The 56,152-nt window shown below is 66.5% G+C and carries 54 protein-coding genes and 1 pseudogene (2 of these 55 only partly in view); 19 read left to right on the top strand and 36 right to left on the bottom strand.

The window, feature by feature from the left end; all coding sequences use genetic code 11:
- Positions 1-398 carry the 3' portion of a sugar porter family MFS transporter gene (locus RCH15_RS04845; RefSeq protein WP_326958625.1) on the top strand. Its footprint begins 1,054 nt before the window's first position, so the window shows 398 of its 1,452 coding nt (coding positions 1,055-1,452); the start codon falls outside the window, past its left edge; it ends in the stop codon at positions 396-398.
- A gap of 116 nt (positions 399-514) precedes the next feature.
- Here the strand turns inward: RCH15_RS04845 and RCH15_RS04850 are convergent, their stop codons facing one another.
- From RCH15_RS04850 to RCH15_RS04870, 5 genes are all read right to left on the bottom strand, one after another.
- The gene (locus RCH15_RS04850) at positions 515-1,741 is read right to left on the bottom strand and encodes an MFS transporter (RefSeq protein ID WP_326958627.1); all 1,227 of its coding nucleotides are present in this window, start codon (positions 1,739-1,741) and stop codon (positions 515-517) included.
- 70 nt (positions 1,742-1,811) lie between these two features.
- On the bottom strand, positions 1,812-2,285 hold the full coding sequence (locus RCH15_RS04855; protein ID WP_326958629.1) for a MarR family winged helix-turn-helix transcriptional regulator: 474 nt from the start codon (positions 2,283-2,285) through the stop codon (positions 1,812-1,814).
- Between the two features lie 181 nt (positions 2,286-2,466).
- Positions 2,467-3,615 carry a mannitol-1-phosphate 5-dehydrogenase gene (locus RCH15_RS04860; RefSeq protein WP_326958631.1) on the bottom strand — a complete coding sequence of 383 codons (1,149 nt, stop codon included), beginning with the start codon at positions 3,613-3,615 and terminating at the stop codon, positions 2,467-2,469.
- Positions 3,615-5,639 (bottom strand): PTS mannitol transporter subunit IICBA, encoded by a 2,025-nt coding sequence (locus tag RCH15_RS04865; protein WP_326958633.1) that lies wholly within the window; start codon positions 5,637-5,639, stop codon positions 3,615-3,617. The genes RCH15_RS04860 and RCH15_RS04865 overlap by 1 nt, the downstream gene beginning before the upstream one ends.
- A gap of 58 nt (positions 5,640-5,697) precedes the next feature.
- The gene (locus RCH15_RS04870; RefSeq protein WP_326958635.1) at positions 5,698-6,426 is read right to left on the bottom strand and encodes a TetR/AcrR family transcriptional regulator; all 729 of its coding nucleotides are present in this window, start codon (positions 6,424-6,426) and stop codon (positions 5,698-5,700) included.
- A gap of 201 nt (positions 6,427-6,627) precedes the next feature.
- On the opposite strand from RCH15_RS04870, the gene ptsP reads away from it, so the two are divergent.
- From ptsP to RCH15_RS04885, 3 genes are all read left to right on the top strand, one after another.
- Positions 6,628-8,313 (top strand): phosphoenolpyruvate--protein phosphotransferase, encoded by a 1,686-nt coding sequence (gene ptsP, locus RCH15_RS04875; RefSeq protein WP_326958637.1) that lies wholly within the window; start codon positions 6,628-6,630, stop codon positions 8,311-8,313.
- An 81-nt stretch (positions 8,314-8,394) separates the two neighbouring features.
- On the top strand, positions 8,395-8,817 hold the full coding sequence (locus tag RCH15_RS04880) for a helix-turn-helix domain-containing protein (protein WP_326958639.1): 423 nt from the start codon (positions 8,395-8,397) through the stop codon (positions 8,815-8,817).
- Between the two features lie 74 nt (positions 8,818-8,891).
- Positions 8,892-9,137: a hypothetical protein gene (locus tag RCH15_RS04885; protein ID WP_326958641.1), complete on the top strand. Its 246-nt coding sequence runs from the start codon at positions 8,892-8,894 to the stop codon at positions 9,135-9,137.
- Positions 9,138-9,146: 9 nt separating this feature from the next.
- Here the strand turns inward: RCH15_RS04885 and RCH15_RS04890 are convergent, their stop codons facing one another.
- Positions 9,147-10,367, bottom strand: a complete 1,221-nt coding sequence (locus RCH15_RS04890) for a PucR family transcriptional regulator (RefSeq protein WP_326958643.1) — start codon at positions 10,365-10,367, stop codon at positions 9,147-9,149.
- Positions 10,368-10,613: 246 nt separating this feature from the next.
- On the opposite strand from RCH15_RS04890, the gene ald reads away from it, so the two are divergent.
- On the top strand, positions 10,614-11,732 hold the full coding sequence (gene ald, locus RCH15_RS04895; RefSeq protein WP_326958645.1) for an alanine dehydrogenase: 1,119 nt from the start codon (positions 10,614-10,616) through the stop codon (positions 11,730-11,732).
- A 113-nt stretch (positions 11,733-11,845) separates the two neighbouring features.
- Here the strand turns inward: ald and RCH15_RS04900 are convergent.
- The 6 genes and pseudogenes from RCH15_RS04900 to RCH15_RS04925 form a co-directional block, all read right to left on the bottom strand.
- Positions 11,846-12,903 (bottom strand): annotated as a pseudogene (locus RCH15_RS04900) (Gfo/Idh/MocA family protein).
- 111 nt (positions 12,904-13,014) lie between these two features.
- Positions 13,015-14,724, bottom strand: coding sequence for an ABC transporter family substrate-binding protein (locus RCH15_RS04905; RefSeq protein ID WP_326958647.1), 1,710 nt, complete (start codon positions 14,722-14,724; stop codon positions 13,015-13,017).
- Positions 14,725-14,775: 51 nt separating this feature from the next.
- On the bottom strand, positions 14,776-17,028 hold the full coding sequence (locus RCH15_RS04910; RefSeq protein WP_326958649.1) for an ABC transporter ATP-binding protein: 2,253 nt from the start codon (positions 17,026-17,028) through the stop codon (positions 14,776-14,778).
- Positions 17,025-17,987, bottom strand: a complete 963-nt coding sequence (locus RCH15_RS04915; protein WP_326958651.1) for an ABC transporter permease — start codon at positions 17,985-17,987, stop codon at positions 17,025-17,027. The genes RCH15_RS04910 and RCH15_RS04915 overlap by 4 nt, the downstream gene beginning before the upstream one ends.
- Positions 17,988-17,989: 2 nt before the next feature.
- Complete coding sequence (locus tag RCH15_RS04920; protein WP_326958652.1) at positions 17,990-18,976, bottom strand: ABC transporter permease; 987 nt, start codon at positions 18,974-18,976, stop codon at positions 17,990-17,992.
- Positions 18,977-19,335: 359 nt separating this feature from the next.
- Entirely contained in the window at positions 19,336-19,932 is a 597-nt protein-coding gene (locus RCH15_RS04925) for a TetR/AcrR family transcriptional regulator (RefSeq protein WP_326958655.1), read from the bottom strand.
- A gap of 125 nt (positions 19,933-20,057) precedes the next feature.
- Here RCH15_RS04925 and RCH15_RS04930 point away from each other — a divergent pair, with 125 nt between their 5' ends.
- The 3 genes from RCH15_RS04930 to RCH15_RS04940 all read left to right on the top strand — a co-directional run bounded on the left by RCH15_RS04930 (position 20,058) and on the right by RCH15_RS04940 (position 22,533).
- Complete coding sequence (locus tag RCH15_RS04930; protein WP_326958657.1) at positions 20,058-20,621, top strand: NAD(P)H-dependent oxidoreductase; 564 nt, start codon at positions 20,058-20,060, stop codon at positions 20,619-20,621.
- Positions 20,622-20,757: 136 nt separating this feature from the next.
- Positions 20,758-22,050 carry an aminotransferase-like domain-containing protein gene (locus RCH15_RS04935; RefSeq protein WP_326958659.1) on the top strand — a complete coding sequence of 431 codons (1,293 nt, stop codon included), beginning with the start codon at positions 20,758-20,760 and terminating at the stop codon, positions 22,048-22,050.
- A gap of 51 nt (positions 22,051-22,101) precedes the next feature.
- A complete protein-coding gene (locus RCH15_RS04940) occupies positions 22,102-22,533 on the top strand; it encodes a universal stress protein (protein ID WP_326958661.1) in 432 nt (143 codons plus the stop codon).
- Positions 22,534-22,558: 25 nt separating this feature from the next.
- On the opposite strand, the gene RCH15_RS04945 is transcribed toward RCH15_RS04940, so the two are convergent.
- From RCH15_RS04945 to RCH15_RS04965, 5 genes are all read right to left on the bottom strand, one after another.
- A complete protein-coding gene (locus RCH15_RS04945; protein ID WP_326958663.1) occupies positions 22,559-24,157 on the bottom strand; it encodes an AMP-binding protein in 1,599 nt (532 codons plus the stop codon).
- A 247-nt stretch (positions 24,158-24,404) separates the two neighbouring features.
- Positions 24,405-25,898, bottom strand: a complete 1,494-nt coding sequence (locus RCH15_RS04950) for a dihydrolipoamide acetyltransferase family protein (RefSeq protein ID WP_326958665.1) — start codon at positions 25,896-25,898, stop codon at positions 24,405-24,407.
- A 74-nt stretch (positions 25,899-25,972) separates the two neighbouring features.
- Entirely contained in the window at positions 25,973-26,953 is a 981-nt protein-coding gene (locus RCH15_RS04955; protein ID WP_326958667.1) for an alpha-ketoacid dehydrogenase subunit beta, read from the bottom strand.
- Positions 26,953-28,200 (bottom strand): thiamine pyrophosphate-dependent dehydrogenase E1 component subunit alpha, encoded by a 1,248-nt coding sequence (locus RCH15_RS04960; RefSeq protein ID WP_326958669.1) that lies wholly within the window; start codon positions 28,198-28,200, stop codon positions 26,953-26,955. Before RCH15_RS04960 ends, RCH15_RS04955 begins: the two co-directional genes overlap by 1 nt.
- A 147-nt stretch (positions 28,201-28,347) precedes the next feature.
- On the bottom strand, positions 28,348-29,466 hold the full coding sequence (locus RCH15_RS04965) for a histidinol-phosphate transaminase (RefSeq protein ID WP_326958671.1): 1,119 nt from the start codon (positions 29,464-29,466) through the stop codon (positions 28,348-28,350).
- 84 nt (positions 29,467-29,550) lie between these two features.
- Here RCH15_RS04965 and RCH15_RS04970 point away from each other — a divergent pair, with 84 nt between their 5' ends.
- On the top strand, positions 29,551-29,937 hold the full coding sequence (locus RCH15_RS04970) for a phage holin family protein (RefSeq protein ID WP_326958674.1): 387 nt from the start codon (positions 29,551-29,553) through the stop codon (positions 29,935-29,937).
- Here the strand turns inward: RCH15_RS04970 and RCH15_RS04975 are convergent.
- On the bottom strand, positions 29,888-31,321 hold the full coding sequence (locus RCH15_RS04975; protein WP_326958676.1) for a hypothetical protein: 1,434 nt from the start codon (positions 31,319-31,321) through the stop codon (positions 29,888-29,890). The genes RCH15_RS04970 and RCH15_RS04975 overlap by 50 nt on opposite strands.
- The gene (locus RCH15_RS04980; RefSeq protein ID WP_326958678.1) at positions 31,321-31,665 is read right to left on the bottom strand and encodes a hypothetical protein; all 345 of its coding nucleotides are present in this window, start codon (positions 31,663-31,665) and stop codon (positions 31,321-31,323) included. Before RCH15_RS04980 ends, RCH15_RS04975 begins: the two co-directional genes overlap by 1 nt.
- A 158-nt stretch (positions 31,666-31,823) precedes the next feature.
- On the opposite strand from RCH15_RS04980, the gene purB reads away from it, so the two are divergent.
- From purB to RCH15_RS04995, 3 genes are all read left to right on the top strand, one after another.
- Positions 31,824-33,266 (top strand): adenylosuccinate lyase, encoded by a 1,443-nt coding sequence (gene purB / locus RCH15_RS04985; RefSeq protein WP_326958680.1) that lies wholly within the window; start codon positions 31,824-31,826, stop codon positions 33,264-33,266.
- Entirely contained in the window at positions 33,263-33,928 is a 666-nt protein-coding gene (locus RCH15_RS04990; protein WP_326958682.1) for a histidine phosphatase family protein, read from the top strand. The genes purB and RCH15_RS04990 overlap by 4 nt, the downstream gene beginning before the upstream one ends.
- Before the next feature lie 94 nt (positions 33,929-34,022).
- Positions 34,023-34,526, top strand: coding sequence for a GNAT family N-acetyltransferase (locus tag RCH15_RS04995; RefSeq protein ID WP_326958684.1), 504 nt, complete (start codon positions 34,023-34,025; stop codon positions 34,524-34,526).
- Between the two features lie 370 nt (positions 34,527-34,896).
- On the opposite strand, the gene RCH15_RS05000 is transcribed toward RCH15_RS04995, so the two are convergent.
- The 3 genes from RCH15_RS05000 to RCH15_RS05010 form a co-directional block, all read right to left on the bottom strand.
- Entirely contained in the window at positions 34,897-36,087 is a 1,191-nt protein-coding gene (locus RCH15_RS05000; protein ID WP_326958686.1) for a 4-hydroxybenzoate 3-monooxygenase, read from the bottom strand.
- Between the two features lie 93 nt (positions 36,088-36,180).
- On the bottom strand, positions 36,181-36,960 hold the full coding sequence (locus tag RCH15_RS05005) for an IclR family transcriptional regulator (RefSeq protein ID WP_326958688.1): 780 nt from the start codon (positions 36,958-36,960) through the stop codon (positions 36,181-36,183).
- A gap of 110 nt (positions 36,961-37,070) precedes the next feature.
- Positions 37,071-38,135: an FUSC family protein gene (locus RCH15_RS05010; RefSeq protein WP_326958690.1), complete on the bottom strand. Its 1,065-nt coding sequence runs from the start codon at positions 38,133-38,135 to the stop codon at positions 37,071-37,073.
- Positions 38,136-38,355: 220 nt separating this feature from the next.
- Between RCH15_RS05010 and RCH15_RS05015 the strand changes: the two genes are divergently transcribed.
- On the top strand, positions 38,356-39,240 hold the full coding sequence (locus RCH15_RS05015; protein WP_326958692.1) for an amino acid-binding protein: 885 nt from the start codon (positions 38,356-38,358) through the stop codon (positions 39,238-39,240).
- Here RCH15_RS05015 and RCH15_RS05020 read toward each other — a convergent pair.
- Positions 39,227-40,396, bottom strand: a complete 1,170-nt coding sequence (locus RCH15_RS05020; RefSeq protein ID WP_326958842.1) for a DegT/DnrJ/EryC1/StrS family aminotransferase — start codon at positions 40,394-40,396, stop codon at positions 39,227-39,229. The two genes, RCH15_RS05015 and RCH15_RS05020, sit on opposite strands and share 14 nt — an antisense overlap.
- A gap of 169 nt (positions 40,397-40,565) precedes the next feature.
- The gene (locus RCH15_RS05025; RefSeq protein ID WP_326958694.1) at positions 40,566-41,504 is read right to left on the bottom strand and encodes a diacylglycerol/lipid kinase family protein; all 939 of its coding nucleotides are present in this window, start codon (positions 41,502-41,504) and stop codon (positions 40,566-40,568) included.
- A 230-nt stretch (positions 41,505-41,734) separates the two neighbouring features.
- Between RCH15_RS05025 and RCH15_RS05030 the strand changes: the two genes are divergently transcribed.
- Entirely contained in the window at positions 41,735-41,983 is a 249-nt protein-coding gene (locus RCH15_RS05030; RefSeq protein ID WP_326958696.1) for a hypothetical protein, read from the top strand.
- Here RCH15_RS05030 and RCH15_RS05035 read toward each other — a convergent pair.
- From RCH15_RS05035 to RCH15_RS05080, 10 genes are all read right to left on the bottom strand, one after another.
- Positions 41,980-42,795, bottom strand: a complete 816-nt coding sequence (locus tag RCH15_RS05035) for an IclR family transcriptional regulator domain-containing protein (RefSeq protein ID WP_326958698.1) — start codon at positions 42,793-42,795, stop codon at positions 41,980-41,982. The genes RCH15_RS05030 and RCH15_RS05035 overlap by 4 nt on opposite strands.
- Positions 42,796-42,886: 91 nt before the next feature.
- Positions 42,887-43,576, bottom strand: coding sequence for a 3-oxoacid CoA-transferase subunit B (locus RCH15_RS05040; protein WP_326958700.1), 690 nt, complete (start codon positions 43,574-43,576; stop codon positions 42,887-42,889).
- Between the two features lies 1 nt (position 43,577).
- Complete coding sequence (locus tag RCH15_RS05045) at positions 43,578-44,237, bottom strand: 3-oxoacid CoA-transferase subunit A (RefSeq protein ID WP_326958702.1); 660 nt, start codon at positions 44,235-44,237, stop codon at positions 43,578-43,580.
- Positions 44,238-44,240: 3 nt separating this feature from the next.
- Positions 44,241-45,437 (bottom strand): thiolase family protein, encoded by a 1,197-nt coding sequence (locus tag RCH15_RS05050; RefSeq protein WP_326958704.1) that lies wholly within the window; start codon positions 45,435-45,437, stop codon positions 44,241-44,243.
- Positions 45,434-45,919 (bottom strand): 4-carboxymuconolactone decarboxylase, encoded by a 486-nt coding sequence (gene pcaC, locus RCH15_RS05055; RefSeq protein ID WP_326958706.1) that lies wholly within the window; start codon positions 45,917-45,919, stop codon positions 45,434-45,436. Before pcaC ends, RCH15_RS05050 begins: the two co-directional genes overlap by 4 nt.
- Positions 45,916-46,734, bottom strand: coding sequence for an alpha/beta fold hydrolase (locus RCH15_RS05060; RefSeq protein WP_326958708.1), 819 nt, complete (start codon positions 46,732-46,734; stop codon positions 45,916-45,918). Before RCH15_RS05060 ends, pcaC begins: the two co-directional genes overlap by 4 nt.
- The gene (locus RCH15_RS05065) at positions 46,727-48,256 is read right to left on the bottom strand and encodes a lyase family protein (RefSeq protein WP_326958710.1); all 1,530 of its coding nucleotides are present in this window, start codon (positions 48,254-48,256) and stop codon (positions 46,727-46,729) included. The genes RCH15_RS05060 and RCH15_RS05065 overlap by 8 nt, the downstream gene beginning before the upstream one ends.
- Positions 48,253-48,834 carry a protocatechuate 3,4-dioxygenase subunit alpha gene (gene pcaG, locus RCH15_RS05070; RefSeq protein WP_326958712.1) on the bottom strand — a complete coding sequence of 194 codons (582 nt, stop codon included), beginning with the start codon at positions 48,832-48,834 and terminating at the stop codon, positions 48,253-48,255. The genes RCH15_RS05065 and pcaG overlap by 4 nt, the downstream gene beginning before the upstream one ends.
- Entirely contained in the window at positions 48,827-49,735 is a 909-nt protein-coding gene (gene pcaH, locus RCH15_RS05075) for a protocatechuate 3,4-dioxygenase subunit beta (protein WP_326958713.1), read from the bottom strand. The genes pcaG and pcaH overlap by 8 nt, the downstream gene beginning before the upstream one ends.
- A 378-nt stretch (positions 49,736-50,113) precedes the next feature.
- Positions 50,114-51,190: an ATP-dependent DNA ligase gene (locus RCH15_RS05080; protein WP_326958715.1), complete on the bottom strand. Its 1,077-nt coding sequence runs from the start codon at positions 51,188-51,190 to the stop codon at positions 50,114-50,116.
- A gap of 159 nt (positions 51,191-51,349) precedes the next feature.
- Between RCH15_RS05080 and RCH15_RS05085 the strand changes: the two genes are divergently transcribed.
- A complete protein-coding gene (locus RCH15_RS05085; RefSeq protein WP_326958717.1) occupies positions 51,350-51,586 on the top strand; it encodes a hypothetical protein in 237 nt (78 codons plus the stop codon).
- Positions 51,587-51,613: 27 nt separating this feature from the next.
- On the opposite strand, the gene RCH15_RS05090 is transcribed toward RCH15_RS05085, so the two are convergent.
- Both RCH15_RS05090 and RCH15_RS05095 read right to left on the bottom strand, forming a co-directional pair.
- Entirely contained in the window at positions 51,614-51,901 is a 288-nt protein-coding gene (locus RCH15_RS05090) for a MoaD/ThiS family protein (protein ID WP_326958719.1), read from the bottom strand.
- A 6-nt stretch (positions 51,902-51,907) separates the two neighbouring features.
- Complete coding sequence (locus RCH15_RS05095) at positions 51,908-53,056, bottom strand: WD40/YVTN/BNR-like repeat-containing protein (protein WP_326958721.1); 1,149 nt, start codon at positions 53,054-53,056, stop codon at positions 51,908-51,910.
- A gap of 156 nt (positions 53,057-53,212) precedes the next feature.
- Here RCH15_RS05095 and RCH15_RS05100 point away from each other — a divergent pair, with 156 nt between their 5' ends.
- From RCH15_RS05100 to RCH15_RS05115, 4 genes are all read left to right on the top strand, one after another.
- Positions 53,213-53,725, top strand: a complete 513-nt coding sequence (locus tag RCH15_RS05100) for a universal stress protein (RefSeq protein WP_326958723.1) — start codon at positions 53,213-53,215, stop codon at positions 53,723-53,725.
- Positions 53,726-54,036: 311 nt separating this feature from the next.
- Positions 54,037-54,384: a metal-sensitive transcriptional regulator gene (locus RCH15_RS05105; RefSeq protein ID WP_326958725.1), complete on the top strand. Its 348-nt coding sequence runs from the start codon at positions 54,037-54,039 to the stop codon at positions 54,382-54,384.
- Positions 54,385-54,447: 63 nt separating this feature from the next.
- Positions 54,448-54,678, top strand: coding sequence for a heavy-metal-associated domain-containing protein (locus RCH15_RS05110; RefSeq protein WP_326958727.1), 231 nt, complete (start codon positions 54,448-54,450; stop codon positions 54,676-54,678).
- 85 nt (positions 54,679-54,763) lie between these two features.
- On the top strand, positions 54,764-56,152 hold the 5' portion of the coding sequence (locus tag RCH15_RS05115; RefSeq protein ID WP_326958728.1) for a heavy metal translocating P-type ATPase. It continues 1,032 nt past the right edge of the window; the window shows 1,389 of its 2,421 coding nt (coding positions 1-1,389); the start codon lies at positions 54,764-54,766; its stop codon lies off the right edge, out of view.

Genomic DNA, 56,152 nt, shown 5'->3' on the forward strand with positions numbered 1-56,152 from the left:
TCGCGTCAGCCACGGGGACCGGCGACGCGATTTCGTTGCCCGGCGCATGGGGCCCGGTTGCCCTGGTGGCCGCCAACGTCTTTGTGATCAGCTTCGGAGCGTCCTGGGGCCCCCTGGTGTGGGTGCTGCTCGGCGAAATCTTCCCGTCCCGGATCCGCGCACGCGCCCTGGGCCTTGCCGCCGCCGCCCAGTGGATTGCCAACTTCGCCATCACCCTTAGCTTCCCGGTGATGGCGGCGGCCTCGCTGCCCCTGACCTACGCCATGTACGCGTTGTTCGCGGCGGCGTCGTTCTTCTTTGTAAAGTTCAAGGTGCCCGAGACCAACGGCATGGCCCTGGAGCACGCTGAGACGCTCTTCGTTCCGAAGGGGTCCGCCAAGACGTCCGCCAAGGCCTGACCCGGACCGCGCCCGACGCGCGGCCCGCCTTCCGCCTTTCCAGGTGACAGATAACGCCCGTGTTCCACTGGAACATGGGCGTTATCTGTCACCTGAGCGGCCTGCGCCCTGGCGGGTCAGACCACGTGCGGCTCGTGCGCGGTCAGGTAGCGGCGTCCGCCCAGGATCACAGCAATCGCTGCCACCATCGCCAGTGCCCCGGCAAAGAAGGGCACCTGCGGGCCGAAATGCTCAGCCAGCTGTGCCGCGGCAAAGGGCGCCAGCGCCCCGCCCATCCAGCGCACAAAGTTGTATCCGGCCGAGGCGACCGGCCGCGGTGAATCAGAAACCCCCATGGCCAGCTCCGTGTAGACGGTGTTGTTGACGCCCAGAAGCGCACCGGAAACGATCACCAGTACGACGACGGCGGGCACCGAGTGCCCGGCGGAGAGTCCCAGCCCCACGAGGTCCAGCATCAGCAGGACCAGGGTTCCGGTGAGGACGCGGACGGTCCCGAAGCGGTTCTGCAGCACCGGGGCGGCGAACACGGAGAACACGGCGACGGCGACGCCCCAGCCAAAGAACACCCCGCCGATCCCGTATGCGTCCATGCCGAGGATGAAGGGAGTAAAGGCAAGGACGGTGAAAAAGCCGTAGTTGTAGAAGAGGCCGCTGGCGGCCGTGGTCCTGAGACCCTTATGCCCCAAGGCGAGGAGCGGATCCCGGAGCCGTACCTTCCGCTCAGGCAGCGGAGTCTTGGGCAGCAGGGCGATCAGCGCGATGAACGCTGAAGCCATCAGTACGGCGGTACCGAAGAAGGGGGCACGCCACTGCCAGCCCCCGAGCAGGGCACCGAGGAGCGGGCCGAGGGAAATACCCAGGCCGAGCGCGGCCTCATAGAGGATGATCGCCGTCCCGGCTCCGCCGCTGGCGACGCCGACAATCACGGCCAGCGCGGTGGCGACGAACAAGGCGTTGCCCAGTCCCCAGCCGGCCCGGAAACCAATGAGCTCGGCCACGGTGCCCGAAGTGCCGGAGAGCGAGGCGAAGACGACAATTATTGCCAGCCCGATCAGCAGCGTCCGCTTCCCGCCAATCCGGGAGGAGACGTAGCCGGTGATCAGCATGGCTATGGCGGTCACCAGAAAGTAGCTTGTAAAGAGCAGTGACACCTCACTCTGCGAGGCATCCAGGTTCTTGGCGATCGCCGGGAGGATGGGATCCACCAGGCCGATGCCCATGAATGCGAACACGGCCGCGAGAGCCGTTGCCCACACTGCCTTGGGCTGTTTGAGTAGTGAGGCCTTCTCAGCCTCAAGGGTCTCCTCGGCTGCCGGAAGGGTTCCAGCGGACTGGCCGTGCATGGTGGCGCTCCTAAATGAGAGGATTTTTCAATGATGGGACTTCGGAAAGTGATCGAAGGTGGGCTCGGTATCAGGCCTGAAGCGTCGCGTTGATCTTGCCGATGACCGGAAGGGCGGCCGCCAGGGCAGCACGGTCAGCGGCCGAAAGGGACGAGAGGATGCCGGCCATCACAGCGTTGCGGCTCTCATTGGCGGATTCGACGGCTGCCCGGCCCGAACCGGTCAGGGTCACCCGAACGGCCCGCGAATCATCAGGGTCGGGTTCGCGGCGGGCGAGGCCGGCACGCTCGAGCTTGATGATCTGCTCCGTGGCACTCGGGACTCTGACGCCCAGGTTTCGGGCGATCTCGCCCACCCGGGCACCGTTGCCATTTCCGGGGGATGCGGTGGCATCCATCAGCATTTTGAGGGTGCTGAGCTGGGCGGCACTAAGTTCTCCGTCGGCGTCAAGGCGGCGGACAAGGTAGATGCTGTGGCGAAGAGCCTCGCGGAAGTCCTGCGCGAGGGCGAGAAGATCCGGGCCGGCCTGATGATGAACGTTCATACTTAGGTAGCCTAACTGTTAGGCAGCCTAACGGTCAAGCTGCAGGAGCCGTTGCCCTGTCACTCCGGGTTGCTAAACCCCGGGCTTGGGCGCCACAAGTGATAGGGCAACCGGGGTGGGAGCGGCCTTAAACACGCCGACGCCGGAGCCATGGTGGCTTCGGCGTCGGCGGTATCGCGGTTCAGGCGGCCGTTTTGGCTTCGTCGACGAGGGCGGCGACCGCGGGGAACAGCGGGTGCTCCGGTGCCAGCCCCGTGATCTTGGCGGTGGCCTCTTCCGCGCCGGAGGCCGCCAGGATCTGCCCCAGCTCAACGGCTTCGGCGTCGGCCGGGTCGTTGAATCGCAGGGCTGCTGCGATCGCGCCAAGCAGGGCCTCCGGGACAATTCCGCGTTCGGCAAGTTCCGCAGCCGGACCGATGAAGCGTTCGTGCCGGCTGAGCTTGCGCAGTGGCGCCCGGCCCACCCGGTTCACCGTGTCTGGCAGATGCGGATTCGAGAAGCGGCCCAGAATTTTTTGAACATAGGCCTCCTGTTCCTCCCGTGTGAAACCATGCTTGGCGACCAGCAGTTCCTTCGTTTCGTCCAGGACGGCGCGCACATCTGCGGCGACGTCTTGATCGGCCATGGCCTCGGAGATTTTCGCCAGGCCGGCCCCGAAACCAAAGTACGCTGCGGCGGCGTGCCCGGTGTTCACGGTGAACAGTTTCCGCTCGATGTACGGCTCCAGCTCATCGACGAAGGTCGCACCCGGGATCACCGGCGGCCTGCCCGCAAATGAAGTCCTGTCGATGACCCATTCGTAAAATGTCTCCACCGTGACGTCCAGGCCCTGGCCGGCCTCCTGGTTCGGCACGATCCGGTCCACCGCCGTGTTCGCAAAGACCGCCTTGTCATCCAGAGTGCCTGCGGCGGGATCCCACTGGGCCGATACCTCGGACTTCAGGATGTCTGTGGCGTTGATGGCGTTCTCGCACGCCATGACCTGCAGCGGCAGGAGCCCTTCGGCCCGGGCGGCGATACCCTTGGCAATCACGGGCGCCACAAACTTGAGGATGTGCGGCCCCACCGCGGTGGTGACGACGTCCGCCGTCGCGATCTCCGCGATGACGTCCGCTTCCTGGTTGCTGGAGTTCAGCGCCCGGAAGTTCCCCACGGTCCGGACGTTGGGGTGCTCCCCCACTTCGTGGACCCGGTAGCTGTCTGCCGCAGCGAGCTGGGTGATCAGGTCCTCCGCGACATCCGCGAAGACCACCTCATACCCGGCCTCGTGGAGCAGCAGCCCGACGAATCCGCGCCCGATGTTTCCTGCTCCGAAATGAACGGCTTTCACTAGGAGTTGACCTTTCCGAACAGGTCCAGGACTTCCTCGACGGTGGTGGCAGCTTCAAGCTGGGCCACCTGCGCCTTGTTGGTGAAGACCTTGGCGATGGAGGACAGGATGTGGAGGTGTTCGTTGTTGATGCCGGCCACGCCGACCACGTACTTCACTTCCTTGCCGTTCCAGTCGATGCCGTCGGGGTAGCGGACCACGGAGACTGCGGATTTGAGGATGTGGTCCTTGGCGGCGTTGGTCCCGTGCGGGATGGCGAGGAAGCTGCCCATGTAGGTGGAAACCGACTCTTCACGTTCATGCATGGCGTCCAGGTAGCCGGCGTCGACGGCGCCGCGGTCCAGCAGGAGCCGGCCGGCCTCGTCGATGGCGGCGTCCCGGGTGGTTGCTGTGCCGCGGAGGACGACACTTTCCGCGGCCAGGATGCCAGACGGGCCGGCTGCGGCTTCCGGTTCCCGCTCGGCGACGGCGGTGGCGGCGCCGGCTGCCGGCGAACCAGCCAGGCCGGCCGCATCGTCCGGCGTGTTGGAGCTTCGAACCAGCTCCACGATCTCGTCATACCGCGGCGAATTCATGAAGTTGTCCACCGAAACATGCACGGCACTGGCCGTAGCGGGCTTGGCCCGCTCGGTCAGATCCTGATGCGTGATAACGACGTCGTAGGTGTCGCTGAGGTTCGCGATCGCGGAGTTGGTGACCTTGACCTCCGGGAAGCCGGCGGCTTTAATCTTGTTCCGCAGTACCGAGGCGCCCATGGCGCTTGAGCCCATACCGGCGTCGCAGGCGAAGACGATGTTGCTGACCGGGCCGGCGAGAACCGCGACGCCGCCTGAGGTGGCAGCTCCGGAGCCCACGAGCATGGAGGCCACCGAGCTCTTCTTGCCCTTCATCGACTCCATCTGCGACGTCGCAGCACTGAAGCTGTCCTCTTCAGATTCCCCTACGGGGGTCTTGCTGGCCTTGAGGATGACCGAAGCTATCAGGAAGGAGACGGCAGTGGCGAGGAGTACGGAGAGAATAACTCCGAAGTAGCTGTCACGCGCGGTCTGGGCGAGCACCGCGATGATGGATCCCGGGGCTGCCGGGGCCACCAGGCCGGAGTTGGTGATAGCCAGTGTCGCAACGCCGGTCATGCCGCCTCCGATTGCAGCGAGGATGAGGATGGGCTTCATCAGCACGTACGGGAAGTAGATTTCGTGGATGCCGCCGAAGAAGTGGATGAGAGCAGCGCCGGGTGCCGAGGCCTTGGCAATGCCCTTACCGAAGAACATGTAGGCAAGCAGAATCCCGAGGCCCGGCCCGGGATTGGCCTCAAGCAGGAAGAGGATGGACTTGCCCTCTTCCAGTGACTGCTGGATGCCCAGCGGCGTCAACACTCCATGGTTGATGGCGTTGTTGAGAAACAGGACCTTGGCCGGCTCGATGAAGATGCTGGTCAGGGGCAGCAATCCGTTGTTGACCAGGAACTGGACCACATTGCCAGCACCCGTGCTGAAGGCCGAGACCAGGGGGGAAATTCCGTAGAATCCAAGCAGCGCCAGGAGCGCGCCCCAGATGCCGGCGGAGAAGTTGTTGACCAGCATCTCAAAGCCGGGCCGGATCTTGCCGTCCCAGATCGAGTCGATCTTTTTCATGGTCCAGCCACCCAGCGGGCCCATGATCATGGCGCCGATGAACATCGGAATGCCGGCACCGACAATTACGCCCATGGTGCCGATGGCTCCGACGACGCCGCCCCGGACGTCATACACCATCCGGCCGCCGGTGTAGGCAATCAGAAGAGGTAGCAGATAGGTGATCATGGGCCCGACAAGACCCGTGTTTGCCACTCCCTCCGCATTTGTCCCGAAGCCGCCAATTTGAGGGATCGGAATCCAGCCCTTCTCAATGAACAGCGCCGTGATGATGCCCCAGGCGATGAAGGCGCCAATGTTGGGCATGATCATTCCGGACAGGAACGTCCCAAATTTCTGGACGCCGACCCGCGCGCTGGTGCGGGGTTTCGCAACTGTCTCTGTTGCCATGTGATTTCCTAACCGTTAGTCCTGCTGCACCGCAGGATGGTCCGATGATGTCGCGAAGCTAACTGGTGGAGCTGGTGGAGATCCGGTGGAGCCATTCGAGAAAGAGCTTGAGTTCTGAGCTGGAGAGCTGATCGGAGTGCGACGCCTGCAGAGCCGCGTTCAGGGCGATCGCCGCGACAACCACCGACGATTTCCCGGACTCTTCCGGACCGTTCTTTTTGGCCTGGTCCGAGGACACCGCGAAAATCATCGCGTCGCGGGTCATGGATGACAGCTCGAGATTGCGTTCGGGCGCTTTTTCCGTGATCAGCATGAGCGTCACGCCAACGTTGGCGGCCAGGATGCTCCTGGCCGCTTCCCGCGGAGGGACATTGAGCTGCCCGGCCACTGCGGCCTTGTTCAGCATTTCCTCCATCAGGGCCTCAGCGTCAGCGACGACAGCCGGGCGGCTCTCCGGGCGGATATTGCCAAACATCACCAAATACAGTTCCGGCTGGTTGAGCCCGAACTGCACATGGTTGTCCCACATCCGCCGGATATCCTCCAGCGGTTGTCCGGACGGCGCGAAGTCGCGTTCGCCCGCGACATACTCTTCAAAACCCGCCGCGACGACGGCGTCGAACAGCCCTTCTTTGTCGCCGAAGTGGTGATAGAGAGTGGGTGCCGTGACGCCTGCCAGCTGTGTGATCTGGCGGGTGGAGACCGTACCGCCGGCGGAATTGGCCAACAGCTCGGCGGCTGCACGCAGCAACCGCGTCTTGGGCGGAAGCTGGCCATCGAAACTCATAACCGCTACCCTAGCACCTATAGCAACGCTATATGAAGTGCATCACATACACTTTTTTCAGGCACCGGACCCGCCGCCGACGTAGCTGTCGGCGTGCCCCCCGTCGGGCCGGCCGGAAGGTCCGGCTCGGCACGGGCGGCCGGTTCTGGCAGTATCTGAACAACCGGCTTACCGGCCCACGGCAGAGAATGAGGACCTTCAGTGCAGAACTTCCCAGGAGTAGGCGTCAGCCCCGGCCGCATCATCGGAACCATCCGCCAGATGCCCAAACCTGTCAGCGAACCGCCCGCCGGGGAACAGTTACCGGCCGGCGTTACGGCTGAGGAAGAAACGGCGGCCCTGAAGTCCGCCGCCAAGGCGGTCCACGATGAGCTGAAAACCCGGGCCGGGACCGTCAGCGGCGACGGCAAAGCTGTCCTGGAAGCCACCGCCTTGATGGCGACGGACACGATGCTGCTGAAATCGGCTGCCAAACTGATTGGGCGTGGTACTTCCGGCCAGCGTGCCATCTGGGAAGCCGGCGCCTCCGTCTCGGAAATGCTGCACAACCTGGGCGGCTACATGGCCGAGCGTGCTACCGACGTCCTGGACGTCCGGGCCCGGATTGTGGCCGAACTGCGCGGGGTCCCGGCCCCGGGAATTCCATCCTCCCCCACCCCGTTCATTCTCATTGCGGAGGACCTTGCCCCGGCGGATACCGCCACCCTTGACCCGGAAAAGATCCTCGCCCTGCTCACGGCCGGAGGTGGCCCGCAATCCCACACCGCCATCATTGCCCGCTCCCTGGGCCTTCCCGCGGTGGTTGCCGCCACCGGCGTTGACCAGCTGCCGGATAACACCGAGGTTTATGTCGACGGCGCCGCCGGCCTGATCACGGCGGACCCCGACGACTCCCAGCGGGCCGCTGCCGAACACTGGGCAGCGACCGCCTCGCTGCTGGCGGACTTCGACGGCACGGGCGTGACGGCGGACGGCCACCTGGTCCCGCTGCTCGCCAACGTCGGCGGAGCCAAGGACGCCGTGGCCGCCGCGCAGCTGAACGCCCAGGGCGTCGGGCTGTTCCGGACCGAATTCTGCTTCCTGGAGCGCGACACCGAACCCACCGTGGACGAACAGGCCGCCGCGTACAAGGGCGTCTTCGATGCCTTCCCGGGCAAGAAAGTGGTGCTCCGGACGCTCGACGCCGGCGCGGACAAGCCGCTGCCCTTCCTTACCGACGCCTCCGAACCCAACCCCGCCCTCGGCGTCCGCGGATACCGCACAGATTTCACCACGCCGGGCGTCCTGGAGCGCCAGCTGCAGGCGATCGCGCGGGCTGAGCAGGAGTCCGAGGCGGACGTCTGGGTGATGGCCCCGATGATTTCCACCGCCGAGGAAGCCGCCCGCTTCGCAACGCTGTGCAGCGAGGCCGCGATCAAGACTCCCGGAGTCATGGTGGAAGTTCCGTCCGCGGCGCTCACCGCCGAGGCGATCCTGCGCGAGGTCGGTTTCGCGAGCTTGGGAACAAACGACCTCACACAGTACGCCATGGCGGCGGACCGCCAGCTGGGCCCGCTTGCAGCGCTCAACACGCCCTGGCAGCCCGCTGTCCTCCGGCTCGTCCGGCTGACCGTGGAAGGCTCCACCGCGGAGGGCCACAACAAACCGGTCGGCGTCTGCGGTGAGGCCGCTGCTGACCCTGCCCTCGCCGTCGTCCTGACAGGTCTGGGGGTCTCAACCCTGTCCATGACGGCCCGATCCCTGGCTGCCGTGGCCGCCGTGTTGAAAACTGTTACCCTGGCCGAGGCACAGGAGCTGGCCAAACTCGCCCTTTCCGCGCCGAGCGCCACGCAGGCCCGCGCCTGGGTCCGGGAGAAGCTGCCGGTCCTCGAAGAGCTGGGGCTGTAGTCCGGCCGTAAGGCACTCGCCCGCCGTCCGCGGCGAGCCAGTGGACGGGAGAGCCGATCCCGGGGCGCTAGGATGCAGTCCATGACACTGATTGCTCCCCGGGTCACGGCCGCCCTCCCGGCTGAGGACGCCCAGAAACTCCGGTACGCCCTTAACGGCAGTGAGGACATCACGGTGTTTGTCGACGGCACTGTCCACCGGCTGCCGCCCCAGGCGCGGGACGCCGTCGTCGATGTTCTAGCGCGCTTTAGCCGCGGCGACGCGGTCACGGTCAGCAGCGTGGAGGAAATGCTGACTACGTCCCGGGCCGCGGAGCTGGCCGGCATCTCGCACACCTACTTGCGGAACCTGACGGACCGCGGCGAAATCCCGGTGGAATACCGGGGCACCCACCGGCGCATACGGTTGGCTGACATCATGGCCTGGCGGGAAAGGCAGAAGAAGAACCTTACCGCCGGCGGCGCACCGGACCACGCCGGTGACGGCGCCGCGGATGCTTCGTGACGGCATGATAAGGATCAAACAACGATCCCGCCCCCGCGCCCGGGCGTGGAGAAGGCCGGGGTTACGCTTGGATTGTGCGTAAGTTCAGAGGGTGGCACATCGTGGCCGGCATCGCCGCCATGGTGCTCACGGGCGTCCTCGGAAACGCCATGGGGCTGAACAATACGGCAGCTTTCATGTCCAGCTGCGTTGCGTTTGTGGCCGTCTCCTTGTGGACTGACAGCAGGTTCTCGCATCGCCGTCGGCAGGCCCTGCGGGAGGCGGCCGGTGAGTCAACCCTGGAGCCCGAGCACCCTGACCGTGATGGCCGCGGCACGTAGCGCCCTCATTCAGATCCTGGGGCGGCCGGCCCAGCGCCGGGCCTTGAGGGCCGCGTGGAGCTCCAGCCGCACCATCCCCTTGAGCGGATCGACGCCGAGGAGTTGCCGGATCCGGCCCAGCCGGTTGTAGATACTGCTCCGGTGAAGGTGCAGCTTGTCCGCCACTTCCTGGACCGAGCCGTCATTGTCATAGAAGAGTTCCAGGACGGGCAGCAGCTCCTGGTTGCGGTCATGGTCTTCCAGAATCCGGAAATAGACGGAACCCGCGTCTGCCCAGGCACCCGCGCCGCCGCCAGCCGAAGCCAGCACCTGGTAGATCCCCGTGGCCCGGCAGTCCACGAGCTCACCCAGCTGGGGATCCACGGCCGCCGCCTGCGCGGCCTGCCGGGACCGCCGGTACGCGTCCTCGAGCTCCCGCGGCTTGGCAAAGCCTTGGGAAGTTCCGAGGATGATCCGGTGGACCGGCCGGCCGGACCGTTTGGCCAGTTCCAGCTGATAGTGGACCAGCACCTGGGCGTGATCCGCCCGGCCAGTCGATTCGCGGAACAAGACGACGGCGTGGGTTTCCGTCCCGGCGCTGAACAGGGCGGCGTCCACCCCGATGGTGGCCTGGAGCGCCGCGGAACGGTGGATCAGCGTGGAGGCGATGGGATCGGAGCCTTCCGCCCAGCCGTCGGCGTCAAGGACCGTCACCAGCTGCCACGGCCCGCGCCCCTGCACTTCCTTCCAGCCCGCCACGGCCGCGACGGCATTGGACTCGCCCCGGCACGCGGCCAGGAACTCCCGCTCGCGGCGGCGGCGGAACTCCGATTCGGCAGTGTTGGAGTCCAGCAGCAGGGCCGAGAGCTGCTCCAGTTCGCGGGCCACCCCGGGCAGCTGGGCCAGAACGGTCGTCGCCGTCGGTTCCTCCGAGACAAGCTGAACCCACAGGTAGCCCACCCGGAAACCCCGCACCAGCAGGGGGACGCAGACCCGGCCCAGCATTCCGAGGTCCGCGTTGGCCGGCACCACCACGGGGCGGACAGCGGTCGCAATCCCGTGGGAGAGCTGCCAGGCGCTGACATCCAGCGGAACCCGTTTGCTGAGCAGAAAGTTCACCCGGACCCGGTCCGCGTGCGACTGGTTGGAACTGTAGGCGAGCAGTTGGCCGTCCAGGTCCTCCAGTGAGAGGCCGCGTCCCAGTTTCAGTGCCACCTGTTCCACGAGCTGTTCGACATCCTGCTGCTGCATCCTGACAGACTACTGCGCGCCGAGGTGCGGCTGCGAACGGCAGCGCCAACGGACAGCAGGCGACACCTGCCGCTCGCGGGTTCGACAAATGTCCATCCGGCTATTTGCTAAACCCCGGAATTCCGCCTGCGGCGCCCGATGCCGCACGGTGCAGCCTGTCGATTGCCTCACAACCGGATTTATTCTGGAAGTACGACTTCCCCGCATTCATCCGGCCCCCTGGGCCACCAGCACTGGAGCCCCCACATGATCATCGGTGTCCCCAAAGAGATCAAGAACAACGAATTCCGCGTCGCCATCACGGCCGCGGGCGTCCACGAATTCCGCACACACGGCCATTCCGTTCTGATCGAGCGCGGCGCGGGCCTGGGATCGGGCATTACGGACGAGGAGTACGCCATCGCAGGCGCCGAGATCGTCGCCGAGGCCGATGACGTCTGGGCCGGCGCTGACATGGTCATGAAGGTCAAGGAGCCGGTCAAGGCCGAATATCACCGCTTCCGTAAGGGCATGATCCTCTTCACTTACCTGCACCTGGCCGCTGAGCCGGAACTGACGCAGGAACTCATCAATACCGGCGTCACCGCCATCGCGTATGAGACCGTCCAAGAGGGCCGCACGCTGCCGCTGCTGGCTCCGATGTCCGAGGTCGCCGGCCGGCTGTCCGTTCAGGTGGGCGCCACCTCCCTGATGGCCCCGGCCGGCGGCAAGGGTGTGCTGTTGGGCGGCGTTCCCGGTGTCCGCCCGGCCAAGGTGGTTGTCCTGGGTGCCGGTGTTGCCGGCACCAATGCGGCGGCGATGGCCTTGGGCCTCGGCGCCGATGTCACCATCCTGGACATCAACATCAACCGCCTGCGCGAATTGGACGCCCAGTACCAGGGCCGGCTGAAGACGGTGGCCTCCAACGCCTACGAGATCGAAAAGTCCGTGGTCGACGCCGACCTGGTCATCGGCTCGGTGCTGATCCCGGGCGCCAAGGCCCCCAAGCTGGTCACGAACGAACTTGTGTCCCGGATGAAGCCCGGCTCGGTGCTGGTCGATATTGCTGTGGACCAGGGCGGCTGCTTCGAGGACACCCACCCCACGACGCACCAGGAACCCACGTACAAGGTCCACAACACGATCTTCTACTGCGTTGCCAACATGCCGGGCGCCGTTCCGAACACCTCAACGTACGCGCTGACCAACGTCACCCTCCGCTACGCCGTCTCGCTTGCCAACCTGGGCGTCAAAGCCGCGTTTGAGCGCGACGCTGCCCTCGCCGCCGGCCTTAACATCGCCGGCGGCAAGGTCGCGCACCGCTCTGTCTCCGAGGCGCACAACCTGGCCCTGGTCACCGATTGGCACGATCTCGTCTCCGCATAACCAGCCGGTTCCGGCATCGTCCTGCTGCGCTGGACGACACACATCCTCTGCGTGCTGCTCCTTCGTGGCTTTAAGGCACGCTGCCGGATGTCTGTCGTCCTGCGTTGCGTGGGTTAAGCCCTCTTGGCGGCCAGTTCCCGGGCCTGTTCGATAAGCCGCAGCACCTCCACCGGGCCGGCCGGGTCCACCGGGAGGGGCCGCGCTGAGGCGGCTCCGCCGTCGCTGATCTTCGCTGCGAGGATCCGATAGAACTCCGGGTAGGCGCCGCGTTCAGTGGGCAGCCGGTCCCCATGGCCGTCCCGGCCAAGGAGCCCGGCCCAGTGTTGGTCCTCGACGCCGTAGTCGGCGTCCAGCGGGCTTCCGCCGGCCGCAATGTACGGCTCCTGCGGGTCCACGCCGTGTTTGGTGAAGCCGCCCCCGCTGCCCAGCAGCCGGAAACGCGGGCCCTGCTGGGCGCAGAGCATGTTCATCCACAGGTGGCTGGTGACGCCGGATGAGTGCTGCAGGGCCAGGAAAACGTCGTCGTCGGTCCTCTCTCCCGGGCGCCGGGCCGCGAGTTCGGCGGAGACCACCGCGGCTGGACCAAACAGCTGCACTGCCTGGTCCAGCAGGTGGGTGCCCAGATCGAACAGCACCCCGCCGCCGTCGTCCGCCGTCGCGGCCGCTTTCCAGGCCTTGGCGACCAGCGTTCGAAACGGGATTCGAACCGTGCCACGTTCCCGAGTACTCCGCTGTCCAGCAGGCCTCGGACGGTCAGGAAATCGCCGTCCCAGCGCCGGTTTTGGAAGACCGTGAGCACGCGGCCCAGCCGCGCCGCGAGCTCAATGAGGTCCTCACCTTCGGCACTGTGCACGGTAAAAGGCTTGTCGACGACGACGTCGAGCCCCGCCTCAAGAGCGGCTTTCGCGAGCGGGTAGTGCGTGGCCGGCGGCGTGCCCAGGACCAGCAGGTCCAGCTCGCCCGCGAGGCCCAGGATGTCCGCCGGGGTGTCCACGATCCGGGCGCCGGGATACCGGGCGGACGCGGCGGCCTGCCGGCCGGCGTCGGACGTGGAGATCGCTGCGATCGTGAAGTCGGGGTTGGCCGCAAGCAGCGGGGCGTGGAAGACGCTGCCGGAGAGGCCGAACCCGGCAACAGCTGTGCGGATGGGCCCGGTGGAGTCGGTTGTCATAGGTCCACGCTACCCCCGGGTACTCCCCGGGTTTGAGCCCAACGGCGAAGGCCGGCACCCCCGTCAATGCGGGGATGCCGGCCTTGAGTGCTCGGAGAGCCTAGCTGGGAGTTACTTCTTTTCCCAGCCGAGGGTGGTCCAGTCCGGAACCTGCGACAAGCTCTTGAACAGGGACGGACCGTAGTTGGCCAGACCGGTGCGCACGAAGGAGATCTGCGGACCGTTCATCACAACACCCATGGAGAAGTACTTCTCCATGTGCTTTTTCTCAACTTCCATGGCTGCCTTGTTGCGCTCGGCATTGTCGGCGATGGAGGAAAGCTTCTTGATCTCGGCGTCCAGTTCGGCGTCGCCGAGCTCGTTCTCGTTGGTCTTGGAATCGTAGAACTGCTTGACGGCGTCGGTCGCATCGGCGCCGACCGTGTAACCGGAGACGCTCATGAAGAAGTCGCGGCTGCCCAGGACCTTGCCGAAGTCGGCGGAGGCGCGCTGGTCGATGCCGACATCCATGCCGCCGGCCTTCAACTGGTTTTGCAGTGTCTGCGCGAACGCCAGGGTGGTGGGATCATCACCGAAGTTGCTGATCTTGAAGGCGGCGGGGACGCCGTCCTTTTCCATGATGCCTGCGGCGTTCGCCGTGTAACCGGCGTCGGTGAGGACCTTCTTGGCGGCGTCAGGGCCGGTTTCCTTGACCGGGTAGTTGTCCTGGTAGTACTTGGAGAACGGCAGCAGCATCATGGATCCCGAGCTGGTTTCTTCCCAGTTCAGGCCATTGAAGCGGACCTTGCGCAGCGCCTCGCGGTCGACGGCGGTGAAGATTGCCTTGCGGATGGCGACGTCGTTCATCGGCGCCTTCTGGGCGTTGAGGTTCAAGCCGCCGGCGAAGAGCCGCTGGCCGCGGCGGATCTCGGCGTCCTTGGTGCCATCGAGCTGCTTGTAGGGGGTGATGGTATTGGCGGACACGCCGTCGATTTCACCGTTCTTGAAGGCGGCGATCTGGGCGCTGCTCTCCAGCTGGCGGAAGACGACCTTTTCCAGGACGGGCTTGGTGCCCCACCACTTGTCGTTCTGGGCGAGAGTCACGGTCTTGGCGGCGCTGTCGTACTGGTCCACCTTGAACGGTCCTGCCATCCATTCCGGGTGCATTTCTCCGGTGAAGCCTTCGTTGAAGATCGCCGGGGTGTTTACGGCCGGGTGGACGAAACCTGTGAAGAGGGCGTCCAGCGGGAAGACCGGCTGGGTGGTGGTCACAATGACTTCTTTGTCACTGGAACCGGCCTTGACGGATTCAACGAACTCGTAAGCGCCGGAGCTGACGACGTCGATGTCCTTGTTCTCGCCCTTGAGCATGTTCCAGGTGTTCTCAAAAGTCTTCACATCGATCGGCGTGCCGTCGTTGTAGGTGGCTTTCTCGTTCACCTTGATGGTGATGGTCTGCTTGCCGTCCTTGACCTCGCTCTTGACGTCTTCGCAGAAGTTCTTGTTGGGCGTGGCGGTGCCGTCGAAGTCGAAATTCCAGCAGCCCCAGGTGCCGGCCTCGTCGATCGGGCGGTGCAGCGCCGTGTTGTCCGCGCTGTTGCCGTTGTTGGAGAACCCGTTGAAGTCCGGTCCGATGTTGCCCAGCGGCAAGGTGACGGTGCCGCCCTGTTGCAGGTCTGCCGCGGGCTTTTCGTTGACACTGATGAGCTTGGCCAGGTCACTGCCTGACTCCTGGGCCTTCTCCGCTGCTGGTCCGGTGGAGCCGCCACCGCCGCCACAGGCTGTCAGCGTCAAGGCGGCCGCAATGGCCGCCGCTCCGCCGATCTTGGTCAGATTCTTCATGGTGTTCCCTTCATTGGTGCGAGTGGTGGTGCTTGTGATGGGTCGTAAAATCTAGGGGGCATCATGTCCGGCCGGTTTGTGGACCACCAGCATGTCCTCGTTCAATTCCCCGTCGGGGTAGAAGCAGGCGAACCTCTGGTCGGGATCGGGCGCCGGGCCGGACTCAAGGGTCTGCGCCGCGGTGGAGGGCCGGACCGTTTCCAGCGGGGGTTCCAGTGTCAGGCACTTCTCCTGCTTGGCCGGCGGCAGAGCCGCGAAGACCGGGCAGCGGGTGGCGAAGTTGCAGCCCTTGGGAGCCTCCAGCGGCGAGGGAAGGTCCCCCTGCAGGATGATCCGTTCCCGGGTGCGTTCCAGGGCAGGGTCAGGGACCGGGATCGCGGAGAGCAGAGCCCGGGTGTACGGGTGGCGCGGGTTGTCGAAGACATGGTCCACGTCCCCGATTTCCACGATCTTCCCCAGGTACATCACCGCCACGCGGTTGGAGATGTGGCGGACCACGGACAGGTCGTGGGCCACCATCAGGTAGCTCAGCCCGAGTTCGGCGCGGAGCTTGTCCAGGAGGTTGATCACACCGGCCTGGACAGACACGTCCAGCGCCGACACAGGCTCGTCCAGGACCACCAACTTGGGGTTCACGGCGAGGGCGCGGGCAATGCCGATGCGCTGGCGCTGGCCGCCGGAGAACTGGTTGGGGAACCGGTTGACGTGGTCCGGCTGGAGGCCCACAAGCTCCATCAGCTCCATGATCCGCTCCCGGATCCGGGGTTTGGACATGCCCGCGTTCTCGAGCGGCTCGGACAGGACCTCGAAGACGGTGAAGCGGGGGTCGAGGGCGCCGGTGGGGTCCTGGAACACCATCTGGAGTTCTTTGCGCATGGCGCTTTTGGTCTTGGCGTCGGAGGCTTCCTTGTTGCTGAGGCCGCCAATGACCACCTCGCCGTCCTGGTCCTTATGGAACTCCATGATTTCCAGCAGGGTGGTGGTCTTGCCGCAGCCTGACTCACCGACGATCGAGAAGCACTCGCCCTCTCGGATGTCGAAGCTCAGCCCGTCCACGGCTTTGACCGTGCCGATCCGGCGCTTGATCAGGGCGCCCTTCATCAACGGGAAGTGCTTCTTGACGTCCCTGAGCTCCAGCACGGTCCGGCGCTCGTCGCGGGGAATCGCGTCAAAGCGTGACACGGGGACGGCCGGGGCCTGGAAGACCTCGCGGACGTCCACTTCAAGGCCCAGGGAGTCTGTCTTGATACACGCGGCCCGGTGCGGCATGCCGGCGTTCGGGTTGATTCCGGCGACGGGCCACAACTCCGGTTCCCCGTGCAGGCAGGAGTCGCTGGCAAGCGGGCAGCGCGGCGCGAACGAGCACCCGGTGGGGGTGTGGATGAGGTTCGGCGGAATGCCTTCGATCGGAATCAGCGAGGACTTCTCGGCCATATCCACCCGCGGTACCGCACCGAGCAGGCCCATCGTGTAGGGCATCCGGGGGTTGTAGTAGATGTCATCGACGCTGCCGGTCTCCACCGGCTTGCCGGCGTACATCACCATAATGTCATCGGCCATGCCGGCCACAACGCCGAGGTCGTGGGTGATCATGACGACGGCGGCGCCGGTTTCCTCCTGCGCCGTGTGTAGGACCTCCAGGACCTGCGCCTGGATAGTGACGTCAAGCGCCGTCGTCGGCTCATCGGCAATCAGCACACGGGGGTTGTTGGCGATCGCGATGGCGATCATGACGCGCTGGCGCATGCCGCCGGAAAACTCGTGCGGGAAGGCCTTGAGGCGGTCTTTCGGACTGGGGATGCCCACCATGCCAAGGAGCTCGACGGCGCGCGCCTCCTTGGCCTGCTTGCTCATGGTCGGGTTGTGGACCGTGAGGGCTTCGATGATCTGGTTGCCGACCGTGTAGACCGGGGTCAGCGACGACAGGGGGTCCTGAAAGACCATGGCCATGTCTTTGCCGCGGAACCGGCACATCGCTTTGTCGCTGAGACCCAGCAGTTCCGTGCCTTGCAGCCGGACCGAACCGGTGATTTCCGCGGTCGGGGGCAGCAGGCCCATGATGGCCATCGAGGTCACGGACTTTCCGGACCCGGACTCCCCGACGATGCCCAGCGTTTTGCCGGCATGAAGGTCGAAGTCGATGCCGCGGACGGCGTGCACCACCCCGTTCTCGGTGTTGAAGCGGACGTTCAGGTCACGTACGGAGAGCACCGCGTCGCCGGGGGCGTGCAGTCCTGCGGTGTGCAGGCGCTCGGCGGTGGAGAAGTCGGCGGACTCGGCGCTGGCGGTCATTTCGTGGCTCATTTGGTCTTCTTCTTTTTGGCGCTGCCGACGGAGCTGGAGCTGGGGTCGAACGCGTCCCGCAGGCCGTCGTTCATCATGGCAAGGGACCCGGTCAGCAGGAACATGACGGTCAGCGGGACCCAGAACATCCACGGGAACGTGGAAACCTGGGAGGTCGCCTGCCCGATCAGCACGCCCAGGCTGACGTCCGGGACCTTGATGCCGATGCCGATGAAGGAGAAGGCAACCTCGGCCAGGATCGCTCCGGTGATGCCGCGGGTGATGTCCAGTACCAGCAGCGAACCGATGTTCGGGACGAGGTGACGCCAGACGATGCGCCGCGGTGGGACCCCCATGTACTGGGCTGCCTTTACGAAGTCGCGCGTCATGAGGGACATCGAGAGCGAACGGATGAGCCGGGCGGTGCCCATCCAGCTGAAGACCAGCAGGACGATGATCAGCAGGAGCCAGCTGGGCAGGGACTTTTGCAGCCCGTTGCCGCCGCCGCTCGTGGCGACGGCCACGACCAGCAGCGCCGGCATCATGATCAGCGCTTCAAGGACGAACAGCATGACCTTGTCCACTTTGCCGCCAAAGTAGGCCATGGTGCAGCCGTAGACGGCGGCGATCAGGACCGAGACCAGGCCGACGACGAGGCCGATCAGGATTGAAATCCGGGTGCCCTCCACGGTCAGGGCATAGAGGTCAATCCCGGCCTGGGAGGTGCCCAGCAGATGTTCGCCCGACGGCGGCATCCCGATGTTGAACGGATCAATCGTTTCTTTGTCCCAGCTGGTGAAAATGCCACCCACGAAGGAAAACAGCGTCAGGGCGAGGAAGATGATCAGGCCTGCCACGGCAGTCTTGTTGCGCAGGAAGCGGCGAAGGATGATCGAGGACTTCGCGATGACGACGTCGTTGTTCTCGATTTTTGCTTCGCTGGCGACCGCAGCGGGATCGATGGCGTTGAGGTTTGTCATGGTTACTGCACCCGCACTCTCGGGTCGACCAGGGTGGTGGCGAAGTCAGCGAGGATCGCGCCGATCGCGAAGATCACGGAGCCGTAGGCGAGGGTCGCCGTCGCGGCATTGACGTCCTGCAGGGCGATCGCGTCGATGCTCCAGGAACCAACGCCGTGCCAGGCAAAGATCTTCTCCGCGAAAAAGCCGCCGGCGAAGATGGCGGGAATGGTGAAGGCGATGCTTTGCGCCACGGGGATGAAGGATACCCGCAGTGCGTGCCGGCTGATGGCCTGGTTGCGGGTCAGTCCCTTGGCCCGTGCGGTCCGGACGAAATCGGCGTTGACGTTGTCCAGGAGGTACTGCCGCTGGGCGATCTGGTAGGTGCCCCATCCCACGATGGTGATGGCGAACGTCGGCACCGCATAGTGGGCCAGCATGTCAACGAATTGCGCCCAGCCGCCCCCGTCCATTCCCGGAGTGGAGATGCCCGTGACGAAGAAGATGCGCTCGCCCACTGTCTCGTTGATGTTGATGGCGCCGAGCTGGACCAGGAAGTAGGCGATCGGCGCGGGCACGATGTACACGAGGTAGCTGTAGGAGGTAATGATCCGGTCCGAGGCCTTGTACTGGCGCGCTGCCGTGTACACGCCGAGCGCGACGCCGATGATGAGCGTCAGGACGATGGAGGCAAGAAACAGCCGGGTGGAGATCCAGACCCGGTCACCGAACTCGGCGTTGATGAACGCGCCGTTGGGGCTGCGTCCCCAGTCCCAGCGGGTGACGATCGCCGTCAACCAGTCAACGTAGCGTTCCCAAGGGCTCAGGTGCGGGTCCAGGCCCTTGAGCCGGAAGGAGTTCGCTACCTGCTCGGGGGTGGGCCGCGGTATCCGCTCCTGCTCCAACAGCGCAGGCTGCAAGGTGTTCACGGCTAGAAAGTATCCGGCCGTGGTGGTCAGGAAGATCATGAATACGTACGTGATGGCACGTTTGCCGAGGTATCGGAGCATGGGACGACTAGTTCTGGATCGTCGTTGTCTGCGCGGCGTCTGCCGCTGCCGGCGGGGCCGCTGCAGCCTCGCCGCGTGCTGGATTCTTATTAAGATTCACAACTGGATCCTTCCGTAGTCCCCCTCCGGCAGGGGGTTACCGCCGCCGATCCGGGATCTTGGCCAGCGGGTATCTGGCCGCCCGCACACCTTTCGGCAAGTCCTGGTGGACTATGTTGCGGGTCACATTCCAGAGGAAACTATCACATGGATCTGCCGGGCTGACGCTCTCCTGCGGCATTCCTGGAGTCAGGTATCAGATCGTTACCATTGGTTCGGGCCGAGGGATCCGGCGCCGCCGGCCGGGCGATCGCCGTGAGCTAGGCGCCCAGGACCACGCGCGAAACGAGCTCCCGCCACGACGCGGCGAGTCGTTCCGGGGTGATCTGATGCACCCGGACGGCGTGCAGGATCCGCTCCGGTTCCAGGACGGCACTCAGTGAAGTGGCCATCAGCCAGGGGTCCGCCGAAACACCTGCCTGCCGCAGCAGCATCTCAAGATGCCGGTGCCACAACACGGCCGCAGGGACGTCGAAGCGGTTGTAGGCCGACACGTCCGCAGCCCTGGCCAGCTCGCCGAATTCCAGTACCCAGCCAATTCGCTCTTCACCGAAGGCGATGAGCCGTGCCAGGGGTGACGCGCCCGGGCCGAGCGGCGGCGGCCCGAACATAAACCTTCCCTGGAACCCGGCCTCTGCGTCACTGAGCAGCGCCATCATCAGTCCTGCCCTGCTGCCGAACCGACGGAACACCGTCCCCTTGCCCACCCCGGCCCGCTGGGCCAGGATGCCCATGGTCAGGCCGTCCGCCCCGCATTCTTCGACGAGCTGACGGGCGGCGCCGAGCAGCAACTCGCGGTTCCGGGCTGCGTCGCGGCGTTCGGGCTCTGCGCCGGGCCGGATGGGGATCAAGCTCACAGGGCACATTCTAGCGGCAGGGAATAGAAGCGGACCGCAGTCCGTTTTTATGGGTGAAGGTCCGCAAGGGTCTCACTTATCAGCCAGCCGCACATGCATCGGCGGCGCGACACCAAGGAGTTCACATGTCCAAGAACACCGTTCTCACCCTGGTCGGCAGCCTGCGTGCCGGCTCGACCAACCAGCAGTTGGCCGAAGCCTTCCAGCTCAACGCCCCGGAACAGGTGGAGGTCCTCATCCACGACAGCCTCGGCAACATCCCGTTCTACAACGAGGACATCGACGTCGAAGGCCAGGTCCCTGCCGCGGCCGCCGCACTGCGCGCCGCAGCCAACGACGCCGACACCCTGCTGCTGGTCACCCCGGAGCATAACGGTACGGTTCCCGCGTCGCTGAAAAACGCCATTGACTGGCTGTCCCGTCCTTTCGGCGCCGGCGCCCTGAGCGGCAAGCCGACCGCCGTCGTCGGTACGGCCTTTGGCCAGTTCGGCGGAGTCTGGGCCCAGGACGAGGCCCGCAAGGCCGTCGGGATTGCCGGCGCCCGGGTCCTCGAAGACGTCAAGATGGCCGTCCCCGGCTCCCTGGTCCGCTTTGCCGAGATCCATCCGAAAGATGACGCCGAGGTTGTGGAACAGATCAAGGCGGTCTTCGAAGTCTTGGAAGAATCCCGCTCCGCCTCCGCCGCGTAGCCCATCCTGCTGTCCCGACACCCCCGGACGCTGCCAAGCGTCCGGGGGTGTCGTGCGTTCGGAGCCGCTGCAGGCGCAGCAGCGTGAACGCAACAAAAGTTTTCCACTCAGCAACAAGGGTTGTATTCTTGGAAATGTGACCCACGAAACACTTGATGCCGCCGCAGAAGTTCTTCCGGCCGAGGCAATTGACGCAATCGAACGTGCGGCTACGTCCGCCCACCGCCACGAGTTACTGTTCTCGGAGCGCGCAGCAAATATCAAGCAATCAGCAGTCCGCGACGTCTTTGACATCTCGATGCGCCCCGGCCTTGTTTCGCTGGCCGGCGGCAGCCCCTACCTGCAATCGCTCCCCCTGGACCGGCTGGGCAAGACCGCTGCGGGGATCATCGCGGACCACGGACTGACCGCACTGCAGTACGGCAGTGGCCAGGGCACCGAGGAACTCCGTATCCAGATCTGCGAGGTCATGGCCGAGGAAGGAATTGTTGGTGCCAGGCCCGAGAATGTGGTGATTACCGCAGGCTCGCAGTCCGCCCAGGACGTGGCCACCAAAGTCTTCTGCAACCCCGGCGACGTGGTGCTCGTGGAGGATCCCACGTACGTCGGCGCGCTCAACACGTTCGAGGCCTACCAGGTGCAGGTGGCCACCGTGCCCATGGATGCGGACGGGATCATTCCGGACCTCCTTGAGGCCAAGATCGCCGCCCTGCAGACGGCCGGCAAAAGCATTAAGTTCCTGTACACCATTCCCAGTTTCAACAACCCTTCCGGCATCACGTTGTCGGCGGAGCGGCGGCAGCAGGTTGTCGATATATGCCGCAACGCGAATATTCTGGTTCTGGAGGACAACCCCTACGGGCTGCTCCGGTTCGACGGCCGGCCTCTCACTCCACTGCGGGCTGACAACCCGGACGACGTGATTTACATGGGCTCCTTCTCAAAGATTTTTGCCCCGGGCCTGCGGATTGGCTGGGCCCTCGTCCCCGCGCACCTTCAGCGCCGCTATTACCTGGCGTCGGAAGCGGTCACGCTGTGCCCGCCGACGTTGAACCAGATGCTCGTGTCCGCCTACCTTCGGGACTACGACTGGCGCGGGCAGATTCAGACGTACCGGGGGCTTTACGAGGAGCGCTGCCACGCGATGCTGGCCGCGCTGGAGGAATTCATGCCGCCGGGCCTGACCTGGACCCGTCCGGAGGGCGGCTTCTTCGTCTGGGTGACGCTGCCCGACGACGTGGACACTTACCCGCTCTTGCAGAAGGCGATCGATGCCGGGGTGGTCTTTATTCCGGGCGCGGCCTTTACGCATTCGGATGAGCCGTCCAACAAAATCCGGCTGGCCTTCAGCGCCGTCGCGCCCGATTCCATCCGCGAAGGCGTGCGGCGGCTGGCGCCGGTCCTGCAGGAAGCCGTCGCGGCGCGGTAGCCTGAACCGTCGGCCCACGGCCGCCCCTATTCGTTGACCCAAGGAGCATTCATGACCGGAATTATTGTTGTCGGCGTCGATGGCAGCGAGACTGCCCTAAGAGCCGCGCACACGGCCCGCGACCTGGCCACGTCGCTGGGAGCCACGCTTCATGTGGTCAGCGCGTTCGACAGCGACAGGACCGAGGTGTTCGGCAGCGGCAGCGACGAGTGGATCGTCTCCGACGCCGGCAACGCCGAGAAGGTGGCCCGCAGCGTCGCCGACAGCCTCCGCACGCCCGCCCTGAACGTCACCTACGCCGCCGGCCGCGGCAAGCCCGCTGAGGCCCTGATTGAGGAAGCTGCCCGCACCGGCGCCCAGTTGATCGTGGTCGGCAACCGCCGGATGAAGGGTCTGGGCCGCGTCCTGGGCTCCGTGGCCAACTCCGTGGCCCATAACGCCCCGTGCGATGTCTACATCGCCAAAACGGACGCCACCGACTAGGCAGAGCCAGGGGGCGCGGCCCGGGCTATCCGGTCGGCGCCTCCGCCGTCTTCAGCAGCCGGCGCAGGATCTTGCCGGAGGAGGATTTCGGCACGGCGTCGATGAACTCCACCCGGCGGATCTTCTTGAAGGGCGCCACCCTGGCGGCCACATAGCCGATCACCGCGGACTCGTCCAGCCGCGCGCCCTCATCCCCGGGCTGGCGCACCACGAACGCCATCGGCACTTCCTGGCCATCGGCGTCAGAGGTTCCGATCACGGCGGCGTCCGCAATGCCGGGGTGGGTCAAAAGCAGCGCCTCAAGCTCTGCCGGCGCAATCTGGTAGCCCTTGTACTTGATCAGTTCCTTGAGCCGGTCAACAATCGTCACGACTCCGTCGGCACGGACGGTGGCGATGTCACCGGTATGCAGGAAGCCGTCCGGGTCGAGGGTATCCGCGGTTTCGCCCGGCCGGTTGAGGTAGCCGAGCATGACGTTTGGCCCACGGCACAGCAGGTGCCCGGGCAGGCTGGTGCCCTCCGCCGGAAATTCGATCTCCTCCCCGGTTGCCGGATCCACCAGGCGGCAATCCATGTTCGGAACGGTGTAGCCCACTGAACTCACGGGCACCCCGGCGGCATCCACTGGAATAAGATGCGAGACGGGGCTCATCTCGGTCATCCCGTAGCCCTGCAGCACCCGGCAGCCAAGGCGCTCGGCCAGTTTGGCACCGAGTTCGCCGTCCAGCGGGGCCGCGCCGGAAAGAGTCGTGTGCACGGAACTGAGATCGTAATCGGCCACCATTGGATGTTTGGACAGCGCCACAGCTACCGGCGGGGCGATGAACAGGTAACTGCATTTCTGGTCCTGGATGATCCGCAGGAACTCAGTGAGGTCGAATTTCGGCATGGTGACCAGGCAGGCACGTTGCCGCAGCGCCAGGTTCAGGAGCACCGTCAGCCCGTAGATGTGGAAGAACGGCAGCAACGCCAGGAGCCGGTCCTCCGGGGCGACCTTGAGCAGGCCACGGGACTGCTCCGCGTTCGCGATCAAGTTCCGGTGGCTGAGCATGACGCCCTTGGGACGGCCGGTGGTGCCGGAAGAATATGGCAGCACCGCCACATGGTTTGCCGGATCGAAACGGACCTCGGGCGCCGGCGCGCCCGCGGTAAGGAGGTCCCGGAGCGAGGGGTGGCCGTCGGCGCCGTCGAGCACAACAAGCCGGCTCGCGGGTATCCCGGCCCGGGTGGCGGCTTCCTGCGCGGCGGGGAGCAATGCGGACACGGTGAACAGCCATTCCGCACCGGCATCTGCCAGTTGAAGGGCGATCTCATCCGCTGTGTAGAGCGAGTTGACGGTGGTGACAGTGGCACCGGCCCGCAGCAGTCCGTGGAACACGACCGCGAACGCCGGCACGTTGGGGCACAGGATCGCGGCGACACCGTGGACGCCCAGGCCCTGGGCCGCGACGGCTCCGGCCAGCGCATCGATTTGCGCCACGAGCGTCCGGTAGCTCGTCTCCGCACCGCTGCCGCCGTCGACGAGGGCCACCCGGTCCAGGTCAGCCTCCTCCAGGCCACCAAAGAGGTACTCGTACAGGCTCACATCGGGAATTTCCACGTCGGGGAACGGGCTTGAGAACACGCAACATCTCCTTTGATCCGCGTCCGCCCGGCCGGCGGCGGCTGGTGCCACTCTAGTGCCGCAGGGGCCGTTCCGGACAGGACCCGTTTCCGCGCCCTCTTCCGGCCGGGAAGCGACGCTCCCGCCCAGTTCCCCGCGGCAGGAAGCCGCCGACGTCCCGGCATGCGCCGGAAATTCCCGGGAACCCCGGCGGGCAGCCCGCAGTAACTGGTCAGGAACGTCCCGTCGGCGCGGGTCCGGAGGCAGCTCAGTCCAGCAGCAGGGCGGGCTCTTCCAGAATCGCCGCGACGTCGGCCATAAAGCGTGCCGAGAGGTCCCCGTCGACCACACGGTGGTCGAAGGAGCCCCCAAGCGTGGTAATCCAGCGCGGAATGACCTCGCCGTCCAGCACCCAGGGCTTCTGCTTAATCGTGCCGAAAGCCACGATTGCCACCTCCCCGGGGTTGATGATCGGCGTGCCGGTGTCGATGCCGAGGGCACCGATGTTGGTGACGGTCAGCGTCCCGCCCTGCATCTGTGCCGGCTGGGTTCTTCCCGCACGCGCGGTGGTGGCCAGCTCGTTCAAGGCCAGGGCAAGCTCCTTGAGCGAAAGGTCCTGGGCGTTCTTGATATTCGGGACCATCAGTCCCCGCGGTGTGGCTGCGGCGATTCCGAGGTTCAGGAAGTGCTTGACGTGGATCTCGGCGGAGTCGCTGCCGTCGGGATTGTCCACCCACGTTGCATTGACGCTGGGGTTGCGGGCCGCGGCCCAAATGACCGCCTTGGCCAGGATCAGCAGCGGGGATACTTTGATCCCTTCGAAATCGCGGGAGGCCTTGAGCCGCTTGACGAACTCCATGGTCCGGCTGGCGTCGACGTCGACGAAGATGCTGACGTGCGGAGCCGCGAAGGCCGACTCAACCATGGCCCGCGCCGTGGCTTTGCGGACCCCCTTGACCGGAATCCGCTCAATCCGCTGTTCATTCGGACGGCCGGTTTTACCCCAGAAAGTATCCGCCTGGTCCAGTTCTGCGTCACGCTGCGCCTGGTAGCTCACCAGGTCCTCGCGGGTCACTTCGCCGCGGGCGCCCGTCGGGACGACGTCGGCAAGGTCGATGCCCAAGTCACGGGCAATCTTCCGCACGGGCGGCTTGGCCAGGACCCTGCTGACGAGGCCGGTGATGGCGCCACCGAGGGTGGGCCGCTGATCGGCCGGCCCGGCCGGCGACGGCTGTTCAGCGCCGGCGACCGACTCCGGGCTGATCCAGATGTTCTGGCTTTCCACCCCCGCCTGCTCGGCAGCCGGGGACGGGACACCGGAAGGTGCCGTCGAAACTGCGGGCACGGCCGTCGCGGAGGCCACCCGCCGACGGCGCTTGACGGCGTCCGCCTTGGGGCCGGAACCGACGAGAGGACCGCCGGCCGGACGACCATCGGGCTCGCCGGCGTCGGACGTGTCCGGTGTGAGTGTTCCGTACATAGGGGCAGCGGCAGCCGGGGCCGGCTCGGCGTCCGAGGGTACGGCGTCGCTAACGCTGATGATCGGGGTTCCGACGTCGACTGTCAGGCCTTCGGGGACCAGCAGCTCGGTGACCGTTCCGGCGAAGGGTGAGGGCAGCTCAACGAGGGATTTCGCGGTCTCAATCTCGCACAGGACATCATTGATGGCCACCGTGTCGCCGGGCTTGACCTTCCAGGCGACGATCTCGGCCTCGGTCAGTCCCTCGCCCACGTCGGGAAGGTTGAACTTGTGGAGAGTCATGTTGTCCTTGTTGGAGATAGCGCCTCAGCGGGAAGCGGTCGGCGGAAGATGCCGGTCAGTAAGAGCGGCCGGAATCAGTACGAGAAAGCACGGTCCAGCGCCTCAAGGATGCGGTCAATGTCGGGGAGGTAGTCCTCCTCCACTTTGGCTACCGGATAGGGCATATGGAAGCCTCCGACGCGGATGACAGGTGCCTCGAGGCAGTGGAAGGCCCGTTCACTGATCCGGGCCGCGATTTCGCCGCCGATTCCACCGAAGGTGGGCGCCTCGTGGGCCACCACCAGCCGGCCCGTCTTCTTAACGGAGGCTGTGACGGTGTCGAAGTCGATCGGTGAGATGGAACGCAGGTCCACCACCTCGATGCTGCGGCCGTCCTCAGCGGCGGCGTTGGCCGCTGCCAGGGCCACCGGAACCAACGGGCCGTAAACCGCCACGGTCGCGTCAGTCCCCTCGCGGAGCACGTGGGCCTTGAAGGGGTCTGCCGAGGTTCCGGGGGATTCGGTGTCGACCTCACCTTTGAGCCAGTAGCGGCGCTTCGGTTCGAAGACAATCACAGGGTCCTGGCAGTCGACGGCTTGTTGGATCATCCAGTAGGCGTCGTGCGGGTTGGACGGGGTGATGATCCGCAGGCCGGCGGTGTGGGCGAACAGCGCCTCCGGGGACTCGGAGTGGTGCTCGATCGAGCCGATGCCGCCGCCATAGGGGATCCGGATGACGACGGGCACGGTCAGGTTGCCGTTGCTGCGTGCATGCATCTTGGCCAGCTGGGTGGTGATCTGGTTGAAGCCCGGGAAGACGAAGCCGTCGAACTGGATTTCGCAGACGGGCAAGTAGCCACGCAAGGACAGGCCGATCGCGGTCCCGATGATACCGGACTCCGCCAGCGGGGTGTCCACGACGCGGTCTGCGCCGAACTCCGCGATAAGGCCGTCGGTGACGCGGTACACGCCGCCCAGGGGACCGATGTCCTCGCCCATGAGCAGGGCGCGGGGGTTGTTGGTCAGCGTCGCGCGAAGACCTTCGTTAATGGCCTTGGCTATGGTCATGGTGGTCATCAGTTAGTGGCACCTTCTGCCGGGGCTGCTGCGTCGTCGGCAAATCCTGCGCTGTACTCCTCAAACCAGGCCAGCTCCTCTGCCACCAGCGGGTGGGCCTCCACGTAGGTGTTGGCGAAGGCGGTCCGGATGTCCGGCGTTTCGAGGTCATGGGTGGTCTTGCGGACGTAGGCGGCGAGTTCATCACCGTCGGCCCGCACCTGCTCGAAGAACGAATCGCCGGCGAGTCCCTCGGCGCGCAGGTACTTTTCCAGGCGGTCGAGCGGATCTTTGGCACGCCACCGGCTCTCTTCGGCGGATTCCCGGTACTTCGTAGGGTCATCGGCGGTGGTGTGTGCGCCGACGCGGTAGGTGAACGCTTCGATCAGCACCGGTCCGTCGCCCCGACGGGCCCGTTCCAGCGCCCATTCAGTGACGGCATGGACGGCCACGACGTCGTTTCCGTCCACCCGGATTCCCGGGAACCCATACCCCTTGGCCCGGTCGGCGAGCGGAACTCGGGTCTGGACGGAGCTGGGGACCGAGATTGCCCAGTGGTTGTTCTGGCAGAAGAACACCACCGGCGCCTTGTACGAGGAGGCGAAGACCATGGACTCATGGACGTCGCCCTCGGAGCTTGCTCCGTCGCCAAAATAGACCATCACGGCCGCGTTGGGCTCCGCCGGCTGAGTGGGGGTTCCCCCCGCAAGAGCGGTGGAAGCTGCGAGCTTCTGGTCGCGCTGGATGCCCATCGCATAGCCCACCGCATGGGGTGTCTGGGCCGCGAGAACCAGGGTGTAGAGGTGGAAGTTGGTGTCCTTGGGGTTCCAGCCCCCGTTCGACACTCCCCGGAACTGGCGCAACAGTTCAGCCAGGTCCACGTTGCGGGTCAGGGCAACGCCGTGCTCACGGTACGTGGGAAAGATATAGTCCTGTGGCTGGCTGGCCCGTCCGGAGCCGATCTGGGCTGCCTCCTGGCCGGTCAGCGGCACCCATAACGCCAACTGGCCCTGGCGCTGCAGTGCCGTTGCTTCCACGTCGAAGCGTCGGATTTTCGCCATATCGGCGTAAAATCCGCGCAGCTTCTCCGCGGTGAGACGTTCGGCGTAAACCGAGAACACGGGATCAGAGCCGAGCGTGCCGTCAGGGGCGAGGAGTTGCACCATGGGCTCGGCAGGAGCCCCCATGCGGGCCTCGGCCGCAGCTTCCTGCCGGTCCTCAATATCGGTTCCATCGAACTCGGTGGAGGGCAGATGTGTGGCGCCCATACCGTCTCCTTGCCTGCCGCATCCGAATACGCCGCAATCGCTGGGATATATGCCGGGACGGACATGCATTCCCAAGCCAGCATATATTTTGGCTTACTGGTCCTTACTTTATCCGCAGCCGGAAGGCCGCGGCCGTCATGACAAGTGCTAGGAACGCCTCGGAGGTTTTGTATAGATCGCACAGAGCTCCAGGAACCGCGTGTTGGCTTCCGCTTCCCCTATGCTGACCCGCACCCCCTCGTCGGCGAAAGCGCGGACCGAGAGTGCACGCTCCCCCGCCAGGGCCGCGAATTCGGCGCTATGGGCGCCGAGATTGAGCCAGACGAAGTTCCCCTGGGCGGCCGGCACGAACCAGCCCAGGTCCTGCAGCGCGGTCGTGACCCGGTCCCGTTCGTCCACCAGGCTTTGTACCCTTTCTACAACTTCATCGAAGTGCTTCAGGGAGGTGACTGCTGCCGTCTCGGCGATCTGGGACACGGAGAAGGGGGTGGCCGCAACCCGTAGGTGCTGCGTGAGGTCGGGATTGGACACGCTGTAGCCCACCCGCAGCCCGGCGAGTCCGTGTGCCTTAGAGAAGGTGCGCAGCACGACAACGTTGGGGTATTTGCGGTACATTTCGATGCCGTTCACGGCCTGGTCGTCGCGGACGAACTCCTGGTAGGCCTCGTCGATGACCACCACAATGTCGGCCGGTACGGTCCGCAGGAAGCGTTCGGTTTCCGCTGCGGTCAGGATGGGACCGGTGGGGTTGTTGGGGGTGCACAGCAGGATCACCCTGGTTCGGGCGGTCACCGCGGCCGCCATGGCATCGAGGTCGTGCCGGCCGTCCGCGGTCAGGGGGATCTGCACGCTGTCTGCGCCGGCGAGTCCCACGCTGATGGGGTAGGCCTCGAAAGACCGCCAGGCGTAGATGACCTCGTCAGGCTTGCCGTCGTCGTTTTGCCCGGCGAAGGTGGCAAGCAGCTGGTTTAGCGCTCCGAGGCTTCCGGCGCCGGTGACAATGTCCTCGGCCGGAACGTCCAGGAAACCGGCGAGCGCGCTTCGGAGCTTGCTGCTGAGCGGATCCGGGTAGCGGTTGAAGTCTGTTTGCGCCGCGATGGCCTGCTGCACTGCAGGGATCGGCGGGAGCGGGTTTTCGTTGGAGGACAACTTGTAGCTGGCCAAGCCCTCGACGGGGGCCGGGGGCTTGCCGGCCGCGTAGCGGGGAAGAAGGTCTACCACCGGACGGGGCCTGGTCCCCCCGGCCGTGTTCTCTGATGAAGTCATGCCCTCTAGCCTACGTCGGGCAACTGCCCGGGTAGGGGTATATGGCCCCTGCCACTGCCACCGGGCGTGTGACAGCATGGGCCCATGCGCTCATTTATTGTACGAGTCATCATCAACGCGCTGGCCCTGGCCGTAGCGTGCTGGATCCTGACCGGCCTGGATATCACCACTGCCGGCGACGGCGCGCTCAACACCGCCCTGGGCTACCTCTTCATCGGGTTGATCTTCGGCCTCGTCAACGCCTTCGTCAAGCCCATCATCAGCCTGCTCTCGCTGCCGATCACCATTCTCACCCTGGGCCTTTTCACGATTGTCATCAACGCGGGAATGCTTTATTTGACGGCTTGGATCAGCAGTTACACCGCTGTGCACTTCACCATCGACTCTTTCTTCTGGACAGCGGTGTTCGCTGCCCTCATAATCAGCGCGGTGTCCCTGGTGGCCAGCGCTCTTCCCGCGCTTGACCGCTAGGCCCCGGGGCCGTGGCCAGTCCCTGCCGCGTTGAGCCCCTGGTTTCCCGGCGGAGCGAGAAGCGGGTCACCCCGGCCGTCCCGCCCGCGCCGACGACGGCCGTGAGCGCGGCGGTCGAGGTCTCAAGCGACGGATTCCTGCTGGCGCTGATCTCCCGGGCGCCCTCGGCGTAGCGTGCCGCGTCGTGTCCCGGCCCCAGGCCGCGCTCCAGCCACTCGTGTCCCGGAATCGGAGTGGTCACGGTGACGGTCACCCGGTCTTTCGTGTCCGGGTTGGGCACACCATCGGCCCCGGGCACCCAGTCCTGTTCGTGTTCCAGGTGAAGGGTGCTGGTCCCGGCTGCCGGCTCGATCGCACCCACCGGCGAACCAGCCGTAAGGACGAATTTGAGGTCGTAATCGGCGAGGAATGCCTTGTCCCGGGAAAGGTTCATCGCGTGAATGCCCCCTTGGCTGTAGCCGACGGCGGCCACCTGGTCGCCGGACTCGGCGCCCGCCTGCGCGAGGGCTTCCCGGATGGCCGCTCCGGTCTCGGTTGAGTCGAAGCCCAGACCCTCGGCGATGCCGGCGGCGTCAAAGGGATTGGTGCCCTGCGGCAGACCGTCCAGCTGCGTCCCTGGGATGACCACCACCCAGGCACGGTATGGCCGATTCCCCAATTCCAGGACCTCGATCTCACCGCTGGTCCGTCCGACGGCCTCAGCGCGCAGCAGCAGCCCGGCCGGTGAGACGTCGACCTCCTCAATGCGGCGTTCGCTGCCGGTGATCCGGATGGAGCGGGGCCGCAGGAAGTCCAGTTCCGGCACCGCGGCCAGGGCGCGGATGGAGGAGCGGACACTGCCAGACGCACCAGCCAATCCTGCCGCAGCGACGCCGGCCGGGAGGCCGAGAAGGAACGCCAACCCGGCCGGCGCCCAGGATAATCCATCCTCCACCGTGTCCCGGACGGTAATCGGAGGCAGGCCAAGGAGAGGCCGCAGGGGCCCGTACCCTGCTCCGGTCAGGCCAATCCGCAGGAGCAGGGTGTTACGGGCTTCGGCGGACTCGTAGTCCCGGTGGCTGGCACGTACGTCGCGGCAAAGCCGCTCCAGTTTCATCCGCACGCTGCCGATCGCCCTCCCCGCCTCCCCAACAGCGGTGATCGCCGCGCTTCCGGTGGAGTAGGAGTCGAACTGGTACGGGAACAGGGCGCGGCGAACGCGGTCGGCTTCCACTTCGACGATCGCCAGCTCGTGGACGATCCCGTCAAGTGCCGATGCGCCGGCCAGGAGTTCCTCGAACTGGAAACTGAGTCCCCCGACACCGCCCCGGATCTGTAACACGCCGTCCACCGGCGCGGCAGGAACCGGTGCTGCCCCGGAGCCTGCCGGCGACGCTTCAGCCATCAGTAGCCCGGCTTTATCGAGGACAGGGCGACGTTGCTGCCATGCCGGAGCACAGCAGCCACGGCGTCCTGCAGGGCCGCTGTGCCCCGGCGAAGCGACGCGGCGTGCAGGGACAGCGACGTCCGGTAAGCCCGGCCGGCCGGGCTCTGCCAGCTTTGCAACTCGATGCCGGACAGGCGGGCCAGCTCGGCATCAGTCCGGTCTGCGCAGGCAGCCACCCGGGCGGCGAGTTGCTGGACCTCATAACTGCGCGAGGCACAGGCAGCGGCCTCGGAGGCCAGCACGGCACCCGCCGCCACGCTGGCGCCGGCCTCCGCACTCGTCCGCCCTGTCCTGCTGGTCATAGCACCGACGTTAGGGATCCGCCCAAGCGGGCTGAAGCCCCCTGTGCCACCATGTGGATAACCGGCCGCGGCAGCGGGAGCCGCTTCGGCGGACCACCCGGAAGTCACATGGTTCAGCACACTTAAGGCCCGGCGGGACTTCGTGAAAGAATCGGGGCATGCCTGAAACTGCCGCCCCAGCTGATACCCGCACGCCGTCCGGACGCCTTGCCCTCGCCGCGTCCTCACAACCGATCGCGCTCGGCCCGCTGGACGGCAGGTACCAGTCCGCTGTCGCGCCGCTGGTCGACTACCTCTCCGAGGCCGCCCTCAACCGCGACCGGGTCGCCGTCGAGGTTGAATGGCTCATCCACCTGACCGGCAACAGCGTGCTCCCCGGTGCCGGGCCGCTGTCCGCGGCGCAGCAACAGAAACTGCGCGCCATCGTCACTGAATTCGACGCCGGCTCGGTCGCCGAACTGGCAGACATCGAAGCCGTCACCGTGCACGACGTCAAAGCCGTCGAATACTACATCGGCCGACGCCTGCCCGGCATCGGCGTCGAACGCCTGACCGCCATGGTGCACTTCGGCTGCACTTCCGAGGACATCAACAACCTCTCCTACGCCCTGGGCATCAAGGGCGCCGTCGAGGACGTCTGGCTGCCCGCCGCCCGGAGGCTCGTCTCCCAGATCACTGCCATGGCCGAGGACAACCGCGCCGTGCCCATGCTCTCCCGCACACACGGTCAGCCGGCCACTCCCACCACGCTCGGCAAGGAACTGGCCGTCAGCGCGCACCGGCTGACCCGCCAGCTGGACCGCATCGCCCGGACCGAATACCTCGGCAAGATCAACGGCGCCACGGGCACCTATGCCGCACACGTGGCCTCCATCCCCGGCGCCGACTGGGAACAGGTCGCCAGGAGCTTCGTTGAGGGCCTGGGCCTGGGCTGGAACCCGCTGACCACGCAAATCGAAAGCCATGACTGGCAGGCCGAGCTGTACGCCGACGTCGCGCGGTTCAACCGGATCCTGCACAACGTCTGCACGGACGTTTGGAGCTACATCTCGATCGGCTACTTCGTGCAGATCCCGGTCGCAGGCGCCACGGGCTCCTCCACCATGCCGCACAAGGTCAACCCGATCCGCTTCGAAAACGCCGAGGCCAACCTGGAGATCTCCTCCGGGCTGCTGGACGTCCTGGGCTCCACGTTGGTGACCTCCCGCTGGCAGCGCGACCTCACCGACTCCTCCTCGCAGCGCAACATCGGCGTGGCGTTCGGCCACTCCCTGCTCGCCATCTCCAACGTGGCCAAGGGCCTGGACCGGCTCAAGGTCGCCGGGGACGTCCTGGCCGCGGACCTCGACACCAACTGGGAAGTCCTGGGCGAAGCCATCCAGATGGTCATGCGCGCCGAGGCCATCGCCGGCGTCGACGGCATGGAGAACCCTTACGAACGGCTCAAAGACCTGACCCGCGGGCAGCGCGTCGATGCAGTCCGGATGCAGGAGTTCGTCCAGAGCCTGGGCCTGTCCCCCGACGCTGAAGCCCGGCTGCTGGCGCTCACCCCCGGCAAGTACACCGGCATCGCGGACAAGCTGGTGGACCACCTGGCATGAGGCTCCTGCTGATCCGCCACGGCCAGACCCCCGGCAATGTCCTGGGTCAGCTGGACACCGCCCACCCGGGCCCCGGGCTGACCGAACTCGGCCAACGGCAGGCGGCCGCCCTGGCGCGGTCGCTGGCGGATCAGCAGATCGACCTTCTGTACGCCTCCACCCTGATCCGAACCCAGATCACGGCCGCGCCGCTCTCAGCCGCCCGCGGACTGGGCGTCGAGGTGCTGGAGGGGCTGCAGGAGATCGAGGCCGGATCGCTGGAAAAGCTCACCGACAAGGAATCGCACGTGCGCTACCTGGGAACCGTGTTTGGCTGGGCGGCCGGGGAACTGCACCGCCGGATGCCGGCCGGGCCCAGCGGGCATGAGTTTTTCGAACGTTTCGACGCCTCCATCGCGCGGGTTGCCGCGGCAGCAGGCAGCGGCGCCGGGACGGCTGCCGTCGTCAGCCACGGGGCTGCGATCCGTGTCTGGGCGGGCCTCCGGGCCACAAACGTGGAGTCGGGCTTCGCAGCCCGCCACGTCCTTGCCAACACCGGGATCGTGGCGTTGGAAGGAGATCCCGATGCCGGCTGGCGGCTCATTCACTGGGACGACAGCCCCGTGGGCGGCCTGGCCCTGGTGGACCCGACGGCGGAAGACCCCACCGGCCGCAAGCTATAGCCGAATTCTCCGGACGCTAACGCGCAGGAAACACTGCCGAAACCGGCGCGCCTTAGCGTTGGTCTGCATAATCCTTCGGCGAATCGAGGCAGCCATGCAGACCAACCCGCGGCTCAACATCCGGCAAGTGACCTGGGCCAACCCGGTGGGCGCGGACCTCCGCGCAGCCCAGCAGGCCGAGCTCGATGCCCGCTTCGGCTCCAGCGACCACGAGCCCGGCCCGCCGCCGTCGGAAGCCGACACGGCCGTGTTCCTCGTCGCCCACGACAAGGCATCGGGCCAACCAGTGGGTTGCGGGGGATTGCGCCTCCTTGACGCGCACACCGCCGAGATCAAACGACTGTATGTGCTGCCGTACACCCGGGGATCAGGAGTGGCCAGTTCCATTCTGGCCGCCCTGGAAGCGCATGCCCATGCCCTTGGCATCACCTCCATCACCGCGGAGGCCGGCTCGGTACAGACTGACGGCCGGCAGTTCTACGAGAACTCAGGTTTCGTTCCGGTGCCCAACTTCGGGCCGTACATCGGCGTGGACCACTCCTACTGCTACACGAAAGCCATTGATTCGCACAGCGCCGCCCACACGGCCATGGCCTGACGTCTCAGCCGTTGGACGGCGGTTCGCCGCTCCGCGACACCACGGCCGACGACGGTTACAGCGCGCCCATGCCCAGAGTCAAGCCGCCGGATGTTCACGATCGCGTTACCGTACCGCTCTGTGCCGCCTGCAGGGGTTGCCCGGTCAGGTCCAGAAAGCGGCTGCTTTTGCCGAATCTTCGAAGTACTCCCGAGCCTCCGTGACCCTTCCGCCGTCAACCACAAAGGTGATGAGGGTGGCCATGTCCAGGGTTTTGCCGTTGTTCGTTCCTTGGGTCCGCTGGATCGCGACCGTATGGTTTTCCCCGCCGACGATGTCCTCGAGGCCAGTCGATGGATATCTGCCTAACTTCCGCCGGTGGGCGCCGGTATCAGTGCGCGCCCGGCCAGCCGGTGTAGGCCTCGGCGAGGTAGGCACGGCCGTGGCGCGAGGACACCACGGAGTTCAGCTCGCCAAGCTGGCGCGCACGGGCGAAGTCGTCGCCGTCGGCCGGGGTGTGCAGCATGGAGGTCATCCAGTAGGAGAACTGCTGGGCCTTCCAGACCCGGTCCAGAGCGCGGTCACTGTAGGCGTCCAGGAGAACCGTGTTGCCGGTCTGGTAGTAGCTGTCGAGGCCCTCAAAGAGCATCTTGACATCGTGCAGCGCCAGGTTCAGGCCCTTGGCCCCGGTCGGCGGAACGGTGTGGGCGGCGTCGCCGGCGAGGAAGAGCTTGCCGTGCCGCATCGGGGCGTGCACGAAGCTGCGGAATTTCAGGACCGTCTTGTCGATAACCGGGCCCTCTTTGAGTTCGAAGCCGTTGCCGTTGACCTTGGTGCGGAAGGCGTCCCAGATCCGGTCATCGCTCCAGTTATTGACGTCCTCGTTCGGATCGCACTGGAAGTACATCCGCTGGACGGTGTCGGTCCGCTGGCTGATCAGGGCAAACCCGTTCTCAGAGTTGGCGTAGATCAGTTCCTCGGAGCTGCGCGGGGCCTCGGCCAGGATGCCGAACCAGGCAAAGGGGTACTCATGGAAATACCACTTCCGCCGGGCCTCGGGGATCTGGAAGCGGCTGTGGCTGCGCGAACCGTCCGCGCCGGCGATGAAGTCCGCCTGCAGCTCCCACTCCACGCCCTCGGCATCGGTAAACCAGACCTTTGGCGTGCCCTCGAGGTCGTGGATGGTGGTGTCAGTGACGCTGTAACGCACGTCGCCGCCGTCGGCCTGGCGCCGGGCGGCGAGATCCAGGAAGACATCGGTCTGGGGGTAGAGCCAGACCGACTCGCCGACGAGGTCCTGGAAGTCGATCCGGTGGCTCTCGCCGTTGAAGCGCAGTTCAATGCCGTCGTGCCGGTCGCCGTCGCGCAGCACCCGGTCCGAGACGCCGCTGTCCACCAGCAGGTTGACGGAACCGTGCTCCAGGATGCCGGCGCGGACGGTTTCCGAGATTTCCTTATGGCTGCGGACCTCGATGACGGTGGATTCGATTCCCTGCTTCGCGAGCAGGTGGGACAACATCAGCCCCGCCGGGCCGGAACCCATAATGGCCACCTGGGTGGTGATGACTTTGCGGTTAGCCAATGTGTCCTCGCTTCGTTGCGGGGCCCGGGCTGGTGACGGTCCGGGGCCGGATGGATTCTCAGCTACAGTGTGCGCCAAGACACGTGATTGGCGTTACAGCATTTCCGTTGAATGGAACGCCGCTGTGGCGCCGGGCCGGTGCAGTTGCCGGCTGATTCCGCGAGCTGCAGTTTGCAGGGCGGGGACCAGCGCCTGCAGCCGCATCTCCTGCAGGGGTACCACGACGCCGAGCGCCGCCACCGTCCGGTTCCGCGCGTCCCGTACCGGCACCGCAATACCCCAGGTGTCCGGATCGACGACGCCGGCCAGCTGCGCAAAGCCGTGGTCGGCGGTGTCCTGCAGCAGGACGCGGAGGTCCTCCGGCCCGACCTTCCCGGCCGGATCCTGGAACTGGCGCAGGTACTCGGCCTGGACGGCAGCCGGCTGGTTGGCCATCAGCGCCAACCCGGCGGAGGACACATGCACCGGCATCCGGCCGGCAACCTGGGCCCGGTTGGCGACGGAGCCGCGGCGGGACAGCCGCTCGACGAACAATGCCTCCCAGCCCTCCAGCACGGCCAGGTTTACGTTCTGGTTCAGCACCTGCTGGATATCCTCCATGAAGGGCATGGCCGCCTCGCGCAGGGCCAGAGTGGGCGAATTCCGGTTGACCAGCTCCCACAGGCGCATCCCCAGCCGCACGGATCCCCCGCTGCCCAATTCCAGCAGCCCGTGCCCGGCAAGCTGCCGGACCAGTCGGTGGGCGGTGCTCACCGGCAGGCCGGCCCGTTCGGACAGGTCGGAAAGCGGGAGCACGGTGACGCCTTCCGGGAACGCCGAGATGACCCGGACCACCCGGTCCACCACGGAGTCGCCAGTGCCGGAGTTCGCCATGGCCAGCCTTTTTCGTTGAATGGATTCCACTGTCCACTCTACGCCGAAGGTGCATGCCAGGTCCGGGCCGGGCGGCCGGCCCGGCCGGCCGGCAAAGAACGGCCGGGGCTCTAGCTACCCTGGCGGGCCGCAAGCAGGCGGCGCCGGGCCGCGGGGGCCAGCACAACGGCAATGCCGACTGCGGCTCCGATCACGGTCTCCAGGATCCGGTCCCGCAGCAGCAGGCCAGGTGCTGCCGGCACCACGAGCAGCGTTGAGATCAAGGCGAGGGGTGTGACGAACACCTGGGCTAGCAGGTATTGCCGGGCGATGAACATCTCGGCACCGAACTGGCAGGCGGCGATCACCAGCACTGTCTGCCAGGGTGCGGGCTGCAGAAACAGGATTCCGGCGAGTAGCACCAGCCCGATCGCCGTGCCAAGAATTCGTTGCAGGCCGCGGCTGACCCGGTGCCGGGTGGAATGGCCCACGAGCGGAACGACGGCGGCCACCATGGCCCAGTAGTTGTGACCGAAGCCCAGCTGTCCCCCTGCGAGCGTCGCGAGTGTTCCGGCCAGGCCGGCCGCCACGAGGTAGCCGATGCTTTCGAGCAACGCTGCGCGTTTTTCCGCCGTGCCGAGCGGAAGGCGTACGGGCCGGACCCAGGGCGTCCGGCGGCTCCGGAACACGCGGGAGGACGTGCCGATCAGCAGGGCCAGGGCAACCGTCAGCGCTGCCACAAGCATGCCCTGCCAGAGCGGCGGCTGGTGGGGGATGGACGCGATGGCGGCGAACGCAAAGATGTGGAACAGCGAGCCGGCAGGCCGGAGCCGCCACCAGGCGACGAGCAGGGAACAGCCACCGGCCACCAGCGTGGTCACGGCCACCTGGCCCCAAAGGGCCTCCGCAGCCGGAAGCGAGTAGGCTGCTCCGGCCCGGGCCGTCAGGGCACCGAGCAGGATCACTGCCAGCATCAACGCGCTGGCCCGCAATTGCAGGCCGAAGCGTTTGGCGTGCGGCTCATTCCGGCCGTAGATCCCGGTGAAGGCGCCGAACGATGCGAAGATCGCCAAGTCCAGGCGGCCAAGGAAAACCAGGGTGATCAGCGGGACAAAGACCCCCACGGCGCAGCGGACGGCCACTTGGTGGTCCTTGTTGCCGGGAGCCAGGGTGAACATCTCGGCGAGCATCTTCACGGAGGGTGGCGCCTTTCTGGCAGTCGATTGATTTCGACGGCGGCGCTGGCATCCAGCGCTTCATTTTACGCCGGACGGGAGGTGGCCCGGCATTTGCATCCATTCAGCGGAACCGGTCCTTTGGCGGCCGGCCGCTGGCCAGGAAGCGCCGCCGCCATGCGCGCAGGAACGTCACCGGACGGCAATGGCCCCGTAACAGCGTCAGGACATCATGGGACCCATGAAGCCCTCAGCCCGTGTAGGAAAAAACGGTGGTCCGCCGGCCCCGGCCGCCTCCGAGCTCAGGTGCGAGGTCTGCGGCCAAATGCCCGAGCCAACCAAGGCCCGGTTGACCGTGGCCAACATCGCAGTGATGCTGCCGATCGAACTGCTGGTCCATGCGGCGGTGGTCGGTACCCACTTGCCCTACGCCGCCAAGGTCTTGGTCCTGACACTGACAGCAACCGTTCTGGTCATTTGGGTGGCGGAACCATCCGCGGCGCGGATGTTGCGGAGCTGGCTGCACGCCCCCGCCCTGCGGCACCGGAGCAGGCTTGGCGCGGCACCGGCCCTGTGGCGTGCCCGCACGGTTCTGGCGGACAGGCCGGGTTCGTTGCGGACGCTCACGCAGTCACTGGCCGGACTGGATACGAACATTCTAAGCATCCACGTCCACCCGGTGGACGGCGGAGTTCTGGATGAGTTTGTGCTGTCCGCGCCCGGCGAGCTGCGCGAAGCGGAACTGCTTCAAGCGCTGCGCGACGGCGGCGGCAGCAGCCCCCATATCTGGCCCACCACAGCGCTGGCCATGGCCGACGGGCAGACGGGGGCGCTCAGCCTTGCCGCGAGGATCGCAGCCAACCCCGAGGAGTTGCCGCTGGCGGTCGCCGAACTGCTGCACGCACGGATCGCCGACAGGCCGGAGGCGGGGACAGCGCTCCGGGCCGGGGCCGGGGACACCCCGTCTTCAGCCGACGGAACGGTGCTACGGATCCCAACCGCCTGGCACGGTCCAATCACCTTTTCACGTCCCGGGGAGCCGTTCACCCCGGCGGAATGCGCCCGGGCACACCGGCTGGCGGAACTCGCCGAAATCCTCGCGCACCGCCAGTTCACGGGTCGGTGACCGGGAGCTGACCCGAGGCTTTCACGATCGAATCGATGACCCGGGACTGATCAATCAGGGACAACTGGTGGTAGACGGGCAGGATTACAGTGTGGTCGGTGAGCCGCTCCGTCACCGACAGGTCCGCCGTGCCGGTGTCCAGGCGGGCGTAGGCGGGCTGGCGGTGCACGGCCATGCCCCCACGCCCGGCGGTGATGCCGTCGCGTGCCAGGCGCTCCAGCAGCTCCTCCCGGCCGATGGCGAAGCCCGGCAGCACTTCGATCCAGAAGGACTGGAAGTTACTGGTGCCGTGCAGAGGGTCCTCACTGGCGCGCAAGCCCTGGAGGCCGGCGAGGGCTTTACGGTAAGCCTCGGCAATGGCGCGGCGCCGGGACACCACTTCACTCAGCCGGTCCAGCTGCACCAGCCCGACCGCGGCCTGCAAGTCCGTCATCCGGTAATCGAACCCAATTTCGCCGTACTCCTCCGCCGGGGCCAGAGCCGCGGCGTGACGGCTGTTCGCCGGAACCCTCAGTGCGTGGTCACGGAGCATCCGCGCCCGGTCTGCCCAGGCCGCATTGTTGGCGGTCAGCATCCCGCCTTCCCCGGTGGTGAGGATTTTCCCGGGATGGAAGGACCAGGCGGTGAGCTCGGCGCCGGCTCCCACCGGCCGGCCCCGGTACGTGGAGCCCGCCGCGCACGCTGCGTCCTCGATGACGGTGATGCCCAAGCCGTCGCAGAGTGCGCGGATGGGACCCAGATCGACCGGCATCCCGCCCTGGTCGACCGCGATCACGGCGCGGGTCGCTGGAGTGAGGGCGGCAGCGAGCGTCCGCACGGACACGTTCCCGGAGTCCGGCTCGACGTCGGCGAAGACCGGCCTGGCGCCCACATAGGTGACCGCATTGGCGGCGGCGATGAACGCAAACGAGGGCACTACGACGTCGTCGTGCGGTCCGATCCCCGCTACTTTTAACGCCAGGTGCAAGGCGGTGGTGCCGTTGGAAACAGCAACGGCATGCCTGGCCTGCTGTTCGTCGGCGAAGGCCGCCTCAAAGCGCGCCACGCGGGGTCCCTGGGCCACCCAGCCGGAGGCGATCACGTCGGCGACCGCCGCGGCCTCTTCATCCCCGAGCCACGGCTTCATCACGCTGATCCGGCTCAGGACCCGGCCCATCAGGGCTCCCTCCACCAGGCAGTAGGCTGCATCGTTTCGATGCCTACGCCCATCCAAGTGGCTGGCGGCCGCCCGGTCACGAGTGGTTGCTACCTGCCTTTGCCACCCGCGGCCGGCTGGCGGGCCCGGGTAGTACCTGCTACCCGGGCCGGGCGCCGGTAAAGGTGATCTAAGCGGTCATACGGATCAGCAGGGCATCCCGATCGACTGAGACGGCCAGATGCATGCCGGTACCGAGGTGGTCACCGTCGAGCTGAAATTCCTGCTCAGTCTCCAGCGTGATCTCGGCGGACTTGCCTTGGAAGTACTCCACAGATTCAGTCTCGCGCTTGTTCCGGCCAAAGATGCCGGCAACGACTCCCAGCCAGCCAAACCTTCCGCGCGGGGCCAGGACCAGAAGGTCCAGCAGACCGTCGTCCAACTTGGCAGCCGGGAAGATCTCCACCCCGCCCATGATCCGGCCGCAATTGCCGATCATGACGCTGCGGATCCGGCGGCGGACAGGCTCTCCGCCGTCGACGCTGATCCTCGCCCTGACCGGTTTGCCGGGAAGTTTACGGATGCCGGCCTCCACATACGCGAGCCAGCCCATGCGGTCCTTCAGCACGTCCACGGTGTCGGCCATGATGGCGGCGTCGTAGCCGAGGCCGGCCATCACCAGAAATACCTGTTTTTCGTTTGAATGGTTGAGTGTTGCCTTGACGACGTCAATAGCCCGTTCGCTGCCGTTGAGGACATCGAAGCAGGCAGATACCGGATCAGTGATATCGACGCCAAGGTTGCGGGCCAACAGGTTCCCGGTACCCAGCGGGACGAGTCCCATCGGCGTCCCGGTGCCGGCGAGCACCTCTGCCACGCAGCGTACGGTGCCGTCGCCGCCCGCGGCGATCACGACGTCGACGCCCGCCTTGAGGGCTTCGCGTGCCTGGCCGGTTCCGGGGTCTTCGACAGTGGTTTCGAGCCAGAGCGGCTCGGCCCATCCCTGCGTGTCACAAAGCCGGAGGATGGCTCCCTGGAGGGCCGGACCAACGGATTTGGAGGGGTTGATGATGACGGCGGCACGCTTGACCTGCGGTGGGCTCTCGAGCGCGGAATTGTTCTCTGACATGGCGTCCTTCAGGGCAAGTGGGCGTGGGGTGTCCCGGTTGAAATCCTAGCGGGATTCCGCCGCGATCGCCCGCAGCAGGGTTGCGAAGCGTGGACGTCTGAGCGCCACGGTCATTAGACTGGCCATGCTCATGTACTGGAGCCTGCCGGCGCGAACCCCCTGCCGGCCAGGCCGCCTGTCCGGATCAGCCTGGCAGGACGCGTTCCAGGGGCGGAAAGCGGGAGCAGCACATGTCCGAAGCACACGAGTATTACGCGGCCGAGGCCGAGGCATCCAGCATGGATCCCCACGATTGGGGCCGCGCGATGGCGCTGGCCGTCACACGTCTGGCCGAGCAGATCGCGCCGGCTGACAGCGAGGACATTCACGCCTCGCTCGTCGGCAGGGACCTGCACCTTAACATTCGGGATGACGACTCCGGGGTCACCATTACGGTCTCCACCGGCCCGGCGTCGGGCAGGTCGGCTGAGGCCAGCTAGCGCCCCGAGGTCAGGTCCGCGGAAATGAGTTCCGCGGCAGCCACAGCGGCCCCGCCCACCGAGTCCAGGTAGGCCTCAGGATCCGGCCGGCTTGCTACCAACTGGGCCTGCAGGGACACGTTGATGGCCGCCACCACCTTAGGCCCGTCATGGACCGGCGCGGCGACGGACATCAGCCCTGGCTCCAGTTCCTGGTTCAGCAGGCACCAGCCCTGCGCCCGGACGCGGGCAAGCTCCGCGAGCAGGCCCTCCCGGGTGCCGATGGCAAGCGGCGTCAGGGGCCGGATGCTGGCGGCAGCGAGGTAGGCCTGCAACTGGGCTGGCGGCAACGCCGCCAGCAGTATCCTCCCCATTGAGGTGGCGTAGGCCGGGAACCGGGTGCCCACAGTGATCCCGACGGTCATGATCCGCCGCGTCGCCACCCGGGCGATGTAGGCGATGTCGGTGCCCTCCAGCACGGCCGCCGACGTCGACTCCCCCAACTTCAGGGACAGGTCCTCGAGGTGTGGCTGGGCCAACTGCGGCAGTGAGAGCCCTGACAGGTAGGCGTAGCCGAGCTGCAGCACCTTGGCGGTCAGGGCGAAGATTTTGCCGTCTGTTCGGACATAGCCCAGCTCGACGAGGGTGTACAGGAACCGCCGCGCGGTGGCCCGGGTCAGATCTGTCCGGGCCGCCACCTCGGTCAGCGTCATCTTGGGGTGATCCGTGTCGAAGGCGCGGATCACCGCCAGCCCGCGGGCCAGCGACTGCACATACTGGTCGCTGGCCGCGGGCGCGCCACCGGTCCCGGCAGTGCTTGCTGCCTCTCTCATGTCCTCGCCTCTCGGTTCCGCCCCACTTTAGCCGTGACGTCCTTTCCCTGCCGTCTGGATCCAATCCGTCCCGGTCCGTGCCGGCAGATCTTCAGCCTGCGGCAGCCGCGGCCTTGAGTGGCACCGGAACCATGCGCTGCAGTTCTTCAAGGGTGCAGCCGAACGTTTCGCGGACCTCCACACCGCCGGGCCCGGTGAGGAAGACGGCCTTGTCCGTGTAGACCCGGGTCACGCAGCCGATGCCCGTAAGCGGGTAGCCGCAGGACTGGACAAGCTTGGAGACACCTTCGCGGGTCAGGAGGGTCATCATCACAAAGACGTCCTTTGCGCCGGTAGCCAGATCCATGGCACCGCCGACAGCCGGGATCGCGTCCGGCGCGCCGGTGTGCCAGTTGGCGAGGTCGCCGGTCGCGGAGACCTGGAAGGCACCCAGTACGCAAATGTCCAGATGGCCGCCGCGCATGATTGCGAAGGAGTCGGCGTGGTGGAAGTACGAGGCTCCGGGCAGTTCCGTCACGGGAATCTTGCCCGCGTTGATGAGGTCCCCGTCGATCTGGTCCCCGGTGGCAACCGGACCCATGCCCAGCATGCCGTTCTCGGTGTGCAACGTGATGTTCTGCTCGGGCAACAGGTAGTTGGAGACCAGGGTGGGTTGGCCGATGCCCAAGTTGACGAAGGAGCCCGGCTGGATATCCCGGGCCACCAGCCGGGCGAGGTCATCGCGGCCCAAAGGCTGGTCCGAGCTTTGGAGACCGGCCGGGCTGTTGGACTGCACGCTCACCTCAGGCCACCTTCACAATGCTGTTGACGTAAATGCCGGGAGTCACAATGATTTCCGGATCGAGGCCGCCCGTGGGAACGATTCCGGATACCTGGACGACGGTGTGTTTGGCCGCGGCGGCCATGATCGGGCCGAAGTTCCGGGCCGTCTTGCGGTAGATGAGGTTGCCTTTGCCGTCAGCCGTGAGGGCCTTGATGAGCGCGACGTCGGCGTGGATGGGCGTCTCGAACACCTGCCACTTGCCGTCCAGGAAGCGGGTTTCCTTGCCCTCGGCCAGCGTCGTGCCGTAGCCCGTGGGCGTGAAGAAGCCGCCGATCCCGGCCCCTGCGGCGCGGATCCGCTCGGCCAGGTTGCCCTGCGGGACGAGTTCAAGCTCGATTTCCCCGGCCCGGAACCTGCCGTCAAAATGCCAGGAGTCTGATTGCCGCGGGAAGGAACAAATCATCTTCTTCACCCGGCCTTCCTTGATCAGCAGCGCAAGGCCTTGGTCGCCCTGGCCGGCGTTGTTATTGACCACAGTGAGGTCCGTGGCGCCGCCGTCCATGAGCGCGTCGATCAATTCGAACGGCTGGCCGGCGTTGCCGAAGCCGCCGATCATGATGGTGGAGCCGTCCCGGACGCCGGAAACGGCTTCCTGGACCGATTCTACGAAGCTAAGCATTCTTTACGCCTTTCCGGCAGTAACGTTTTCGAGGACGACCGCGAGGCCCTGGCCGACACCGATGCAGATCGCGGCGACTCCCCAGCGTTCACCGGAGGCCTGCAGGGACCGCGCCAGGGTCCCCAGGATGCGCCCGCCCGAGGCGCCCAGCGGGTGGCCCATCGCAATGGCGCCGCCGTGCCGGTTCACGACGCCCGGGTCCACGCCCCAGGCGTTGATGCAGGCCAGGGATTGCGCGGCGAAGGCCTCGTTGAGTTCGACGGCGCCGACCTGGTCCCAGCCGATTCCGGCCTTCGCGAGGGCCTTGTTCGCGGCCTCCACGGGGGCGTAGCCGAAGAACTGTGGTTCGTTGGCGTGCGCGCCGCGGCCCGCGATGCGGGCCAGCGGGTCCAGGCCCAGCAGCCCGGCGGCGGCCTCGCTGCCCAGCCAGGCCGCGGAGGCGCCGTCGGACAGCGGTGAGGCGTTCCCGGCGGTGACGGTGCCGCCCTCGGTGCGGAACACGGTCTTGAGCCCGGCGAGTTTCTCCGCCGAGGACCCGGCGCGGATGCCTTCGTCGCGGACCAGGTCCGTGCCTGGGACCGCGGTGACGAGGCGATCATAGAATCCCTCGTCCCACGCCGCGGCGGCGAGGTTGTGGGAACCGGCCGAGAACGCATCCTGCGCCTCGCGGGTGATTCCGTAATTGCCGGCCAGCCGTTCGGTGGCCTCGCCCAGGGATACGGTCCAGTCCGGTCGCATAGCCTTGTTCACCAGCCGCCAGCCCAGGGTGGTGGAAACCAGCACCATGTCCCCGGCAGGATAGGGTTTCTCGGTTTTGGGCAGCACCCAGGGCGCCCGGGACATCGACTCGACCCCGCCGACCAGCATGAGCTCGGCGTCCCCGGTGGCGATCTGCCGGGAGGCGATGATCGCCGCGTCCAGCGAGGATCCGCAAAGCCTGTTCACGGTGGTGCCAGGGAGCGAGACCGGCAGGCCCGCCAGAAGCGTGCCCATCCGGGCGATGTTCCGGTTTTCCTCACCGGCGCCGTTGGCATTGCCGAACACCACCTCATCGATGCGCTCGACGTCGAGCCCCGGCACGCGCCGGACCAGCTCACCGATTACATGAGCGGCGAGATCATCCGGCCGGACCCCGGCGAGCCCCCCGCCGAATTTCCCAAACGGCGTCCGCACGGCGTCGTACACAAAAGCCTGGTTCATGGTGTCTCATCCATTTCGGTGTCGTCCATGGCGGCGGTGTCCATGGAATGGAAGACTTGCTGCGCGGTCTTGAACGCGGTATTCGCGGATGGAACTCCGCAATAAATGGCCGTTTGCAGCAGAATTTCCTTGATCTCGTCCCGGCTCAGGCCGTTGGTGACAGCGGCGCGGACGTGCATGGCCAGTTCGTCCCAGTGGCCGTGGGCCACCATCGCTGTGATGGTGACCGCCGAGCGCATCTGCCGTGACAGGCCCGGCCTGGTCCAGATCCCGCCCCAGGCGATCCGGGTGATCATCTCCTGAAAGTCCTCGGTGAAGGAGTCCATGGTGGCGTTGGCCCGGTCCACGTGGGCGGCGCCGAGGACCTCGCGGCGGACCTTCATGCCGCCGTCGTAGATTTCCTGGCTGCTGGCCTCCGGCTGTACCACACCGTGGCGCTGACGGCCGGCCTCTTGCGCGTTGCCCTGCTCGCTGCCGGTCATTTGACGGCTCCGCTGGACTCGGTCCACGTGATGAGGTTCTTCAGCAGGTCGGCGACGTGGCCCGGGGCCTCGAACGGTGCCAGGTGGGCCACACCTTTGAGGGTTACGGCGCTGGCGGTACCGCCGCCGGCGGTGATCCCTTCCACAATCGCCTCGGCGAGTGACGGCGGGGCGACGCTGTCCTCTGCGCCGGCGACGGCCTGGGTGGGGACACGGATGCTGCCGAGCTCGTCCCGGACGTCGAAGCCGGCGAGGGCTTCGCAGCAGAAAGCGTAGCTGAAGCGGTCGGCGTCGCGGAGGCTGTGCAGCAGTCGGCTGCTGAGCTCAGGCTGGCGGTCCATGAACCCGGGGGCGAACCAGCGCTCCGCGGAGCCCTGGATCATCACAGGGGTTCCCTGCAGGCGGACCGTCTCCGCGCGTTCCAGCCAGCCCTCGGGCGTGCCGAGCTTGGCGCCGGTGCACTGCACGGAGAGACTCTTGAGCCGTTCGCCGTGCTTGATGCCCAACTGCAGCCCGGTGGCGCCGCCGAGGGAGACACCGGCATAGTGGAATTGCGCTCCGGGGGCGATCGAATCAACAAGCTCGACGACGGCCTCGGCCAGTTCCGCGACGGTGAACGTCTCTTTCGCTGCCGGTGAGATGCCGTGGCCCGGCAGGTCCCAGGCGACGACGTCGACGTCGCTTCCGAGCAGGGCGCCGGCCTGGCTCCACAGCAGCGTGGACGTGCCCAGCGACGGGCCCGCCACGAGGAGGGGTCTGTCCCCCAGCGGTCGCTGGGGCGAAAGCAGTACTGCCTTGACAGTCGGTCTAGCCACGGGGGGCTCCGTTCGGATCGGTGGACGGTGATGAGGTCTGGGCTCCGGCGTCGGGGACGGTGCTGCTGACGGCGTAGTCCGGGTAGGCGGCGAGGATGCGCCGCGAGATTTCGGCGGCTTGGCCAAGGTAGTTGGCCGGGTCGAGCAGCTCCTCCAGCCGTGCGTCGGAGAGCAGTTCCGGCGGGACGGCGGCACGGAGCAGCCGCCGGTAGGTGGACGCCTGGTCCGCGGCCGGGACCTGCAGTGTCTGGTCCACCACGGCCTGCAGCCGTTGCTTGCCGTCCGCACTGTTCTTGCCCGGGACGCCGGACAGGAGCGGTGCGAGAGCGGCCGTGACGGCCTCGCTGAGCAGCAGCGGGCCGGAAAGTTCGAGGTTCCGCCGCATGGCCCCGGGGAAGACCTGCAGGCCCTCGGTGAGTTCGCGGAGCTGCACGGCGGCGCCGAGGCCAAGGCGGAGGAGCTGGCGGAGCGCCGGCCATTCGGTGTGCCATGCGCCGTCGGGGCGTTCATCGTTGAAGTTGGCGGCTGCCAGGTGCAGCTGGGCGGCCTGGCCGGGAGATTGCAGGGCCGCGCTGCGGACCAGCACGGAGAGCACCGGGTTTTGCTTTTGCGGCATGGCCGAAGACCCGCCCCGGCCGGCGGCGCGGGGTTCGGCGAGTTCGGCGACCTCCGGGCGGCTGAGGAACAGCACGTCGGCGGCGATCTTGCCCGCAGCGTCGGTTACGGCGGCGAGGGCGTCGCCGAGCGCGGTGAGGGCCAGCCGGTTCGTGTGCCAGGGCGCAGTGACCGCGGCGAGGCCCAGTCCGGCGGCCAGCCGGTCGGCGAGATCCAAAGGGCTGAGGCTTGAGTGTGAGGTCAGTACGGTGCCCGCGGCCAGGGTTCCGGCGGCTCCCCCGGTCTGAACCGGGAATTCGAGGGCTTCGAGGCGGCGGGCGGCCGCGGCAAGTCCGTGGAACCACTGGGCCGCCTTGAGCCCGAAGGTGAACGGCAGGGAGTGCTGGGTGAGGCTGCGGCCGACGCACAAGGTGTCCGTATGCTGTTCCGCGAGGGCGGCCAGTGCCGCCGTCGTTGCCGTGAGCTCGGTGAGCAGCCCGCGGACCGCGTCCCGGCTAAGCAGCATCAGGGCGGTGTCGAGGACGTCCTGGCTGGTCAGCGACGTGTGGACGGCCTTCACCGCACCAATTTCCCGCACATCAAGGGCGTTGACCTGCCCGCGGAGGTCCGCCAGCAGCGGGATCACGGGGTTGGCGCCACCCTGGGCGCGGACGGCAAGGTCCGCGATGTCGTAGCGGTCCACTTCGGCGGCTGCGGCGACCACCGCGGCGGAGCCGGCCGGGGCGAGGTCCGCCTGTTCCAGGACGGCGGCCCACGCGGCCTCGACCCGGAGAATGACGGTCAGGACGGCCCGGTCCCCGGTCAGCGCCGCCACCAGAGGCGACGCCGACACGGGACTCAGGAGACCAAGATCGCCCTGCGGGCCGGCGTTGAATCCGGTGGCCGCGCTGGTTTCACGGGAGATCACGTCGAGGCGCCCTCGAAGTCCAGGAACACCGTTTCCCCCTCGCCCTGCAGACGGATGTCCCAGGTGAGACCCCCGTCCGCGTCGCGGCGTGCGATCAGCGTCTTGCGGCATTCCGGATCCAACGAGGACAGCAGCGGATCCGCCGCCAGCGCCTCTTCGTTCTCCGGCAGGTAAATCCGGGTGAAGAGCCGGTTCATGAGGCCGCGGGCAAAGACCGCGACGGCGATGAACGGCGCCGCGCCGTCCTCGGTGGGGCCGGGGTTGACCGTGGTGAACGTGAAGACACCGGTGTTGCCCACGGCGCTGCGGCCGAAGCCGGTAAAGGTGTAGCCGTCGCGCACCAGCGAGCCGGTGCGCTGCGGGACCTTGCCCCCGGCGTCCGCCTGCCAGATTTCCAGGATCGCGTCCGGGATCGGGTGCCCGGCGCCGTCGTATACGGTGCCCTGAAGCCGGAGGGATCCCGGGGAGCCGGGGGCCAGCAGCTCGCGGTCCTTGGCGTAGGGCAGTGCGTAGCCGTAGAAGGGTCCCACGGTCTGGCCGGGTGTGGGGGTGGGTTTATTCGTGCTGGCCTTATTCATGGTCATCTCCTTCTGCTCCCAGGGCCTCGTTCTCGGTCCACGTTCGTTTGGATCCGGTCAGGACGATGTCCCAGTTGTACGCCAGGGCCCACTCGGGCTCGGTCTGCTCGTGGTTGTAGGTGGCCACGAGCCGGTCCCGGGCATCCTGGTCCACAATCGACTGGTAGATCGGGTCAAGGGGGAAGAGCTGGTCGCCCGGGAAGTACATCTGGGTGATGATCCGCTGCGTGAACTCCTGCCCGAACAGGGAAAAGTGGATGTGCGCCGGGCGCCAGGCGTTGAGGTGGTTCTTCCATGGGTAAGCGCCGGGTTTGATGGTAGTGAAGCTGTAGGAGCCGTCGGCACCCGTGATGCAGCGGCCGACGCCGGTGAAGTTGGGGTCCAGGGGCGCGGGGTGCTGGTCCCTTTTGTGGATGTAGCGGCCGGCGGAGTTTGCCTGCCAGATCTCCACCAGCTGACCGGCGACGGGGCGGCCATCACCGTCGAGCACGCGGCCGGAGACGACGATGCGTTCGCCCAGCGGTTCACCCTTGTGCTGGATGGTCAGGTCCGCTTCCAGCGCGTGGACGTCCATGTGCCCGAAGGCCGGCGAGTAGAGCTCGATCGTCTCCGGGTCCGCGTGGTGCAGGTCCTTTGTGGGGTGGCGCAGGACACTGCTGCGGTACGGTGCGTAGTCCAGCCGCGGCTGGATTTCTGCCGGGGCGCCGTTCGTGAGCGCCTGTGCGTAGGCGTCGCCGATGGCTTTCATCTCGGCGCTGAGGTCCGCCTGCGACTCTGCGGCCGTATCCAGGGCAGGGACAGCGGGCGCAGGCGTCTTCGGTGCGGCCTCCGTGGCTTCGTCGGACACGTCTTCGGTAAGCGGGTCCGGGTTGTAGATCTCGAGGTTGATTTCTTCAGGCACAGCAGCCTCCTTTCGTTGGGTGTTGATGTTCCTTTATGGATGGTGCGGTTTCGCGTGGTGAGGTTCGGGAGACCGCCGAGGCTTGGATCAGGAAGTCCCAGCCGGATGATGTCGCGCCGCAACCGCCGATCAAGCCCGCGGGCAGGGACCCTGCTTGATAGCTCATCCGGATAGCTCCTCCGACGGCGGCACTGGGTAGGCGGCGGCCGATCGTGCGCAGGCCGGAGCTTTGTGGTGAAAATTACAGTAGCGCGCTTGTTCACATATTGCACGGTTGTTCTACTAGTGAACAATTAGACCGGCTGGAGCACGCCTGCCAGGCTGCTCTGGCCGTCGCCGAAAAGCAGGCGGGTTTGAGCGTCAGGGAGGTCCACCCGGTCAGGACGTGCCGGCCCCCAGCACCGCCGCCAGATCATATTTGACCGGTTCTTCGAGTTGCTCATAGGTGCAGGAGCGCGGGTCCCGGTCCGGGCGCCACCGGACAAACTGCGTTGTGTGGCGGAACCGTTCTCCCTCCATATGGTCGTATTTCACTTCCACTACCCGGTCAGGCCGAAGCGGGGTGAAGGAGAGGTCCTTGCCTCCGCTCCACCGGCTGCCCTCTGCTTTGCGCGGCGTCCGGGCGCCCTCCTCCTGCCGTGCCCAGGCCCAGGGGTGCTCGTCGAAGCTGGTCACCAGCGGCTGGAGCTCCTGGAAAAGGTCCTTGCGGCGCTGCATCGGAAAGGCCCCGACCACACCCACGTTGGCGAGTCCGCCGTCGTCGTCGTAGAGCCCGAGCAACAGTGACCCGACGCGGTCCGGCCCGGAGGTGTGTACCCGGAATCCCGCCAGCACGCAGTCGGCCGTGCGTTCGTGCTTGATCTTGAACATAGCGCGCTTGTCCGCGAGATATGGTCCGTCCAGCGGTTTGGCCACAATTCCGTCGAGCCCGGCCCCCTCGAACTGGTGGAACCACTCCCCGGCGGTTTGCCTGTCCCGGGTCGCGGCCGTCACGTGAATGGGCGCCGAGCTTTTCGCGAGCGCACGCTCAAGCGCCTCCCGCCGCTCCACGAACGGGCGGGCGGTGAAGTCCTCGTTGTCCAGCGCCAGCAGATCGAACGCCACAAACCGCGCCGGGGTCTGTTCTGCCAGCAGCTGGACCCGGCTGGCGGCGGGATGGATGCGCTGCTGCAGCGCATCGAAATCCAGCCGGTCTCCGGAGGCGCCGACCAGGATGATCTCGCCGTCGAGCACACAGCGCGGCGGCAGGTTTGCCTTCAAGGCCTCGACAAGCTCGGGAAAGTAGCGGGTCAGCGGCTTGCCGTTGCGGCTGCCGATCTCCACATCGCCGCCGTCCCGGAAGATGATCGCCCGGAAACCGTCCCATTTCGGTTCGAACATCACCGGACCGTCAGGCAGGGCAGCTACGGCTTTCGCCAGCATTGGAGCGATCGGGGGCATCAGGGGCAATTGCATAGGCCCATTGTGTCCGAGCGCCCCGCTGCCCGCCAGAGCGGCTCCCGCGCCAAGCGCTTACCCACGTCTTACCCGGCGGAAATGCGGCGGCAACATTGGCGCTTCACACTGGAAGTGCCGGCAAGAGCAGGCACCATGCTCCATTCCAGGAGGCCCGCCATGTTGAAGGAAGCCAAAACCCATGTGACCCGTGTCCGTGCCCTGGAGCAGCTGCGCCGGGGCGACGAGATCGAGGCGCGGCTGAAGGTCGGGCCCAATTACGACGACGTGGTGATCCGGCGCGGCAGCGTCCAGGAAACGGCGCCCGGAATCGGCGTCGTGTGGATCCTGGACCGCCAGTCCGGCACCCGGAAGGCTCTCAACGCGGACGAGTGCAGCCTCTGGCGGGTGGCCTAAGACCACGTGGCCACCAGAGTGAAGCCGTCAGCCCCCGGCCACGGACTGGATGATCAGGACTTCTGCGCCGGGGCTCACAGGGGTGGACAGGCCCTGCAGTCGGCGGATTTCATTCCCATTGACGTATATATTCACGTAGCGCCGGACCATCCCCGTCTCGTCGCGCAGTCGCCGCGACAACGCCGGGTACTCGGCCGCCACCAGATCCAGCAGGCCCGCTACCGAGACCTCCTGTTCAGCGGAGGCAATCAGTACGGGCCGGCCACCGGCGAATGCCTGGAGCACACTTGGCAACACCACACTGATTCCGGCCATGGCGCCTCAGCCACGTCCGGCCATGCCGGCTGCCATGGAACCGGGCACGGACGCCGGGGACACGGCCGCGGCACGAATGCACAGCACATCCGGCAGGTGTGAGACCACCTCGGTGAAGTGCTCGCCCTCGTCCGCGCTGGCGTAAACACTGCCGCCGCGGGTGCCGAAGTACACGCCGGCTGGTTCAGCCGCATCGACACAGGCCGCGTCGCGGAGGACTGAATTGAACTCTGCCTGCGGCAAACCGGCGTCCAGCCGTTTCCAGCTCGCGCCGGCGTCATCGGTCCGGTGCACGGCCAGCTTTCCCTCCGGCGGGATCCGCTCGCCGTCCGCTTTGAGGGGGATGACCCAGGCCGTGCCGGCACGGCGCGGATGCGTCAGCATGACGAAACCGAAGTCTGCCGGCAGCCCGTCAGCGATCGACTCCCAGTTCTCGGCGTCGTCGTCGCTGCGGTAGACGCCATGGTGGTTTTGCGCGTATAGCCGGCCGTCGACGGCGGCGTCCGCGGCAATCTTGTGGACGCACTGGCCGAATTCCGGGTTGGGGTCGGGCATGAAGTATGCCGAGATGCCTTTGTTGCGCGGCTCCCACGAACTGCCGCCGTCCAGCGAACGGTAGACGCCACCCGTGCTCATGGCCACATGCACCTTCTCTCCGGTGCGATCGAGGACGATCGAATGCGCTGCGGCGCCACCGAAGCCGGCGCCCCATTCACCGCGGTGCGGGTGGTCCCAGAGGCCGCGGTTGAGTTCGAAGTGTTCACCGCCGTCGGTGGACTTCCAGACCGAGATCGGTTCGCAGCCGGCCCAGACGACGCCTGGACGGGCCTCGGCGTCGGGGTGGATCTGCCAGACGCGTTCCAGGGCGGCCGCCGTGTCCGCGGGAAAACGGATGGCCCCTTGTTCGGGCTCCGTCCAGGTCTCCCCCAGGTCATCGGAATGAAAGACCGTGGGACCCCAGTGCTCGGAACGGACGCCGACCAGAATCCGGGTCCTGCCCTCGCGGGTGTCGATGCCTATGCTGGGGATTTCGCTCATCAGGAAGTGGGGGCCGGAAACGGTCCAGGATGTCCGGTCCGGGCTCGTTGCCAGCCAGAGGCCCTTTTTGGTGCCGATCGCCAGTACATAACTCTCTGCGGTAGCCATGCACCCCATGGAACCACCACCCGTGCATGGCCGCAATGGTTTCTTGCCCGCCGCCCCATCCGTCGAATCGCAAGTTCAGGGGCTTCGCCGCAACCGGTGACCTTCCTGAGGGACAACGGGGAGGAAGTCCCTGTTCCTGCCGCAATGCGGAAGCCACAATGAGGCATGTCCGCCGAATACCCCGGGAGTCCGCCGCCCCTCGTCGTCGGCGTGCTCCCGGGGCAGAGATCCGAAGTACTGCAGACCGCCGCCGCGCTGGCAGCCACGCTCGGCACCGCACTGATCTGCGCCCATGTTGATGAGGCGAGCTATCTCGTCGAGTGGGATCCAGCACGGTCCGCCCACCGGCTCTCGCTGCACCCCGACACGGACAACGCCGAAATCCGGGCCGTGACCCAGGAGTTGCGGAGCAGCATCAGCGCAGCGTGTGACAACCTGGGCGTCCCTTGGGCCTTGCGAACACTGGCAGGCGATCCGGCACGTGCGCTGGGGAGGTTGGCGGCCGAGACCGGCGCCGCGATGATTATTGTGGGCACCCCCGAGCCGGGTCTGGGCCACCGCATCTCCGCAGCCCTCAATGGTTCCGTGGCTGCCTGGCTCAGCCACCACCAGTTTCACCCGGTTTTGATTGTTCCGGTCCGTGCTGCGGACCACCACCGGACGAGGCATGGGTCCTGACCCGGGTAACAAATCACGGGACCGGGGCGGCCGCCCCGAAACTAAAGCGAAAGTAGTTATTCGGGGTGCTGGCTTTCTCCGCCAACCGCCAAGTAAACTCGATACAGCGGGTTAGAGATTCACCGGTTGAGCCACACCGTTTTAGACGCTGTGTTTGAAGTTCTCGGCCCGCCCAAAGACTGCTCCGGAGTGCGTATCCCCCAATAACGCACTCCGGAGCTCTTTTGTGTCCGGGCGGATGCCTCCGGGCGCACATGCCATACCCCCGCGGGGTACTTGCCAGATACCCTCGGGGGGTATATGTTGGCTCTATGAATGAGCCTGAGATCCCGGCCCCGCCATCGGCCACCGCCGGGCCGCAGCAGACACACGGCTATTCCGCCAACAAGGACGCCTACCAGCTGCGGCTGAAGCGGATCGAGGGCCAGGTGCGCGGCATCGCCCGGATGGTCGAGGACGACAAATACTGTATCGACATCCTCACCCAGGTCGCCGCCGTCACGAAGGCCCTGCACGCCGTCAGCCTTGGGCTGGTGGAGGAGCACATCGGCCACTGCGTGGTCGGTGCCGCCGCAGAGCCGGATCCGGCTCTGCGTGCGGAGGCCATCGACTTTAAGGTCAAAGAGGCCACCGATGCCATCGGCCGGCTGCTGCGGTAGCGGCAAAACCACCCTTCACCCCACCGGGGTGCCGAACCGGCATCCCCCACCAGGAGTAAGTCCATGAGCGCCGTCTCCACCATCGTCAACGTGTCCGGCATGACCTGCGGGCACTGCGTGTCCTCCGTCAGCGAAGAACTCGAGTCCCTGGCCGGCGTTGAGAAGGTCGACGTCGACCTCAACGCCGGGGGAATTTCCACCGTCACCATCACCTCCGCCGGCGCCCTGTCCTCTTCGCAGATCGGCGAGGCCGTGGCCGAGGCGGGCTACCTCGTGGTGTCCAACGAGAGCTGAACCTGCCCGCCGCGTCCCACACCGCACACCGGGTACAGAGCACGAGCACCTGGCACCACGCACCGCAGGAAAGACAGGGAACACCGTGAGTAAAGAGCAACTGTTGGACCAGCCCGGAACCCGGGTCATCGAACTCGACATCGAGGGCATGACCTGCGCCTCCTGCGTCAGCCGGGTGGAACGCAAGCTTGGAAAGCTTGACGGCGTCACCGCCACCGTCAATCTCCCGCTGGAGTCAGCCCGGGTCACCGTCCCCGAAGCCGTCACCGACGCCCAAATCACCGCCACGGTGGAGGCAGCAGGCTACAAAGCCCTAATCCGTGCGCCGAAGTACCCAGCGGCACGCACCGGACCTGTCGAAACTCAGACGCCGAACGAAAGCGCCGGTGGGGGTGAGAGGACCGTCTCTGCCGGGGACATGCGGGAGCGTGCGTCCAAGGGAGGAACGGCCGAGCACGCGGAGCATGTGGTCGGCGATGGCCCCGGCGTGCACACGGCATCCGCGGCGGCAGCCAGGCTCCGCCCGCGCCTGATCGTCGCAGCGGTCCTCACCATCCCGGTGTTCCTGATCTCGATGTTCCCCGCCTTCCAGTTCCCCAACTGGGGGTGGGCGGCGGGAGCGATCGCCTTACCCGTGGTGACCTGGGCCGCCTGGCCGTTTCACCGGGCCGCCGTCATCAACGCCCGGCATTTCGCCTCAACGATGGACACCCTCGTCTCCATCGGCGTCACAGCCGCGTACGCCTTCTCCGCCTGGCAGCTTGCCGCCGATCCGCGGATGACGGACCACCCCCAGGGGATGCCGGGCATGGAAGGCCCGGGCCCAGGCGGCCTGTACTTCGAGGTCGCCGCGGTGGTCACCACCTTCCTGTTGCTGGGCCGCTACCTGGAGGCCAATGCCAAGCAAAAGGCGGGTGACGCGCTCAAAGCCCTGCTGAACCTGGGCGCCAAGGATGCCACCATCCTCCTGAACGGCCTGGAGCAGCAGATCCCCGCCGATCAGCTGGGAGTCGGCGACCTCATAGTCGTCCGCCCGGGGGAAAAGATCGCGACCGACGGCATCGTCGTCGAAGGCTCCTCCGCGGTGGACGCCTCACTGGTCACGGGCGAGTCCGTGCCGGTGGAAGTCGGCCCGGACACCCTGGTTACCGGCGCCACGATCAATACCTCCGGCCGGCTGCTGGTCCGCGCCACCCGGGTGGGAGCCGAAACAACCCTGGCCCAGATGGGCCGCCTGGTGGCCCAGGCGCAGACCGGCAAAGCGCCAATCGCGCGGCTGGCGGACCGGATCAGCGCGGTATTCGTTCCGGTGGTTCTGGTCATCGCCAGCCTCACCTTTGGCGCCTGGCTGCTCGCGGCCGGGCCGGCCATCAGCGACGCCGAACTGCGGGCCGCGTTCACGGCCGCCGTCGCAGTGCTGGTCATCGCCTGCCCCTGCGCCCTGGGCCTGGCCACCCCCGTGGGTCTTCTCACC

Source organism: Arthrobacter sp. MP_M4 (assembly GCF_035984855.1).
GTDB lineage: Bacteria > Actinomycetota > Actinomycetes > Actinomycetales > Micrococcaceae > Arthrobacter.

Excerpts from the sequence above, each read along its gene's own strand:
- RCH15_RS04850 (WP_326958627.1), bottom strand. The coding sequence starts at position 1,741 with ATGCACGGCCAGTCCGCTGGAACCCTTCCGGCAGCCGAGGAGACCCTT.
- RCH15_RS04855 (WP_326958629.1), bottom strand. The coding sequence starts at position 2,285 with ATGAACGTTCATCATCAGGCCGGCCCGGATCTTCTCGCCCTCGCGCAG.
- RCH15_RS04865 (WP_326958633.1), bottom strand. The coding sequence starts at position 5,639 with ATGGCAACAGAGACAGTTGCGAAACCCCGCACCAGCGCGCGGGTCGGC.
- RCH15_RS04870 (WP_326958635.1), bottom strand. The coding sequence starts at position 6,426 with ATGAGTTTCGATGGCCAGCTTCCGCCCAAGACGCGGTTGCTGCGTGCA.
- RCH15_RS04880 (WP_326958639.1), top strand. The coding sequence starts at position 8,395 with ATGACACTGATTGCTCCCCGGGTCACGGCCGCCCTCCCGGCTGAGGAC.
- RCH15_RS04890 (WP_326958643.1), bottom strand. The coding sequence starts at position 10,367 with ATGCAGCAGCAGGATGTCGAACAGCTCGTGGAACAGGTGGCACTGAAA.
- ald (WP_326958645.1), top strand. The coding sequence starts at position 10,614 with ATGATCATCGGTGTCCCCAAAGAGATCAAGAACAACGAATTCCGCGTC.
- RCH15_RS04905 (WP_326958647.1), bottom strand. The coding sequence starts at position 14,724 with ATGAAGAATCTGACCAAGATCGGCGGAGCGGCGGCCATTGCGGCCGCC.
- RCH15_RS04910 (WP_326958649.1), bottom strand. The coding sequence starts at position 17,028 with ATGAGCCACGAAATGACCGCCAGCGCCGAGTCCGCCGACTTCTCCACC.
- RCH15_RS04915 (WP_326958651.1), bottom strand. The coding sequence starts at position 17,987 with ATGACAAACCTCAACGCCATCGATCCCGCTGCGGTCGCCAGCGAAGCA.
- RCH15_RS04920 (WP_326958652.1), bottom strand. The coding sequence starts at position 18,976 with ATGCTCCGATACCTCGGCAAACGTGCCATCACGTACGTATTCATGATC.
- RCH15_RS04930 (WP_326958657.1), top strand. The coding sequence starts at position 20,058 with ATGTCCAAGAACACCGTTCTCACCCTGGTCGGCAGCCTGCGTGCCGGC.
- RCH15_RS04940 (WP_326958661.1), top strand. The coding sequence starts at position 22,102 with ATGACCGGAATTATTGTTGTCGGCGTCGATGGCAGCGAGACTGCCCTA.
- RCH15_RS04950 (WP_326958665.1), bottom strand. The coding sequence starts at position 25,898 with ATGACTCTCCACAAGTTCAACCTTCCCGACGTGGGCGAGGGACTGACC.
- RCH15_RS04955 (WP_326958667.1), bottom strand. The coding sequence starts at position 26,953 with ATGACCACCATGACCATAGCCAAGGCCATTAACGAAGGTCTTCGCGCG.
- RCH15_RS04960 (WP_326958669.1), bottom strand. The coding sequence starts at position 28,200 with ATGGGCGCCACACATCTGCCCTCCACCGAGTTCGATGGAACCGATATT.
- RCH15_RS04965 (WP_326958671.1), bottom strand. The coding sequence starts at position 29,466 with ATGACTTCATCAGAGAACACGGCCGGGGGGACCAGGCCCCGTCCGGTG.
- RCH15_RS04970 (WP_326958674.1), top strand. The coding sequence starts at position 29,551 with ATGCGCTCATTTATTGTACGAGTCATCATCAACGCGCTGGCCCTGGCC.
- RCH15_RS04975 (WP_326958676.1), bottom strand. The coding sequence starts at position 31,321 with ATGGCTGAAGCGTCGCCGGCAGGCTCCGGGGCAGCACCGGTTCCTGCC.
- RCH15_RS04980 (WP_326958678.1), bottom strand. The coding sequence starts at position 31,665 with ATGACCAGCAGGACAGGGCGGACGAGTGCGGAGGCCGGCGCCAGCGTG.
- purB (WP_326958680.1), top strand. The coding sequence starts at position 31,824 with ATGCCTGAAACTGCCGCCCCAGCTGATACCCGCACGCCGTCCGGACGC.
- RCH15_RS04990 (WP_326958682.1), top strand. The coding sequence starts at position 33,263 with ATGAGGCTCCTGCTGATCCGCCACGGCCAGACCCCCGGCAATGTCCTG.
- RCH15_RS04995 (WP_326958684.1), top strand. The coding sequence starts at position 34,023 with ATGCAGACCAACCCGCGGCTCAACATCCGGCAAGTGACCTGGGCCAAC.
- RCH15_RS05005 (WP_326958688.1), bottom strand. The coding sequence starts at position 36,960 with ATGGCGAACTCCGGCACTGGCGACTCCGTGGTGGACCGGGTGGTCCGG.
- RCH15_RS05015 (WP_326958692.1), top strand. The coding sequence starts at position 38,356 with ATGAAGCCCTCAGCCCGTGTAGGAAAAAACGGTGGTCCGCCGGCCCCG.
- RCH15_RS05020 (WP_326958842.1), bottom strand. The coding sequence starts at position 40,396 with ATGGGCCGGGTCCTGAGCCGGATCAGCGTGATGAAGCCGTGGCTCGGG.
- RCH15_RS05025 (WP_326958694.1), bottom strand. The coding sequence starts at position 41,504 with ATGTCAGAGAACAATTCCGCGCTCGAGAGCCCACCGCAGGTCAAGCGT.
- RCH15_RS05030 (WP_326958696.1), top strand. The coding sequence starts at position 41,735 with ATGTCCGAAGCACACGAGTATTACGCGGCCGAGGCCGAGGCATCCAGC.
- RCH15_RS05035 (WP_326958698.1), bottom strand. The coding sequence starts at position 42,795 with ATGAGAGAGGCAGCAAGCACTGCCGGGACCGGTGGCGCGCCCGCGGCC.
- RCH15_RS05045 (WP_326958702.1), bottom strand. The coding sequence starts at position 44,237 with ATGCTTAGCTTCGTAGAATCGGTCCAGGAAGCCGTTTCCGGCGTCCGG.
- RCH15_RS05050 (WP_326958704.1), bottom strand. The coding sequence starts at position 45,437 with ATGAACCAGGCTTTTGTGTACGACGCCGTGCGGACGCCGTTTGGGAAA.
- pcaC (WP_326958706.1), bottom strand. The coding sequence starts at position 45,919 with ATGACCGGCAGCGAGCAGGGCAACGCGCAAGAGGCCGGCCGTCAGCGC.
- pcaG (WP_326958712.1), bottom strand. The coding sequence starts at position 48,834 with ATGAATAAGGCCAGCACGAATAAACCCACCCCCACACCCGGCCAGACC.
- RCH15_RS05080 (WP_326958715.1), bottom strand. The coding sequence starts at position 51,190 with ATGCAATTGCCCCTGATGCCCCCGATCGCTCCAATGCTGGCGAAAGCC.
- RCH15_RS05085 (WP_326958717.1), top strand. The coding sequence starts at position 51,350 with ATGTTGAAGGAAGCCAAAACCCATGTGACCCGTGTCCGTGCCCTGGAG.
- RCH15_RS05090 (WP_326958719.1), bottom strand. The coding sequence starts at position 51,901 with ATGGCCGGAATCAGTGTGGTGTTGCCAAGTGTGCTCCAGGCATTCGCC.
- RCH15_RS05095 (WP_326958721.1), bottom strand. The coding sequence starts at position 53,056 with ATGGGGTGCATGGCTACCGCAGAGAGTTATGTACTGGCGATCGGCACC.
- RCH15_RS05100 (WP_326958723.1), top strand. The coding sequence starts at position 53,213 with ATGTCCGCCGAATACCCCGGGAGTCCGCCGCCCCTCGTCGTCGGCGTG.
- RCH15_RS05105 (WP_326958725.1), top strand. The coding sequence starts at position 54,037 with ATGAATGAGCCTGAGATCCCGGCCCCGCCATCGGCCACCGCCGGGCCG.
- RCH15_RS05110 (WP_326958727.1), top strand. The coding sequence starts at position 54,448 with ATGAGCGCCGTCTCCACCATCGTCAACGTGTCCGGCATGACCTGCGGG.